Consider the following 55,675-nt stretch of genomic DNA (forward strand, 5'->3'; position numbering starts at 1 on the left):
ATGCACGCCTATGGCGAAGAGGGCGTGCGCTTTTACACCAAGCAGAAATCCATCATGCAGCGCTGGCCCGAAAGCATTGGCAAAGGTGCCGAATTCGTGATGCCAACGGCCAAGTAGTCCAAGGCAAGACAGGCTGAGAAAGCCCCGTCGGCCGCATGGCGGCTGGCGGGGCTTTTTTTTCGGGCGCCCCCCGGTCACGCAAAAACTATAGACTGCCCTGACAAAAAATCGCAAAAATCTCATGTAAGCTTCATGACAGGTACAAATACAGACACGCAGAAGACAGATCACGCACAAGCCCATCCACGGGCTGATGTCCACCAAGCCCATACCAACGTACTGAGGAGAGACCCATGCTGATTGGGGTACCCGCCGAAATCACGGCCGGAGAAACACGCGTCGCTATCACGCCCGAGACGGCCAAAAAACTCAAGGCCCAGGGGCACACCGTCCGTGTGCAGTCGGGCGCCGGCGTCGCCGCCAGCGTTCCCGACGAGGCCTACACGGCCGTCGGCGCCGAGATCACCGATGCGGCGGGCGCCTACGGCGCCGACATCGTGCTCAAGGTGCGCTGCCCGCTGGACAGCGAAATGGGCTTGGCCAAAGCCGGCGGCGTGCTGGTCGGCATGCTCAATCCTTTCGATGCGGCCGGCCTGCAGCGCCTGGCCGCCGGCAAGCTGACCGCCTTTGCCCTTGAAGCCGCGCCGCGCACCAGCCGCGCGCAAAGCATGGACGTGCTGTCCTCGCAGGCCAATATCGCCGGCTACAAGGCCGTGATGATGGCCGCCGACCGCTACCAGCGCTTTTTCCCCATGCTGATGACGGCGGCCGGCACGGTCAAGGCCGCGCGCGTGGTGATCCTGGGCGTCGGCGTTGCCGGCCTGCAGGCCATCGCCACGGCCAAGCGCCTGGGCGCGGTGATTGAGGCCAGCGACGTGCGCCCCAGCGTGAAGGAGCAGGTCGAATCGCTGGGCGGCAAGTTCATCGACGTGCCCTATGAAACCGACGAAGAGCGCGAAGCCGCCGTCGGCGTGGGCGGTTATGCCAAGCCCATGCCGCCCAGCTGGCTGGAGCGGCAAAAGGCCGAGGTCGCCAAACGCGTGGCGCAGGCCGACGTGGTCATCACCACGGCACTGATCCCGGGTCGCGCGGCACCGGTGCTGGTGACCGAAGAGATGGTCAAGGCCATGAAGCCCGGCAGCGTGATCGTCGACCTGGCCGCGCCGCAGGGCGGCAACTGCCCGCTGACCGAAGCCGGCAAGACCGTGGTCAAGCACGGTGTGACCTTGATCGGCGAAACCAATGTGCCGGCGCTGGTCGCGGCCGACGCCAGCGCGCTTTATGCGCGCAACCTGCTCGACTTCCTCAAGCTCATCATCACCAAAGAGGGTGAGCTCAAGGTCGACCTGGAAGACGACATCGTCGCGGCCTGCCTGATGACGCAGGGCGGCGAGGTGAAGAAAAAATGACCGGCAGGCTGCTTTCGCTGGTGATGCTGGCAGCCGCAATGGCTGCATTGCCTGCGCATGCCGAAACCGTCAAGGTGGGCAGGGCCAACATCGAGCTGCCGGAGGGAAACTGGAAAGCGCTGACGACCAGCGACGGACAAGACAAAGTGGACGGCAATGGCACGGGGGGTGCGCTGCCTACCGAAACCCGTTCGTTTGCCTTCATCTCGGGCGGCCGCGTGATGGCCATTCTTTATGTGGACTCGTCGAAGGGCGGGGGGCTGCGTGTCAACTGGGTCAATACCTGCACGAGCAACCAGAATGTCCATGCCCTGAACCTGACGAAAGATCCCAATGCGCTCGAATGCATCCGCGCGTCAATCCCTTTGAAGGCGGAGCTCTATCTCAAGCGTGCCATGCCCGAGGTGCTGAGTGCCATGGAAAACAGCGGCATGACCGTGCCGCCGGCCTTGCAAGCCATCGGCGTGACGGTAGGGAGCTCCGGCGGCACCAGCATGCACGTGAATCTGCTGGTGGTGCCGGGCTTTCTGGGTTTGCAGGGCGAAGAAGCTTCAAGCCTTCCGGCGTACCTGAAACCCGGCCAGTTTGTGTGGGCGCGCCAGCTGGCCGCGGCCGTCAAGGGCAGCGTCTACTCCATGAGCGGCAACATGGCCCTCCCACCCCTGGCCTTTGCCACTCCCCGTGTTACTTCATCAACCTCTCAATAGGCGATCATGGAAGCAGTTTCCCCCACCATCATCAACCTGATTATTTTTGTACTGGCCATCTACGTGGGCTACCACGTGGTGTGGACCGTCACGCCGGCGCTGCACACGCCGCTGATGGCGGTGACCAACGCGATCTCGGCCATCGTGATCGTGGGCGCCATGCTCGCAGCCGCGCTGACCGAAACGCCGCTGGGCAAAACCATGGGCGTGCTGGCCGTGGCGCTGGCGGCCGTCAATATCTTCGGCGGCTTTCTGGTGACGCGCCGCATGCTGGAGATGTTCCGCAAAAAAGAAAAGAAGGCCGCCGCGCCCGCTGAAGGAGCCGCCAAATGAGCATGAACCTCGTCACGCTGCTGTACCTGGTGGCCTCTGTTTGTTTTATTCAGGCGCTCAAGGGCCTGTCGCATCCCACCAGCTCGATACGCGGCAACCTGTTCGGCATGGTGGGCATGGCCATTGCCGCGCTGACCACGGCCGCGCTGATCGTCGAGATCTCGGGCGGCAAGGCTCTGGGCATGGGCTATGTCCTGCTGGGCCTGGTGGTCGGCGGGGGCTATGGCGCCTGGCGCGCCAAGACGGTCGAGATGACCAAGATGCCCGAGCTGGTGGCCTTCTTCCACAGCATGATCGGTCTGGCCGCGGTCTTTATCGCCGTGGCCGCCGTGGCTGAGCCCTATGCCTTTGGCATTGCGGCCAAGGGCAGCGCCATTCCCACCGGCAACCGCCTGGAGCTGTTCCTGGGTGCCGCCATTGGCGCCATCACCTTCAGCGGCTCGGTGATCGCCTTCGGCAAACTGTCGGGCACCTACAAATTCCGCCTGTTCCAGGGTGCGCCGGTGCAGTTCGCCGGCCAGCACAAGCTGAACCTGGTCCTGGGCCTGCTGACCATAGGCCTGGGGCTGGTGTTCATGTTCACGGGCAGCTGGCCCGCCTTTTTCGCGATGCTGGCGCTGAGCTTCGTGATGGGCGTGCTCATCATCATCCCTATCGGCGGCGCCGACATGCCGGTGGTGGTGTCCATGCTCAACAGCTACTCGGGCTGGGCCGCGGCCGGCATCGGTTTTTCGCTGAACAACTCCATGCTGATCATCGCCGGCTCGCTGGTCGGCTCCTCGGGTGCCATCCTCTCGTACATCATGTGCAAGGCGATGAACCGCTCCTTCTTCAACGTGATCCTGGGCGGCTTCGGCGGCGAGGCCGGCGCGGCCGCCGCGGGCGCCAAGGAGCAGCGGCCCGTCAAGTCGGGCTCGGCCGACGACGCCGCCTTCATCCTGAGCAATGCCGAAACCGTGATCATCGTGCCGGGCTACGGCCTGGCGGTGGCGCGCGCGCAGCATTCGGTCAAGGAACTGGCGCAAAAGCTCATCGACAAGGGCGTCAACGTCAAGTACGCCATCCACCCGGTGGCCGGCCGCATGCCGGGCCACATGAACGTGCTGCTGGCCGAGGCCGAAGTGCCCTACGACCAGGTGCATGAAATGGAAGACATCAACGCCGAGTTCGGCCAGGCCGACGTGGCCATCATCCTGGGCGCCAACGACGTGGTGAACCCCGCCGCGCACGTCAAGGGCAGCCCCATCTATGGCATGCCCATCCTGGAGGCCTACAAGGCCAAGACTGTCATCGTCAACAAGCGCTCCATGGCGGCCGGCTACGCGGGCCTGGACAACGAACTCTTCTACATGGACAAAACCATGATGGTGTTCGGCGATGCCAAAAAGGTGATCGAGGACATGGGCAAGGCCATCGAATAAGCGCGGACTGGGAGTTTGCCCGCGGCCGTGCGCCGCGGGACTATCCACTTTAGAGGGGCTTCCCTTCTGATTTCCCGGGTTTCCTAGGGAAAACGCAATAGCCACGAAGAGGGCAGGCCGTGAGAATCCATGGCTGTAAGCAAAACATAATGGAGAAGACAAGCATGAATGCAGCGACCATTGACCGCCCATGGCTCAAGGCCTACCCGCCGGGCGTTCCCACCGACATCGACGCGTCGCAGTACCCGTCGCTGGTGGCCTTGATGGAAGAAAGCTTCAAAAAGCACGGCAGCCGCGTCGCTTACAGCTTCATGGGCAAGGACGTCACCTTCGGCCAGACCGACAGCCTTTCGCTGGCCTTCGGTGCCTACCTGCAAAGCCTGGGCCTGACCAAGGGCGACCGCGTCGCCATCATGATGCCCAACGTGCCGCAATACCCCGTGGCTGTGGCGGCCATCCTGCGCGCAGGTTATGTGGTGGTCAACGTCAATCCGCTGTACACGCCGCGCGAACTCGAGCACCAGCTCAAGGATTCGGGTTCCAAGGCCATCGTCATCATCGAGAACTTCGCCAACACGCTGGAGCAGTGCATCGCCGCCACCCCGGTCAAGCACGTGGTGCTGTGCGCCATGGGCGACCAGCTGGGCATGCTCAAGGGCGCGCTGGTCAACTACGTGGTGCGCAACGTCAAGAAGATGGTGCCGGCTTTCAACCTGCCGGGCGCCGTGCGCTTCAATGACGCCGTGGCACAGGGCACGCGCCTGACGCTCAAGCGCCCCGACATCAAGCCCGACGACGTGGCCGTGCTGCAATACACCGGCGGCACCACCGGCGTGTCCAAGGGCGCGGTGCTGCTGCACCGCAATGTGATCGCCAACGTGCTGCAGTCCGAAGCCTGGAACGGCCCGGCCATGGCCAGCATGCAGGCCGGCAACCAGCCTACCTATGTCTGCGCGCTGCCGCTGTACCACATCTTCGCCTTCACCGTGAACATGATGCTGGGCATGCGCACCGGCGGCAAGAATATCCTGATCCCCAATCCGCGCGACCTGCCCGCGGTGCTCAAGGAACTCTCCAAGCACAAGGTCAACAGCTTCCCGGCCGTCAACACGCTGTTCAACGGCCTGGCCAACCACCCGGACTTCAATACGGTGGACTGGTCGCACCTGAAGATCTCGCTGGGCGGCGGCATGGCCGTGCAAAGCGCTGTCGCCAAACTGTGGCTCGAAAAAACCGGCTGCCCGATCTGCGAGGGCTACGGCCTGTCCGAGACCTCGCCCTCGGCCAGCTGCAACCCGACCAACAGCAAGGCCTTCACCGGCACCATAGGTGTGCCGATTCCCGGCACCTGGTTCAAGCTGCTCGACGATGACGGCAACGAAGTGCCGCAGGGCCAGCCCGGCGAGATCGCCATCAAGGGCCCGCAGGTCATGGCCGGCTACTGGCAGCGCCCCGACGAAACCGCCAAGGTCATGACGCCCGACGGCTACTTCAAGTCTGGCGACATTGGCGTGCTCGATGAAAACGGCTTCTTCAGGATCGTCGACCGCAAGAAGGACATGATCCTGGTGAGCGGCTTCAACGTCTACCCCAACGAGATCGAGGACGTGGTGGCCAAGCTGGCCGGCGTGATGGAATGCGCCTGCGTGGGCGTGGCCGACGACAAGTCCGGCGAAGCCGTCAAGCTGGTGATCGTCAAGAAAAACCCGGACCTCACCGAAGCCCAGGTGCGCGAATACTGCAAGACCAACCTGACCGGCTACAAGCAGCCCAAGGTGGTGGAGTTCCGCACCGAGCTGCCCAAGACACCGGTCGGCAAGATTCTGCGGCGCGAGCTGCGAGATAAAAAATAACTTATCGGTAAACAGTTTTAGAGCCTGCAAAGGTTTTCTAAGGGGCGGCGCAAGTCGCCCTTTTTTGCGTCCATGCTTTCTGGGCACAATCCCTTCATGCCGATTTCCTCCGCCGCCCCGATCGCCATCCTCAGCGCCCTGTTGCAGGAGCAGCAAGGCCTCATGGAGTTGCTGCACCAGCCGCACAAGGTCAGGCACGCCGGCCGCGACTTCTGGCTGGGCGACTTGCATGGTCGGCCGGTGGTGCTGGCCTTGTCGAAAATCGGCAAAGTGGCGGCGGCCACCACGGCAACCGCGCTGATCGAACGCTTTGGCGTGCGCCGCATGGTCTTCACCGGCGTGGCCGGCGGCCTGGGTGCCGGCGTGAATGTGGGCGACGTCGTGGTGGCCAGCGATTTTGTGCAGCACGACTTCGATGCCTCGCCACTGTTTCCGCGCTACGAGGTGCCGCTGTACGGCCGCAGCCGTTTTGAGGGCGACGCGGCGCTCACGGCACTGCTGTTCAGCGCGGCCTCGGCGGCGCTCGGTGATGGCGGCGCCAGCGCGGCCTTCCCGGGCGCGCGCGTGCACCAGGGGCTGATCGCCAGCGGCGACCGTTTTGTCTCAGGCGCCGGCGAGTCGCGAGGCCTGCATGCCGCGCTCACGGGCGCGGGCCATGAGGTGCTCGCGGTCGAGATGGAGGGTGCGGCTGTGGCGCAGGTGTGCCACGACTACGGTGTACCCTTTGCGGCCGTGCGCACCATCTCGGACCGCGCGGACGACAGCGCGCATGTGGATTTCCCGCGCTTTGTCGAGGAAGTGGCGAGCCGCTACGCGCATGCGATTGTGGAGAAGCTGCTGCTGTCGCTGGAGCCTTGACCGCAGCGGGGAAACCTCAGCCCGCGCCGTGGCACTTCTTGTATTTTTTCCCGCTGCCGCAGTGGCAGAGGTCATTGCGCCCCGGCGTGGCCTGGGCGCGCACCGTCTCCACTTTGGGCCCCAGCGTCTTCCACAGCTCGCGCAGGTCGTACACCGCCCAGATGGCCTCGCCAAAAGCATTGAGCCGGGCGATGCTGGTGCTGGGCGCGCCGTTTTCGCTCAGCGGTGAAACTTCGGGCGCGGCCGTGTCGTCCTCGGTCATGGCCACCACGGCCTGCAGCGCGCCGTCCAGCCATTTGGCGGCGTCCTTGTCGCGCGGCGCCATCCATTCGTCGGGCCAGCTTTCGACCGCGAACATAAAACCCAGCGCCCAGACCTGCGCAAATGCGGGAAGGTCCTCGCGCTTGAAGGCCGCGCGTTCCTCGGGCGCCATCTCGGCCACGGCGCCGCGTATGTCCATCACCTCGGGGTGGTAGCAGTTGTCGTCTTCCAGCGAATCGACTTCCGAATCCAGCGCGACGGCGACTTCCTGCCAGCGCCGGTTCCACAGCGTGAGGAAGCGCTCACGTTGGCCATCGTCCGCGAAGGAGCCGCCTTCCGGGTCCGGCGCCTCGCCCTCGGCGGGCACGGCCAGCAGCACGGGCAGGTATTCGTCGGCGGCGATAGGCCGGCGCGAGCAGATCACGGCGGCCATAAAACCTTCGCAAAACTCCCACTGCGGCGTCTCGTCGTAGCGGGTGCGCAAGTCGTCGAGGATGGCGTCGAGCGCGTCAAAGTCCTCGGCTTCAAGGAAAGCCGGCTCCGGCGCGGGCGTTGAGGGTATGGCGGATTTGGGGGTGGGCTTCATGAAAAACAGTCCTGAGCCTCACGCGAGGCTCTTATGATGCAAAGTGTATCTGCCGCATCGCGGTTATTCTGCCCCTCCCCCACGGAAGCGCCACCATGTTCCTCCAGCGTCTGGATGCCCGGTTCCCGGTTCGTTACTCCTTCATGGCCTTGTGCGCGCTGGGCGTGCTGCTGGCGCTGCTCAGCCTGGCGGTCTTCGGCGTGGGCCGGTTGACCCTGCTGGCCCTGCTGGCGTGTATCGCGCTGGTTGGCGTGGGGGTGCACGACTTGCGGCAAACCCGGCACGCGGTGTTGCGCAACTACCCGGTCATAGGCCATATGCGCTTTCTGTTCGAGTTCATACGGCCCGAGATGCGCCAGTACTTCATTGAAAGCGACAGCGAGGCCACGCCGTTTTCGCGTGCCCAGCGCTCGCTGGTCTACCAGCGCGCCAAGGGCGAGCCCGACAACCGGCCCTTCGGCACGCAGCTCGACGTGGGCGCGCAGGGTTATGAATGGGTCAATCATTCGATGTCGCCGACCAAACTGGCTTCGCACGACTTCCGCGTCTGGATAGGCGGCTCGCCCGAGCATCCCTCGCCCTCGGTCGAGCCCTGCACCCAGCCCTACCATGCCAGCGTCTTCAACATCTCGGCGCTGAGCTTCGGCTCGCTCTCGGCCAACGCCATCATGGCGCTCAACAAGGGTGCCAAGCTGGGCGGCTTCGCGCATGACACGGGGGAAGGCTCGATCTCGCAGCACCACCGGCTGCACGGCGGCGACCTGATCTGGGAAATCGGCTCGGGCTACTTCGGCTGCCGCAACGAGGACGGCAGCTTCAGCGAGGAGCGTTTCGCCGCCAATGCGCGCGACCCGCAGGTCAAGCTGGTCGAGATCAAGATGAGCCAGGGCGCCAAGCCCGGCCACGGCGGCATACTGCCCGGCCCCAAGGTCACCGCGGAGATCGCCGCCGCGCGCGGCGTGCCGCAAGGCAAGGACTGCATCTCGCCCTCCAGCCACAGCGCGTTTTCCACCCCGGTGGAAATGATGCATTTCATCGCCAGGCTGCGAAAGCTCTCGGGCGGCAAGCCGACCGGCTTCAAGTTTTGCATAGGCCACCCCTGGGAGTGGTTCGCCATCGTCAAGGCCATGCTGGAGACCGGCATCACGCCGGACTTCATCGTGGTGGACGGCGCCGAGGGCGGCACGGGCGCTGCGCCGGTGGAGTTCACCGACCATGTGGGCGCGCCGCTGCAGGAAGGCCTGCTGCTGGTGCACAACACGCTGATCGGCGTGAACCTGCGCAGCCGCATCTCCATAGGCGCGGCCGGCAAGGTCGTCAGCGCCTTCGACATGGTGCGGCTGATGGCGCTGGGCGCCGACTGGTGCAACGCAGGGCGCGGCTTCATGATGGCGCTGGGCTGCATCCAGGCGCAAAGCTGCCACACCGGCAAGTGCCCGACCGGCGTCACCACGCAGGACCCGGTGCGCCAGCAGGCCCTGGTGGTGCCCGACAAGGCCGAGCGCGTGCGCAACTTCCACCGCAGCACGCTGCATGCGCTGCAGGAGCTGGTGCAGGCCGCGGGCCTGTGCCACCCGCGAGAGGTCAACGCCCACCACATCGTGCGCCGCCTGACCGACACCGAGGTGCGCCTGCTCAGCAACCTCATCATGCGGGTGGAGCCCGGCGCACTGCTGGGTTCGCTGGAAAAACAGAACACCGTGTTCAGCTACTACTGGCCGCTGGCCAGCGCGCACAGCTTTCGCGCCAATGGCGCCGCCATGCAGGCGCCGGCCGGGCCGGACGGCGCTGCGGTTTCGGGCGCCAGCGTCGCGGCGGCCTGAACAGGCCTGCTGCCGCTAAGCCCGCAGGGCGCTCTGCGCCCTGACGCCGAGGCTGCCCAGCCGTTTGGCCATGGAGAGCACGGCTCTGTCCTTACTCAGCAGCGTCGCTTTCGCCGCCACCGCCAGGTCTATGAATTTCTGGTCGTCGGCATCGCTGCAGGTGACGCTTGCCTTGGGCGCCGCCTCCAGCAGCCGGGCGTGGCGGTCAAAGGCCGCGAGCACGTCGTCGGCGCTCAATTGGTAAAACGCCAGCCGCGGCGCGATCTGCGGGTAGGCCAGCACGCGCGCGAGTTCGTCGCGCATGGGCGCAGTGGCCAGCCAGTCGAGTTCGCCGGCTTGCAGCGCCTGCTTCAGCGGCTGCGCGGCCGCATCATTGAAGACAAACAGGTCGAGGACGATGTTGGTGTCCAGCACCACGGGCTGGCGCGCCAGCGCGGTCACGGCGCCGGCTCGCGCGCCGCGACCGTCGAGCCCGGCTTGCCGCGCGCGGAGCCGGCCACCATGTCGAAGCGAAACAGCCGGCATTCAATGGGGCCGTTCCACATGGGCACGCGGCGCGATTCCTTCAGGCGCATCTTGCCGGGCAGCTTGAGGTCGGGCGTCAGCACGTGGGCAGTCCAGCCCGCGTAATTTTTCTTCCAGTGCGCGGCCAGCTGCGGAAAGAAGTCGGCGGCTTCCTCGCCCCAGGCGTTCTGCGCCTGTTCGCGGCCCGGGTTGGCTGAGCGGTCGCGCGAGGTCTCGAAAGCGGGCTCTTCACGCGTGTCGCCGCTGTCGGGCCCCAAGGGCTGGCCGAACTCGTCAATCGGCTGGTTGCGGTGGTCGTGCTGCACGCGCCCTTCGGCATGTCCTTGCTGGCGGCGCTGGTCGCGGCCCTGCACGCCGGTGATGCCGGCCACACCGGCAACGTCGATGCGCTCGCCATAAGGCGGGTTCACCAGCATCACGCCCGAAGGCGCGGGCGGCATGCGCTGCAGCGCGTCGCCGCCGCGGAATTCCACCGCATTGGCCACGCCGGCACGTTCGGCATTGCGCTCGGCGAAGTCGACCATGCGGAAAGAGACGTCACTGCCGAACACCGGTGCCGTGGGCTCGGTGATGGCGGCTTCGGCCTGGTCCAGCAGGCCGTCCCACACATGGCCCTGGAAGGGCAGATACTTCTGGAAAGCAAAGCGCCGGTTGATGCCGGGCGCGATGTTGCAGGCGATCTGCGCGGCCTCGATGGCAATGGTGCCCGAGCCGCAGCAGGGGTCGTAAAGCGGCACGCCGGTTTTGCACAGCTGGTCCCAGCCGCTGGCGGCGATCATCGCGGCGGCCAGGGTTTCCTTCAGCGGCGCGTCGCCCTTGTCCTCGCGCCAGCCGCGCTTGAAGAGGGGCTCGCCCGAGGTGTCGATGTAAATCGTGACGGTGTCCGTCGTCAGGTGCACATAGACACGCACGTCGGGCCAGCGCGTGTCGACGCTGGGCCGTACGTCGTCGAATTTGGCGCGAAAACGGTCGGCGATCGCGTCCTTGATCTTCAGCGCCGCGAAGTTCAGGCTGGTCAGCGGGCTGTGCTGGGCGGTGATCTCGACCTTGAAGGTCTGTTTGGGCGTGAACCAGATCTCCCAGGCCACGTTGGCGGCGGCGTTGTAGAGGTCCTGCTCGCCGCGGTACTGGTTGTGCTGCAGCTCGATGAGCACGCGCTGCGCCAGGCGGCTGTGCAGGTTGAGCTGCAGCGCATCGCGCCAGGAAGCCTGCAATTGCACGCCGGCGCGCCAGGCCTTGCCCTGGATGCCGATGATGCGCTGCACCTCGGCGGCCAGCAGGGCTTCGACGCCCGCGGCGCAGGGTAAAAAGAGTTGAAGTTGGTTCATGACTGACTTTGAGGGACGGGGCAGCGCTGCCTGACCGCGGCTAGAGTGATTTGCGTAAATTAGCCGGCGCGATGCGCAGCGCTTCGCGGTACTTGGCCACGGTGCGGCGCGCACATTCAATGCCCTGCTCCTTGAGCATTTCGGAAATCTGGTTGTCGCTGAGCGGTTTTTTCGCGCTTTCGGAGGAGACGAACTGCTTGATCAGCGCGCGCACCGCCGTGCTCGAGGCGTTGCCGCCGGTTTCGGTGCCCAGCGCGGAGCCGAAGAAATACTTCAGTTCAAAGGTGCCGAACGGCGTGCCCATGTACTTGGCGGTGGTCACGCGTGAAATCGTGGATTCGTGCAGGCCCAGTTCGTCGGCGATTTCGCGCAGTACCAGCGGGCGCATCGCGAGTTCGCCGTGCGTGAAGAAACTCTTTTGCCGCTCGACGATGGCGCTGCTCACGCGCAGTATGGTGTCAAAGCGCTGCTGGATGTTCTTGATGAACCAGCGCGCCTCCTGCAGGCGTTGCTGCAGCGCCTGGCCGTCCTGGCCCTTGTGCTGCTTGAGGGCATTGGCGTAGATGTCGTGCACGCGCAGGCGCGGCATCACGTCGCCGTTGAGCGTGACCTTGAAGCCCCGGCCCGACTTCACGACGATGACGTCGGGCACGATCAGGTTGCGTTCCACGTTGACGAAGCGGCGCCCGGGTTTGGGGTCCAGCCGGCCTATCACGGCGATCGCGCCCTTGATGGCCGCCTCGGTGAACCCGCACAGGTAGGACAGGCGCTTCACGTCGCGTTTGGCCAGCAGCTCCATGGGGTGCTTGCACACGGCGATGGCGGCGCGGGTCTCCTCGCAGTCCTTGCAGTCGAGCAGCTGCAGGCTCAGGCATTCGGCCAGGTTGCGCGCGCCCACGCCGGCCGGCTCCATGTGGTGCAGCAGCTTGAGCGCCATGGCAAAACGCTGCTCGAGGTCCTCGGCCTGTTCCAGGTCGCCGCCGGCCAGGCCGGCCGCGAGCGAGGCCAGGCTGTCTTCGAGGTAACCGTCGTCATTGAGCGACTCGATCAGGAAATGCAGGGCCGCGCGGTCTTCCTCTGAGAGGCGCAGGCCCAGCGACTGGCGGTGCAAATGGTCTTGCAGCGACTCATGGCCGCCCGTGAGGTCCGAGGCCTCGGCCTCGCTTTCCTCGTTGTTGTTCTTGCGCGCAGGCGCATCGCTGCCCCATTCGCTGTCGTCGGGCGTGGTCTCCACCGTGCCGTCGCCTTCCCAGCTTTCCTCGAGCTTGGGTTCCGCGCTGACCTCGGCTTCGCCGGCCGCTGAAAGGCCCGCGTCTTCCGCGCCGCCGCCGGCCGTTGCATCGGCGGCCGATTCAAACTCGCGGCTGTCCTGGCTGACCGGCGTGTTGACATGCTCCAGGCCGAACTCCTCGCGCACCGCGGTTTCGTCCGACACCTCGAGAAACGGGTTTTCGTCGAGCATCTGCTCGACTTCCTGGCTCAGCTCGAGCGTGGACAGCTGCAGCAGGCGTATCGACTGCTGCAGCTGGGGCGTCAGCGCAAGATGCTGCGAGACGCGGAGCGAGAGGCCCTGCTTCATGTCAAGGAGCTTTGAAGGAAGCGCAGAAAAAGTGCGAGCGGGGGCCGCGGATCTGGCTTTGCCAGGCCGCAGGCGCCGCCCCCTCGAGGGGGGAGGGAGCTACACGAAGTGAGCGACAAAGGGGGGGAGCCATCTTTACATTTTGAAGTGCTCGCCCAGATAGACGCGGCGCACATCGGCGTTGTTCACGATTTCGGACGGCGTGCCCTGGGCCAGCACGTGGCCGTCGCTGATGATGTAGGCATGGTCGCAGATGCCCAGCGTTTCGCGCACATTGTGGTCGGTGATCAGCACGCCGATGCCGCGCGACTTCAGGAAGCCGATGATGCGCTGGATCTCGATCACGGCGATCGGGTCTATGCCGGCGAAGGGTTCGTCAAGCAGGATGAAGCGCGGCTGGGTCGCCAGGGCGCGGGCGATCTCGACGCGGCGGCGTTCACCGCCCGACAGCGCCGGCGCCGGCGAATTGCGCAAATGGTCCACCCGCAGGTCCTGCAGCAGGGCATCGAGCCGCGACTCGATGTCGGCGCGGCCCAACGGCTTGCCGTTCGCGTCCAGCTGCAGTTCAAGCACGGCGCGCACGTTTTCTTCCACCGTGAGCTTGCGGAAAATCGAGGCTTCCTGCGGCAGGTAGCTCAGGCCCAGGCGGGCGCGCAGGTGAATCGGCATGTGCTCGACCGACTGGCCGTCGATGGAAATCTCGCCGGCGTCGGCGCGCACCAGGCCCACGATCATGTAGAAGGAGGTCGTCTTGCCGGCGCCGTTGGGCCCCAGCAGGCCCACGACCTCGCCTTTTTGCACGGCCACCGAAACGTCCTGCACGACCTTGCGGCTGCCGTAGGATTTTTGCAGCCCCTGCGCCACCAGGCGGCTGGGGGTTGCGGCCTTGGCCGCCGAAGTGTCAGTCACCACATCCATCTGTGCAGGTTCTTTCTATTTCTTTTCACTGCCCAGCGTGGTGCTGGGGCGCAAGGCAGCGGGCGGGGCTGCGGGGGCGGGCGCGGCGCCCGGGGCCGATGCGGCGGCGCGGGGCGACAGCATGGCGCGTATGCGCCCGCTCGGGTTGGCGGCGGTGCTGTTCTGCGCGCCGCCGTCCACGGTGAAGACGTCGGTGTTGTTGTCGTAGACGATCACGGCGCCCGTGGTTTCATCCACCAGGGTGGCGCCGTTGTAGCGGCGCACCACGGCGCGCTTGATGAATTTGACCAGGTCGGCGCGGCTGTCGTATTCGATGCGCTCGCCCTCGCCTTCGATGTATTCGTCGACGCCGTCGCGTTTCTTGCGGTAGAAGGCCAGCTTGCCGGGCGCCGCGATGGCGATCGCCTGCTGGTAGCCCTCGGGGTCCTGGCTCACGTCGACCCGCGCGCCGCGCACGATGGTCGTGCCCTTGGTGATCACCACGTTGCCGGTGAACACGCTGGTTTGCTTCAGGTCGTCATAACGCAGGGCATCGGCCTCCGCGTTCATGGGCTTGTCCCGGTCGGCTTTTTCGGCCCAGGCCGGAAACGCCGCCCCCAGCGCCAAAGCGGCCGGCAGGACGAGGAAATAAAGGGGGTGTTTCATAAGGCACGAATCTTGCTGCTTTGGGTTGGGCCATTGTAGCCATGCAAGCTGTGGGAATGGCTTGCACGGGTGAATATTAGGGGCATAAAAAAACCCGCCTGGAACGAGGCGGGTTTTTCGGCGTGGGCCGCTGCGGCCCTGGACGGATGCCTTACGGCCTTACTTTTTGGTGCGCGACTGCGCGATCAGGTAATCGGTGACCTGCAGCGCGCGGACCATGCTTTGGGCCAGGGTGGCCGAGGTGTAGTAACGCCCCGCAATGCCCAGCGCCGGCACGCCGTCGACCTTGTAGATGTCCTGCAGCTGCGTGGCCTTGCGGGCCTTGGTGGTGACGGTGAAGGAGTTGTACATCTCGATGAACTTGGCCTTGTCCAGGCCTTGCTTTTCGGCCCAGGCGGCGATGGAGTCGGCGGTGTTGAGCGCGAACTTTTCCACGTGGATCGCGTAAAACACCTTTTTGTGGAGTTCCTCGACCTTGCCCATGGCCTCGAGCACATAAAAAAGGCGCTGCTGGGGCTCGAAATCGGGGCGGAAGGCGACCGGCACGCGCCGCACCGTCACATCCTTGGGCGCCTGCTTCATCCAGGCCTCGAGCGTCGGCTCAAAGGCATTGCAATGCGGGCAGCTGTACCAGAAGAACTCCACCACCTCGACCTGGCCCGCGGGGACCTCGGTGGGCGCCGGCTTGTCCAGCGTCACATAGTCGGCGCCGTCCTTGGGGGCCTTGGCCTGGGCTTGCGCCAGCGTGGGAAGGGCGATGCCGCTCAGGCTGGCGACGGCCGCCGAGGCGGCTGAAAACGAAAACTCACGGCGTTGCATCAGATTCTTCTCCTGGTATGACAGAAAGGGTGGGTAAGCCGCCCCTGCGGACGGCGGCCTCGTATTGCGGGGCACAGGGGTTTGTACACCGGCCCCGTGAAAAGTTCAGCTTATCCGCAACAGGGGGTCAGCGCTGCACGCGGACCAGGGCCGTTTCAATGGAATTGTTGTCCAGCCGCTCCTTGGCCTTGTCGGCGTCTTCCTTTTTGTCGAAAGGCCCGAGGCGCACGCGGTACACGGTACGGCCGGCCTGCTCGCGCTCGGTGACCTTGGCCTGCATGCCCAGCAGCAGCAGCTTGGCGCGCTGCTGTTCGGCGTCTTCAGGCGTGCGGAAGGCGCCGGCCTGGATGAAGTAGCTGAAAGGATCCACGCTGGGGCCGGACGACAGGCCTTCGACCTTGGCCTTGGCCAGGTCGCCCAGCGGGTCGGCCGCGGGGGCGGGCTTGGCGGCGGCGGTTTTGGCAGGCGCCGAGGCGGCGGCCTTGGGTGCGGCGGGGTCGGGAACGGCAACACCGCTCACTTCAGGGGTGGCCGCGGCCGGCGGCGGCTTGGGCTGGTTCTTGCCGGCCAGTGGCGCGTTCGGGTTCCAGTCCTTGTTCTTCTTGGCTTCCGCGGCATCGCTGTCGGGATTGCGCGCCTGGCTCTTGTTCATGAAAGGCACGGGCACCTTGGTGATATAGACCGCCACGGCCAGCGCGGCGCCCAGGCCTATCAGCGCGCCAATGATCAAACCCAGCAGCGTCCCGCCTCGTTGTGTATTCATACCCTTGCCCACGTTCATTGCCTTGTCCTGAAAATCCGGGTGCTACCGGCGTTCTTACATCTTGCGCGGGGCGCTCACGCCCAGCACCGCCAGGCCATTGTGCAACACCTGCGCGGTCGCCGCGACCAGTGCCAGCCGGGCGCGCTTGACGGCCTCGTCATCGACCAGGATGCGTTCGGCATCGTAGTAGCTGTGGTAGCAGGCGGCCAGCTCGCGCAGGTAAAACGCCACGTCGTGCGGCGCTAGGCCGGCGGCTGCGTTGGCCAGCATCTCGGGGTATTTGGCGAGCAGCAGCATCAGCGCCTGGGCCTGCGGGCTGTCCAGCGCCGAGAGGTCGGCGGACTTCAGGCTGGCTTCGTCGCCGCCCTGCTCGGCCCAGGTGGTGAGGATGGAGCAGATGCGCGCGTGCGCATACTGCACGTAGTACACCGGGTTTTCGTTGTTCTTGGCCAGCGCCAGGTCGATGTCGAAGATGTACTCGGTGTCGGGCTTGCGGCTGAGCAAAAAGAAACGCACGGCGTCGGCGCTGGTCCATTCGATCAGGTCGCGCAGCGTGACGTAGCTGCCGGCGCGCTTGGAGATCTTGACCTCCTCGCCGTTGCGCATGACGCGCACCATGGTGTGCAGCACGTAGTCGGGATAGCCCTGGGGAATGCCCTCGCCGGCGGCCTGCAGCCCGGCGCGCACGCGGGCGATGGTGCCGTGGTGGTCCATGCCCTGGATGTTGATCGCCTTGCCGAAGCCGCGCTCCCACTTGGCCAGGTGGTAGGCGACGTCGGGCACGAAGTAGGTGTAGCTGCCGTCGCTCTTTTTCATCACGCGGTCTTTGTCGTCGCCGTAATCGGTCGACTTCAGCCACAGCGCGCCGTCCTGTTCATAGGTCTTGCCGGCGTCTTTCAGTTTTGCCACCGTGGCGTCGACGCGGCCCGAGCTGTACAGGCTGGACTCAAGGTAATAGTTGTCGAACTTCACCGAGAAGGCCTTGAGGTCCAGGTCCTGCTCGTGGCGCAAGTAGGCCACGGCGAACTGGCGTATCGAGTCCATGTCCTCCACATCGCCGGAAGCGGTGAACTCGCGGTCGTCCGAGCTGACCGTCTTTTTCGCCAGGAAGTCGGCCGCGATGTCGGCGATGTAGTCGCCGTTGTAGGCCGATTCGGGCCAGCCGGCGTCGCCGGGCTTGAGGCCCTTGGCGCGCGCCTGCGTGCTGGCGGCCAGGGTCTGGATCTGCACGCCCGCGTCGTTGTAATAGAACTCGCGCCAGACCTGCGCGCCCTGGGTGGCGAAGAGGTTGCAGATCGCGTCGCCCAGCGCGGCCTGCCGGCCGTGGCCCACGTGCAGCGGTCCGGTGGGGTTGGCGGAAACGAACTCGACGATCATGCGCCGTCCGCTGCCTGCGGCCTGCGTGCCGTAGGCGGCGCCGGCCTGTAGCACCTCGCGCACGGTTTCCTGCTTGGCGGCGGGCTTGAGGCGGATGTTGATGAAGCCGGGGCCGGCGATCTCGATGGCGTCCACCCAGCGCTCGAAGGCCGGGGCCTTGAGCAAAACGGCGCGCAGGTTTTCGGCGAGCTGGCGCGGATTGAGCTTGAGCGGCTTGGCCAGCTGCATCGCGGCCGTGCAGGCAAAGTCGCCGTGGGCCGCCACCTTGGGGGATTCAAACGCGGCTTTGTCGCCCGCGCCGGGGGAAAGTTCTTCCAGGCCCGCGGCCAGGGCCGCGAGCAGGTCTTTTTTAATCGAGAGCATGGGCTGATTTTACGGTTAAGCCATGCGCCGCCCGGCGCGCGCGCATGCCCGGTCATCGAATTTGCCTGGCCCGGCGTTATGTGTTGGAATTCCAGCCGGAACTCAATCCCGATTCCCAACCCATTGGAGCCACCATGAAAAAGCTGTTATCCCTGACCGCCTTCGCTTTTGCCGCCACCATGATCCTGTCTCCCGTGGCGCATGCCCAGGACGCTCCCGCCAAGACCGCGCAGCAAACCAAGATGGGCGCCTGCAACAAGGATGCCGAGGGCAAGAAGGGCGACGAACGCAAAGCCTTCATGAAGGAATGCCTGAGCGCCAAGAAGGCCACGCAGCAAGAGAAGATGAAAAGCTGCAACGTCGACGCCAAGGGCAAAAAAGGCGATGAACGCAAGGCTTTCATGAAAGAGTGCCTGAGCAAGTAAAGCCGCTGCGTTTCTCACAAACCCTAAAAAGCCTGCTGGGGACAACCCGGCAGGCTTTTTTTTTCCCGCGTCAGTCCTGCAGTAACTGCTCTTTCGCCGCCTGCCTGACGGCCTGCGTGAGGCGCTGCGCCGCCAGCGGTTCGCGCGCCCAGTGCTGCCAGTAAAGCCGCACATCGACCGCGCAACCCGGCAACACCTCCTGCAGCGGCGGGCGGCGCGCGCGCGCGGCCAGCAGGATGTCGGGCACCATGCCCCAGCCCATGCCCAGTTCCAGCGCGAGCTCGAAGGCATCGACGGCGGGCACGAAATGGCGCGGGTAGAGCGCATCCTTGAGCTTGAAATGCTGGGCCAGGAAAGTGTCCTGCAGCGCGTCCTTGCGGTTGAAGATCACGGCCGGGCTGGCCAGCAGGCGATGGGCCAGACGGTTCGGCCCCGCCGCCTGGCCGCCCGTCGTGGGCTCGTTCCACTGCGCGAGCAGCGCCGGCGAGGCCATGCAGCGGTAACGCATCACGCCCAGCGGCTCGGCCACGCAGCCGCGCATGGCCTGGGCCAGCGTGGTCACGCAGCCTGTGACGTCGCCGCTCTTGAGCGCGTCGTGGGTGTGGTCCTGGTCGTCCACCACCACGTCCAGCAGCAGGCCGTGGCCCTGCAGCACCGGCGCCACGCCCGGCAAAAACCAGCTGCTCAGGGAGTCGGCATTCACCGCCACGCTCAGGCTTTGCAGGCGCCCGGCCTTGCCGCCGCCCTGCAGGCCCGCGAGCAGGTCGGACTCCATCAGCCGCAGCTGCCGCACATGGCCCAGCAAGGCCTGGCCAGCCGGCGTGGCGCGCACCTGCTTGCCCCGCACCAGCAGGCGCTGGCCCAGCTCGCCTTCCAGCGACTTGATGCGCAGCGAGACGGCGGCCAGCGTCAGGCTCAGGGCTTTGGCGGCCTCGCCAAAGCTGCCGTGCTCAATCACGGCGGCCAGGGCATCGAGTTGTCGGGCGTCGAGCATGGTGGGTATGAATCAAGTATTAATTAATCAATCTAAGTTTTAGTTAACTTTGTTTAAGCATTATGGGCTTTGCCCGACACTGCGTGCAAGCCGACTCTCCTGAACCTTTGAAGAAGCACCATGAACCCGCTTGCCGCCCCCGCCTTCCTGACCGGTATGGTCCTGAGCCTCTCGCTGATCATGGCCATAGGCCCGCAGAACGCCCATGTCATACGCATGGGCCTGCTGCGCCAGCACCTGTGGCTCACGGTCGCCCTCTGTGTGTTGACCGACGTGGCGCTGATCGCCCTCGGTGTGATGGGGCTGGCGCAGCTGGGTGGACTGTCCGACAAGCTGCTGGGCGCGATGACCGGTGCGGGCGCGCTGGTGCTGCTGGTCTATGGCGCCCAGGCGATGCGGCGCTTTTTGCAACCGGCACCGCAGGCGGCTGACGGTGCGCCGGCCGAAGCCGAGCTCATTTCGCGCCGCAAGGCGGTGGGCCTGGCGCTGGCGCTGTCCTGGCTCAATCCCCATGCCTGGCTGGACACGGCCGTGGTCATAGGCACGGCCTCGCTGGCCTATGCGCAGCCCGACAACGCGGTGTTCGGCCTGGGCGCCATCACCGGCTCGCTGCTGTGGTTCACCGGCCTGGGTGTGGCGCTGTGGTGCGTGGGCCGCAGGCTCAATTCACCGGCCGTCTGGCGCGCCATGGACTTGCTGGTGGCGCTGATGATGTGGGGTACGGCCTTCTGGCTGGTGCGAGGGTTGCTTTAAAAATTGGGTGCGGCGCCAGCGGTTCAAAATAGGGGTTCCACTGAAACAGGCGCCCAAGGTTTCGATTGCATGGGTGGCCGCCGTGCTGCATGGGGGCACGCTGCAGTAAGGGTCTTTGGTCGCAAAAGGAAGCGTATGGGGGTGTTCAACTGGTTGAGAAAAGGCATCTTCACCGCGGAGAAGCAAGCGAGCCCTGCTGGAGCGCCGGAAAGTGCGCGCGGCACATCGACGGCACCCGATCCAACATCCCAAGGCGATATTTTGAGGCGCCGCGGAAATGCCTTTCTTGCCGAAGGCAAGCTGGACCTGGCATCAGGCAGCTACCGTGAAGCCATTGCGGTCAACCCGCTGGACGCCGACGCCTGCCTCAATCTCGGGTTTGCCCTCGGGAAACAACAGCGTTACCAAGAGGCGGAACATGCGCTCCAGCGGAGCCTGGAGATCAATCCGGCACTGGCCGACGCCTTTTATCTTCTCGGCGTCATCGCCAAGAAGCAAGGCAGGGCAACGATCACTATAGAAAACTTCGTCCGGGCGCTCGACCTCAAACGGGACTTCGAGATTGTTTATGGCGATTTATGCCAGATGTTGCTGGAAAGCGGGCAAATCGAGCGCGCCAAGGAGATTGTGCTCAAAGGGATAGCCGCATGCCCGGAGGTGGCGGATTTTCACGCCCATCTTGGCCAGCTGTATGCGTACGAGAACGATTTGCCGCGGGCAATCCAGTATTTTCAGAACGCGCTGCAGCTCAGCCCGGATCATGCGCAGGTTCATGGCAGCCTGGGAAACCTGTTCCGCAGATCCAACAGGCTTGAGGATGCACTGGCAAGTTACGACAAGCTGGTCGGTCTACAGCCGGCCTCCGCGGAGGCTTTCAACGACCGCGGCATCGTGCTTGGGGCGCTGGGCCGGCATGAAGAGGCCTTGGCCTCCTTTGAGCGGGTATTGGCGCTGGAGCCGCGGCATGCCAATGCATGGGGGAACCTTGGTGAAATGTTGAGCTGCCTGCGCCGGCACGATGATGCCGCGCACGCCCTCGCGCGATTGATCGACATCGAGCCGGAGTATCCCTATGCCATTGGGAACCTGTTTGCCTCGAGGATGTATTCGTGCGATTGGTCGCGGCATGAGTTGGACCTGGAGCGCTTGAACAGCGCGGTCATGCAGGGGAAAAAGGCTGCCGAGCCATTCACCCTGCTGGCGGCGACAGAGTCAATGGCCGCGCTGTTGCAGTGCGCGCGGACAAATGTTGCTGATGCCTGTCCACTCTCGGACAAGCCCTTGTGGAGCGGCCAGCGCTACGCGCATGACAAGATCCGGGTGGCCTATCTTTCCGCGGATTTCCATGACCATGCAACCGCTTATTTGATGGCTGAACTGTTTGAGCGCCATGACCACGAGCGGTTTGAGATTGTCGCGCTATCGTTTGGCCCTGATTCCAAAGGAGCGATGCGCCAGCGCTTGCTGCGTTCGTTTGACCGCTTTATTGACGTTCGGGCAAAGAGCGACCGGGAGGCGGCCGGATTGCTCAGGGACATGGAGATCGACATCGCGATTGATTTGAAGGGTTTTACCACCGACAGCCGGCCCTCCATTCTGGCCCAGAGGCCTGCTCCGGTTCAGGTCAACTACTTGGGCTTTCCCGGAACCATGGGCGCGGAATATATCGACTACATCCTCGCGGACCGCTACGTTGTTCCCGAGGAACACCAGCGGTTTTATTCCGAAAAAATCGTATGGCTGCCGGATAGCTATCAAGCCAACGATACGCGGCGGCAGATTGCCAAAACAACGCCTACCCGGGCGGAATGCGGGCTGCCGGCGTCCGGTTTTGTTTTTTGTTGCTTCAATAACAATTACAAAATAACGCCCGCTGTCTTCGATGTCTGGATGCGCCTGCTGACCGAAGTCAGCGGCAGCGTATTGTGGTTGCTGGAGGATAACGCGGCGGTTTCGCGGAACCTGCGTTCCGAGGCACTGCGGCGCGGTGTTGCGGCGCAGCGATTGGTCTTTGCGCCGCGCTTGGACCTGGACAGGCACTTGGCGCGGCACCAGCTGGCGGACTTGTTTCTGGATACGCGCCCCTACAACGCGCATACCACCGCCAGCGATGCCTTATGGGCCGGTTTGCCCGTTCTGACCTGTATGGGACCGACGTTTCCCGGCCGGGTGGCCGCCAGTTTGTTGAGCGCGGTGGGCTTGCCTGAACTGATCACCGAAAGCCTGGCGGACTATGAAGCTTTGGCCCTGAAGCTGGCAAGATGCCCAGACCTGTTGTCAGATATTCGCGCCAGGTTGTCGCGAAACCGGTCTGAATACCCTCTGTTCAACGCAAAGTGCTTTTGCGCCCATATGGAGTCCGCCTATACGTTGATGTGGGAAAGACATCAGCGCGGAGACCCGCCGGCCAGTTTTGCGGTTCCCTCCGTGCTTTAGGCCCTAGCCAAAACCCCGGGCCAGGAACACCGCCACCAGCGGAATAAAAGGCAGGATGTGCGCCTGCACCATCACCAGCCGGCGCGCTTTCTTGACCTCCACCGCGTCGGGCAGGGCGCCATTGGCGCGCAGCGCGCGCCGCCAGCGCACAAACATCAGCGTCGGCTTGATGGAGATCAGTCCCATCACCAGGAACATGGCCAGCTTTAAATAAAGCAGGGGATTGTGCGCATACCAGGCCGCGCCTTTGCTGCCCAGGAACACGCGCGCCAGGCCGGTCGCCAGGACCAGGCCCGCGGAGATGCCGTAGACCATGTCTATCTTGCCCAGCCGTTCGACCACGGCGGCATTCAGCCATTCGACGCGGCACAGCGCCGCCTCGCTCGCGAGAAAAACCACCATGGTGAGAATCGCCAGCAGGTGGGCATAAGCCAGCAGGGCTTCGAGCGTCATCGCGGGGCCCTTCTTTTCTTTGTTGGGGTGTCAGGGCTTGGCGGCGGCGGAGGCCGACGGGGTGCGCCAGAACTCGGGCTGGCTGTAATGGTGTTTGAGGAAGTCTACCCACAGCCGCACCCGCAGCGGCAAATGTTTGCGCTGCGGGAACACGGCGTAAATGCCGTTGGGCGGCGCGGCAAAGTCTTCGAGCACCGCCGTCAGCCGCCCGGCGGCGATCTCCGATTCGACCTCCCAGGTGCTGCGCCAGGCAATGCCGCAGTCGGCCAGGCACCAGTCGTGCAGGACCTGGCCGTCGGAGCAGTCGAGCGGCCCGCCCGGCTTGAGGTGCACCAGCTCGCCGCCCACCTGGAAGGCCCAGCCCCGCGTCTGCGAGGCATCGCTGGACAGCGTGAGGCAGTCAAAGCGCGCCAGCTCGCTGGGGTGCTGCGGCGTGCCGTGGGTCTTGAGGTAGCGCGGCGTGGCCACGCACAGGCGCCGGTTGTCGGCCATGCGCACGCTGACCAGCGAGGAGTCGGGCAGGTCGCCCACGCGCACCGCGCAGTCAAAGCCCTCGCCCGCCAGGTCGACCACGCGGTCGCTGAGGTTCAGCGAAATCGTCACGTCGGCATGCTGCTCGCGAAAGCGGGTCACCAGCGGCGCGACGTGCCGGCGCCCGAAACCCGCCGGCGCCGTGATGCGCAAATGGCCGCTGGCCTTGACGCCGCCGGCCGACACGCTGGCCTCCGCATTGGCCAGGTCGGCCAGCAGGCGCTGGCAGTCTTCGAGGAAGGCACTGCCTTCATGCGTGAGCGCGATGCGCCGCGTGGTGCGCACCAGCAGCTTCACGCCCAGCCGCTCTTCCAGCGCGTCCAGCCGCCGGCCCATGATGGCCGGCGCCACGCCCTCGGATTTGGCGGCCGCCGTCAGGCTGCCGCGCGCCACCACCGAGACAAAGGATTCCAGCTGTTTGAGTTTGTCCATGCGCCTTCATTATGCGCATGAATGTCAGTAATCAACAGAGAATCTCCGCTTATTCCGCCGTTCACCCCGGAGTGTCGTGTGAATACAAAAGCTGGCCTGGCGCGGGCAGTTCCGCCGCCAGCACGCTGCCGGTCTGCGATTCCGTCATGAGCAGCTCGCGCGTGCCCGGCCGGAAAGCGACATTGGTGACCGTGGCGCCCACGGGGCTGCGCACAAAATGCGTGACTTCGCCGCGCGCATTGAGCACAAAAGCGCCGCCCAGGCTGGCATGCGCGACCACCAGCCGGCCCTCGGCGTCCAGCGCCATGCCGTCGGGGCCGCTGGCGCCGAAAAAAGTCTGGAAGGCGCCCATTTTTGAGAGGGAACCGTCGGGCAGCAGCGGCGCGCGCCACACCGCGTTGCCGCGCGTCACGGCGACAAACAGCAGCTTGCCGTCGGCACTCAGCGCGATGCCGTTGGGGCTGGGCGCGTTGCCCAGCAGCAGGTCAAGCTGGCCGTTTTCGCGCAGCCGGTAGACGCGGCCCGTGGGGTCGTGCAGGCCGGTCTGCCCCTGGTCGGTGAAATAGCACTGGCCCTGCGCGTCGAAAGTGAGGTCGTTCACCCCCTTGAAGGACTCGCTGTTGCGGTGGCCCAGAACCGTGTCCACGCGGCCCGTGGCCGGGTCCAGTTTCAGGATGCCGCGCCGGTAGTCCGCGATCCAGACGCTGCCGTCGCGGTGCACGGCCAGGCCGTTGGGCCAGCCCTCGTACTGCGCGATTTGCGTCCATTGCAGCTCGGGGCTCACGCGGAAGATGCGGCCGTAGGGAATGTCGGCCAGGTACAGGTTGCCGGCGCGGTCGAAGGCCGGGCCCTCGAGAAAGCTGTCCATGACATGGCCGGGCTTGTTGGCGTCCACCCAGGCCGTGGGCCGGGACTGGCGCAGGTTGTCCGGCAGGCGGGTCAGCACCCGGGCTTCAATGACTTGCGGCGGCGTGAAGGACAGGTTCCACATGCTGCGCGGCCTTATTCGGGCTTCACGCCGGCGAGTTTGGCCACCGTGCCCCAGATCAGGGTTTCCTGCTTGATGAAACCGGCAAAGTCGGCCGGCGCCATGCCGCCGGGCTGCGCGCCCTGCTGCGCCAGGCGTTCGCGCAGGGCCGGGTCGGCCAGCGCTTTCTTGACTTCCGCCTGCAGCTTGCCGACCAGCTCGGGCGGCGTGCCCCTGGGTGCCACCAGGCCGAACCAGTTGGTGACCGTGTAGCCGCGCAGGCCCGCTTCCCGGAAGGTGGGCACATCGGGCAGGCTGGACAGGCGCTTGTCGCCGGTGACGGCCAGCGCGCGCAGCTTGCCGCCCTTGACCTGCGGGATCGCCGTGGGGCTGGCGGTGACCAGCACGTCGACCTGCCCAGACACTACGGCCAGCATGGCCTCGCCGGCGCCTTTGTAGGGGATGTGCGTCATGAAGAACTTGCCTTCCTTCTTCAGCAGCTCGGCCGACAGGTGGGTGGAACTGCCGGGGCCGCCCGAGCCGAAATTGAGTTTGCCCGGGTTCTTCTGGGCGAAGGCCAGCAGCTCGGCCAGCGTCTTGTAGGGCGAGTTGACGCCCACCACCAGCACCACCGGCGTCAGCGCGATGGTGGTCACCGGCACCAGGCCGTTGGCATGGTCCCAGGGCAGCTTGTTGAACAGCGAAGGCAGCATCGCATAGGTGGTGTCGTTGGTCAGCAAGGTGTAGCCGTCGGGCGCGGCCTTGGCCACCAGGTCCGTGCCTATGGTGCCGCTGGCGCCGGCCTTGTTCTCGACATAAAAGGACTGTTTGGTCTGCTCGGTGAGTTTTTGCGCGATCTGCCGCGCCGCGTAGTCGGTGGTGCCGCCGGGCGCGTAGGGCACGATGATGCGCACCGGCTTTTCGGGCCAGGCGGTTTGCGCCCCCGCCGTGAGCTGGGCCAGGCCCAGGCCCGCGGCGATAAAAATGGTTTTCAGGTTTTTGTGCATGCGTGTCTCCGTTGATGTGGATGTCGTGCGGCGGTGCCCGCCCGGCCGGCGGGCCGCTCAAGAGGCCGGCTCAGTCCGGCTTGACGTGCGCAAGCTGGATCACCTTGCCCCATTTGTCCTGCTCCAGGCGCTGGAACGCGGCCAGTTTCTCCGGCGTGCCTCCGGCGGGTATGGCGCCCAGGTCCGTCAGGCGTTTGGCCACTGCCGGCTGTTTGAGCGCCGCATCCACCTCGGCGGACAGGCGCTTGACGATGTCGGGCGGCGTGCCGGCGGGTGCATAGAGCGCATACCAGGACGAGGCCTCGAAGTCCTTCATGTTCAGCGCCTCCGCGACCGTGGGCACATCGGGGTACTGCGGCAGGCGCTGCGCGGTGGTGACGCCCAGCATCCTGAGCTTGCCGCTTTTCACAAAGGGCGTGCTGGTCAGCAAAGTGTCAAACATCAGCTGCACCTGGCCGGCCACCACGTCGCCGATGGCGGGACCCGAGCCCTTGTAGGGAATGTGCGTCATGAAAGTGCCCGTGCGGTACTTGAAGTACTCGGGCACCAGGTGTGAGGAGCCGCCGTTGCCGGCCGACGCAAAATTGATCTTGCCGGGGTTGGCCTTAAGCCGCTCCACGAGTTCCGGCAAGGTCGCCACCGGCAGCACCCGCGGATTGGCCACCACCACGATAGGCACGGTCACCACCAGGGATACCGGCGCGAAATCCTTGTTGGCGTCGTAGGGGATCTTCTCGTGCAGCCTGGGGTTGATGGCCATGGTGCCTATGCTGGCCATCATCAGGGTGTAGCCGTCCGCCGGCGCTTTGGCCGCCTCGCCCACGCCAATGAAACCGTGGCCGCCCGCCTTGTTTTCCACAATCACCGGCGTCTTGAGCGACTCGCCGATAGCCTGCCCCAGGACGCGCGCCGTGATGTCGGTCGGCCCGCCCGCCGGGAAGGGCACGATGATGCGTATCGGCTTGGCGGGCCAGGCGGTTTGCGCCCCTGCCGTGAGCTGGGCCAGGCCCAGGCCCGCCGCCAGCAAAACCGCTTTCAGCTTGTTGTTCATGTCTGTCTCCGTGTGTGTTCTGTGGTTTTGTTCTGGAATGCTCAGCGCGTGATGCCGCCGGCCTGCAAGGCCGCGATGGCCTCGCCTGAGTAACCGAGCTCCTGCAGCAGCTCCCGCGTGTGCTCGCCCAGCCGCGGCGGGTTCATGCGCACGCCCGGCCGTTCCCCGCCCAGCGTGAGCGGCAGCAGCACGGTGGAGGTGGTTTGCCCCGCGCGCTCGCCGTCGGCCAGCGTGATGGGCGCCAGGCCGCCGGTGGCCTTGAGGTGCGGGTCCTCGAACAGGTCTTGAGGCCGGGTGATGGGCGCAAACGGCAGCGCGTGTTTTTCGAACACCGCGCCCAGCTCGGCGGCGCTGTGCCCGGCCAGCTGCGAGCGCAGCAGCGGCATCAGCCAGTCGCGCGCGCGCACGCGGTCGTTGTTGCTTTGCAGCCGCGGGTCGGCCCGCAGCTCCTGCAGGCCGAAGGCCTCGCAGAAAACCGCCCACTGCGTGTCGCTGACCACGGCGAGGAAAATCTGCTCGCCGTCCTTGACCGTGAACACGTCGTACACCGCCCAGGCCGAGATCCGGCTGGGCATGGGCGCGGCGGGCTGGCCGGTGACGGCGAACTGCATCATGTGCTGGGCCACCAGGAACACGTTGTTCTCGAACAGCGCGGCCTGCACTTCCTGGCCTTTGCCGCTTTTTTCGCGCGCGGCCAGCGCCGCCATCGCGCCTATCGCGCCGAACATGCCGCCCATGATGTCGTTGACGCTGCTGCCGGCGCGCAGCGGATCGCCGGCGCGGCCCGTCATATAGGCCAGGCCGCCCATCATCTGCACCACTTCATCGAGCGCCGTGCGGTGGTCGTAGGGGCCGGGCAGGAAACCCTTGTGGCTCACGTAGATCAGCCGCTCGTTGAGCTTGCTGAGCGAGGCATAGTCCAGGCCCAGCTTCTTCATGGTGCCGGGCTTGAAGTTTTCGCTGACCACGTCGGCCGTCGCGACCAGCTTGAGCACCAGTTCGCGACCTTCGGGCGTCTGCAGGTCCACGGCAAGGCTTTTTTTGTTGCGGTTGAACATGGGGAAAAAGCCCGCGCCCGAGCCGATCAGCTTGCGCGTGTTGTCCCCGGCAATCGGCTCGACCTTGATGACCTCGGCCCCCAGGTCGGCCAGCAGCATGCCGCAGGTCGGCCCCATGACCATGTGGGTGAATTCGACGACGCGCAGGCCCGCGTAGGGCAGTTCCCTGGCGGGCCCGTTCGGTGGCGCGCTGGTATCAGACATGGACGGCTCCTTGCACAAAGCCCTTGGGCAAACCCGCCTCGGGTGTCATGCCGTAAATCGCCTCGCCCGGCAGCCCGGCCCGCAGCGGTTCCCGGGCGGCCATCAGCCTGGCGAGGTCCACGCCGGTGGCAACACCCATGGCCTCGAACATGAAGACCAGGTCCTCGGTGACCACATTGCCCGAGGCACCCGGCGCATAAGGGCAACCGCCCAGGCCGCCCAGGGACGAGTCAAAGGTGCGCACGCCTTCCTCGTAGGCGGCCAGGCAGTTGGCCAGGCCCAGGCCGCGCGTGTTGTGCATATGGGCCGCGCCGGCGTGTTCGCCGATTTCCGCGCGCAGCCGGCGGAACAGGCGCCTGACCTGCGCCGGGTTGGCGTAACCCGTGGTGTCCGACAGGCCCGATTCGTCGGCGCCCGCGGCAATGCACTGCGCGGCCAGGCGTATCACCTCGTCCTCGGCGACCTCGCCCTGCAGCGTGCAGCCGAAGGCGGTGGAAATACCGGCCTCGACTTTGACGTGCGGCGCGGTGTCGCGCCGCAGCGCCGCGATGGCGCGCACCTCTTCGACCATCTCCTCGCGGCTCTTGCGCACATTCGCCAGCGAATGCGCGGCGCTGGCCGACACCGGCAGGGTAAGCTTGTGCACGCCGGCCGCCAGGGCCGCGTGCGCGCCGCGCAGGTTGGGCACCAGCGCCATGACGGTCAGGCCGGGCAAAGTCAGGGCATGCCGCACCACCTCGGCCGCGTCGGCCATCTGCGGCAGCAGCCTGGCCGGCACAAACGATGCGACCTCGATCTCGCGCAGGCCGGCTTCGTAGAGGGCGCTGATCCAGCGCAGCTTGTGCGCCGTCGGCATCACGGCCTTGACCGACTGCAGGCCGTCGCGCGGGCCGACTTCGCTGATCAGCACCTCGGGGGGCGGCCGGGATGCCCGGGAGGCGCTTGCATTCGTGGTCATAGTTCTGTAGGATGGAATATAGTTCTCTCTAATGAAATATTCCACGCTAAACGCCGGCTTGTCAAGCCGCGCGCCGCGCCAAGCCTTGAAAGCCGCGTATGCCCCGCAAAGCCCAGATCGAATCCCTTGCCGACAGCCACGCTGCGCCTGGCGGCGCCGCGGCGGTGGACCGCGCCCTGACCCTGCTGTCGGCCTTCCGGGCGGGCGACACCTCGCTGAGCCTGGCGGAACTCGCGAGCCGCACGCAGCTGTACAAAAGCACGACGCTGCGCCTGCTGGCCTCGCTGGAGCACGCGCGCCTGGTGCAGCGCCTGGACGACGGCAACTACGGGCTGGGCAACGAGGTGGCGCGCCTCAACGCGGTGTATGCCGCCTCGTTTTCGCTGGACCGCGTGGTGCTGCCGGTGCTGCGCGAGCTGGTCGCGGCCACCGGCGAGAGCGCGGCCTACCATGTGCGCCAGGGCGAGGCCCGCCTGTGCCTTTACCGGGTGGACTCGCCGCAGCCGATCCGCGACCACATCCGGGCCGGCGACTTGCTGCCCGCCGACCGCGGCACGGGCGCCCGCATCCTGATCGCCTTCGACACCGACAGGGCAAAAGCCGCCGGACGAAAAGACCACCCGCTTTACGCCAGGATTCGCGAACAGGGTTACTACACGGCGGTTGGCGACCGGCTGGCCGAGGTGGCCGGGATTTCAGCGCCGGTGTTCAGGGCCGACGGCGTACTGGCGGGCGCGGTGACGCTGACCATGCCGGCCAACCGTTACAGCGAAGCCCATGTCAAGCCGGTGCTTGAGGCCGCCCGCCGCCTGACGGGCCAGCTTTAAGCGGGTTAAGGGGGCTTAGGGCTGCATCGGCTCAGCCCTGCGCGGCCAGGGGCTCGATGCGCCACTGGATCTTGAGCGAAAACTGTTCCCCCGGCCCCAGCACACGCAGGCCGGGCTGGCCCGGCAGGTGGAAGGCATCGATAGGCTGCGTGATGGGCTCAAAACAAAAGGCGCTCCCCTGCGGCGGCCGGTAGACCAGGCAGAAGTGCCGCGCGGCGCCGCCGTCGCGCTCAAAGTCTGGCATGCCGGCCGTGACCTGCAGGCCCAGTTCGGGCCAGGCGATGCTGGCCTTGCCGCCCCAGCCGGTGTAGCCGTTGTCGATGAGCGGGCCGTTGGCCGGCGCGCCCCCGCTCAGGTCCCAGCCCGCCGGAAAATCGGTGGTGTGCGCCACCGGCAGCGGGTCGTCACCGCAAAGCCAAAGGCCTTGCACAGGCGCGGTGATCCGCGTCTGCGGCGTGCGCGGGAACCAGGGATGCACGCCCAGGCCATAGGGCAGCGGCGCAACGCCCAGGTGGCGCACCTGCACCCGCTGGTCCAGCCCGCCCTCAACCAGCCGGAAGGTCTGCACGGCTTCATAGTCATACGGGTTGCCGTCGAAGCCGTGCGACACCAGCGTCATCACCAGCGTGTCGGCGGCGGGCTGCGAAAGCTCCCAGGGCTGCAGCCAGCCGTCGCCATGGATGGGATAGGGCTCGCCCTTGCGATTGGGCCGCATCGCGTGAAACTGCCCCGCGTGCTTGAAGCCGCCGCCGCTGATGCGGTTGGACCACGGCACCATGGCAAACGAAGCGGTCTGGTAGAGGTCTGCGGTTTTGCCGTCCCAAGGCCGCCAGAGATCCAGCGGCCCTTGCGGACGCTCGAGCTGCCAGGCGGCCACGCTGCCGCCCAGCGAGGGCAGCAGCCCCAAGCGCTGGCCGGCGTGGCGCAGCCAGGCAACAGGGTGTGCGGGATCGGTCATCGAAAGTCTTTCACGGTGAAGGCGGATGGAGGCGGATGAAGGCGGGTAGATCTGCTTTGTTCGCGGCATCAGCCGCCGAACAGGCCGGCCGGCACGCCCGGGCTGTCCATGGCCACCGCGAACAGGCCGCCGGCCAGCGGCTGCGCGGCGAGTTGCTCCGGCGTGAGCCCGGTGCGGGCCGTGCTGATAAACAGTGTGCGCAGGTCCGGCCCGCCGAAGGCGCAGTTGGTCACATGGCTGGTGGGCAGCGGCACACGGCATAGCTCCTGGGCGGTAACCGGGTCGTGGCAGCTGACGCAAGCCCCTCCCCAGTGGGCGATCCACAGGCGGCCTGCCGCGTCGGTGGTCATGCCGTCGGGCACACCGTCGCCGGCTGCAAAGGCAAGCCAAAGCCGTTTGTTCGACAAGGTCCCTGCCGCGCTGTCGAAGTCGTAGGCATGGATGCGGCCCTTGACCGTGTCGTTGAAATACAGGCAGCGCCCGTCGGCCGACCAGGTCGGGCCGTTGGTCACCGCAAAACCCTGGTCATGGCAGGTGCAGCGGCCGTCGGGGTCGTAGCGGTACAGCCCGCCGGTGGGGGCCACGCAATCAAAGTCCATGGTGCCCGCCCAGAAGCTGCCCTGCGCATCACACTTGCCGTCATTAAAGCGATTGCCCGGCAAGGCCAGCTCCGGCTGGTGCAGGTAGTGCGGCTCGCCGCCCGTAGCCGGGTCAAACAGCGCAAAGCCGCGCCGCAGGGTGACGATCAGGCCGGGCGCGTGGGCCCGTTCGGCCAGCGCGGAAATTTCCTCGCCAAAAGACCAGTTCTTGCGCTCGCCGGAGGCCGGGTCAAAGCGGTGCAGGCGGCGCCCCAGAATGTCCACCCAGTACAGGGCCTGCTCACGCGGCGACCACAAAGTGCCTTCACCCAGCAGGGCCCCCGCCGGGTCCACGCAATGCGCTGTGCCGGGCGCCGGTGTGGCCGGCTGCGGCCTGTGCATGTCCGCGAGGGTATCCTGAATCGATGTCACTGATGTCTCCCTGTTGCGGGCCTGTGCATGGCGCCTTGGCTCTTGACGCGATGCATGATATCAATGCATAGTGATGTTGAAAACCTATTGTTTTTAAATCAATCTATATATAAATTGCAATGTCAAATATTTCGAGCCCTGCCTCCATGCGTTCCGCTCCCGCGAGCGACACCCTCTCCGTCTTTCCCAGCCTGAAAAACCGGTCGGTGTTTGTCACCGGCGGCGGCAGCGGCATAGGCGCCGCCATCGTGACGGCGTTTGCCCAGCAGGGTGCGCGTGTCGCATTCATTGATGTCGCGAAGGAAGCCAGCGAGGCGCTGGCCCAGCAATTGGCGGATGCGGGACATGCCCGCCCCTGGTGGCGCGTTTGCGATGTGCGGGATGTGGCCGCGCTGCAAGCGGCGATTGCCGAGGCGGCGCAGGCGCTGGGCGATTTTTCGGTGCTGGTCAACAACGTGGCCAGCGATGACCGCCACAGCCTGGAATCCGTGACGCCCGCCTACTACGACGAGCGCATCGCGATCAACGAGCGGCCCGCCTTTTTTGCGATCCAGTCAGTGGTGCCTGGCATGCAGCGGCTGGGCGCCGGCTCCATCATCAACCTGGGCTCCACCGGCTGGCAGGGCAAGGGCGCCGGCTATCCCTGCTATGCCATCGCCAAGTCTTCGGTGAACGGCCTGACGCGCGGCCTGGCGAAAACACTGGGCCGCGACCGCATCCGCGTCAACACCGTGTCGCCGGGCTGGGTCATGACCGAGCGGCAGATCAAGCTCTGGCTGGATGCCGAAGGCGAAAAGGAACTCGAGCGCAACCAGTGCCTGCCCGACAAGCTGCTGCCCCACGACATCGCGCGCATGGTGCTGTTCCTGGCCTCCGACGACGCCGCCATGTGCACCGCGCAGGAGTTCAAGGTGGATGCCGGCTGGGTTTGAGCTTCAGGCCAGGTCCACTTCCAGCCTACGCCCATAGAGCGTGAGGCTCGCCGCCTTCAGCGCCTTCATCATGACCTTGGCGGCGGGTGAAGGCAGGCGGTCGGTCCGGGTGATGATGCCGAAGGCGTCCATATGGCAGGGCATGTCCAGCGGCAGCATCGCGACGAGGCCGTGCGCCGCGTAATACCGCGCCACGTCGGCCGCGACCACGGCCACCATATCGCTTTGCTGCAGCATGCGCGTGATGAAAAGCAGCGCCGAAGACTCGACCACGTTGATCGGCGGCGCGAGCCCGTCCTCCTGGAACATCAGCTCGAAGCGGTGCCTCAGCACGCTGCCCGCGGGCGGCACGATCCAGGCGGCCGCCACCACGTCGCGCAGGGTCAGGCCCGACACCCCCAGCAAGGGATGGCCCGGTCTGGCCATGGCGCACACCGGCTCCTCGACCAGGGGCTCATAACGCAAATGGGTTTTGTCGTGCTCGGCAAAAAGGCGCGCCACCAGGATGTCGAGCTTGCCCTGCTCCAGCCGCTCCAGCAGCACCGGGCTGGTTTCGATGTCCAGCGAGATGCGCAGGCTGGGGTGCTCCTGCTTGACCACGGCCACCGCGGAGGGCAGCAAGGCCAGGCCCGGCGAGGTGATCGCGCCGACGGCGACGTGGCCGAAGTGCCCGGTCTTGAGCGCGGTGAGTTCGTCATGCGCCTGGTTCAGGCTGGCCAGCGCCATGCGCGCATGCCGGATCATGGTTTCGCCATACCAGGTCGGCCGCATGCCGCGGGGCAGGCGCTCGAACAGCGGCACCTCCAGTACGTCTTCCAGGTCCTTGAGCAGCTTGGAGGCCGCCGGCTGGGTCATGCTGAGCACCTGCGCCGCGCGGTGGATATTGCCTTCTTCGGCCAGCGCGACCAGCAACAGCAATTGCCGGGTTTTGAGCCTTGCGCGTATGAACCAGTGGTTGTAGGTGGTCATCGGGTTTTCCAGAATGCGTAGAACGATATCAATTTTGTCAAAAAAACGATTAGATTGATATCAAAATCGATTCTAGACTGCGTCGTTATGAAAAAACATCTCTTCTCATGAGATTCGGCGAACTGCAGCACACCGCCCGGCATTACATCAATGGGCGCTGGGAAACCGGCACCACCACGGGCATCAGCAGCAACCCCTCGGACACCCGCGAAGTGGTGAGCGAGTATGCGCGTGCCGACCGCAACCAGACCGAAGTGGCGATCCGCGCGGCCTCCGAGGCTTTGCCGCACTGGAGCCACAGCACCCCGCAGCGCCGCGCCGATGTGCTCGACCAGATAGGCAGCGAGATCCTGGCGCGCAAGGATGAGCTGGGCATGCTGCTGGCGCGGGAAGAAGGGAAAACCTTGCCCGAAGGCGTGGGCGAAGCGGCGCGGGCGGGCCAGATCTTCAAGTTTTTCGCGGGCGAGGCGCTGCGCGTCCAGGGGGAGACCCTGGCATCGGTGCGGCCCGGCATCCAGGTGGACGTGACGCGTGAACCCGTCGGCGTGGTGGGCATCATCGCGCCGTGGAATTTTCCGCTGGCGATCCCGGCCTGGAAGATCGCGCCGGCACTGGCTTACGGCAACACGGTGGTCTTCAAGCCGGCCGAGCTGGTCGCCACCTGCGCCTGGGCGCTGGCCGAAATCATCAGCCGCTGCGGGCTGCCCGCGGGCGTGTTCAACCTGGTCATGGGCAGCGGCCGGGAAGTCGGGCAGGCGCTGGTCGACCATCCCCTGGTCAATGCGCTGAGTTTCACGGGCTCGGTGGCGACCGGCGAGCGCATCCTGCAGTCCGCGGCCGCGCGCCGCGCCAAGGTGCAGCTTGAAATGGGCGGCAAAAACCCGCTGGTGGTGCTGGCCGATGCCGATCTTGACCAGGCCGTCGAATGCGCGGTGCAAGGCTCGTATTTTTCGACCGGCCAGCGCTGCACCGCCTCGAGCCGCCTGATTGTGGAGGCGTCCGTGCACGACGCCTTCGTCGCCCGGCTGCGCCACCGCGTCGCCTCGCTCAAGGTGGGCCACGCGCTGGAGCAAGGCATCGAAATAGGTCCCGTGGTCGACCAGGGCCAGCTGGACAACAACCAGTCCTACCTGGAGATAGGACGCAACGAGGGCGCCGAGCATGTCTGGGGCGGCGAGTTGCTCGAACGTGCCACCCCGGGGCACTACATGAGCCCGGCGCTTTTCCTGGCCAAGCCGGAGCACCGCATCGCGCGCGAAGAAATCTTCGGGCCGGTCGCCTGTGTGCTGCAGGCCGATGATTTTGAACACGCGCTGGCCCTGGCCAACGACACGCCCTTCGGCCTGTGCGCGGGCATCTGCACCACATCCCTGAAGCACGCCACGCATTTCAAGCGCAACGCCGAGGTCGGCATGACCATGGTCAACCTGCCGACCGCGGGCGTTGACTTTCACGTGCCTTTCGGCGGGCGCAAGGGTTCGAGTTACGGCCCGCGCGAGCAGGGCCGCTACGCCGCGGAGTTTTACACGACGGTCAAGACCGGCTACGTGCTGGCCTGAACCACTTCGGATCACGGGAGACTTGTCAGTTTAATTTCAACCAAAGGAGACAACATGAAGATCCAACGCCGTACCCTCGCCGCAGCGCTCGCCTGCGCCCCCCTTGCCGGTTTGCTGCCGGCTTCCGCATGGGCGCAAAAAGCCATCGTGCTGGGTTTCAGCCAGGTGGGCGCGGAAAGCGAGTGGCGCACCGCCAACACCGAATCCATCAAATCGGCCGCCAAGGACGCCGGCATCGAGCTCAAGTTTTCGGATGCCCAGCAAAAACAGGAAAACCAGATCAAGGCCATCCGCTCCTTCATCGCGCAAAAGGTGGACGTGATCGCCTTCTCGCCGGTTGTCGAGTCGGGCTGGGAAACCGTGCTGCGTGAAGCCAAGGCGGCGAAGATCCCGGTCGTGCTGACCGACCGCTCCGTCAACGTGAAGGACACCTCGCTGTATGTCTCCTTCATGGGCTCCGACTTTGTGGAAGAAGGCCGCAAGGCGGGCCGCTGGCTGGTGGAAAAAATGAAGGGAAGCAGCGGGCAGGTCAACATCGTCGAGCTGCAGGGCACCGTCGGTTCCGCGCCGGCCATAGACCGCAAAAAAGGTTTTGAGGAAATCATCAAGGCCGACCCGAAGTTCAAGATCATCCGTTCGCAGACAGGCGATTTCACCCGGGCCAAGGGCAAGGAAGTGATGGAAGCCTTCCTCAAGGCCGAGGGCAAGAAGATCAATGTGCTGTACGCGCACAACGACGACATGGCGATAGGCGCGATCCAGGCGATCGAAGAGGCCGGCATGAAGCCGGCGAAGGACATCACCATCATCTCCATCGACGCCGTGAAGGGCGCCTTCGAGGCCATGATGGCCGGCAAGCTCAACGTCTCCGTGGAATGCAGCCCCTTGCTAGGGCCCCAGTTGATGGCCGCGGTGAAAGACATCAAGGCCGGCAAGCCGGTCCAGAAACGAATCGTTACTGAAGAAGGGATTTTTCCGATGGAAGTGGCAGCCGCGGAATTTCCCAAGCGTAAGTACTGATGGGGCGCCTGCAAGGGCGCGCGGATACTCAAGAATCACTGACAACACACAAGGAGACAATTCATGAAGCGTATTTTTCTGAAGACTTTGCTGGCCAGCCTGGCCCTGGCCGCCGTCGGTATCGCACCGCTGGCCCATGCGCAGGACAAGGGCAGCATCGGCATCTCGATGCCGACCAAGTCCTCTGCCCGCTGGATCGCCGACGGCGACAACATGGTCAAGGTGCTCAAGGAGCGCGGCTACAAGACCGACCTGCAGTACGCCGAGGACGACATCCCGAACCAGCTGGCCCAGATCGAGAACATGATCACCAAGGGCGTGAAGGTGCTGGTGATCGCCTCCATCGACGGCACCACCTTGTCCAAGGCCCTGCAAAACGCGGCCGACAAAGGCATCAAGGTCATTGCCTACGACCGCCTGATCAAGGGTTCCAAGAACGTGGACTACTACGCCACCTTCGACAACTTCCAGGTCGGCGTGCTGCAGGCCACCACCATCGTCGACAAGCTGGGCCTCAAGCAGGGCAAAGGTCCCTTCAACATTGAGCTTTTCGGTGGTTCGCCCGACGACAATAACGCTTTCTTCTTCTACGACGGCGCCATGAGCGTGCTAAAGCCCTACATCGACAGCGGCAAGCTGGTGGTGCGCAGCAAGCAGATGGGCATGAACAAGGTGGGCACCCTGCGCTGGGACGGCGCGGTGGCGCAGGCGCGCATGGACAACCTGCTGTCGGCCTACTACGGCAAGGAAAAAGTCCACGCGGTGTTGTCGCCGTATGACGGCCTGTCCATCGGCATCCTGTCCTCCCTGAAGGGCGTGGGTTACTGCACCGCGCAGCAACCCTGCCCGGTGGTCAGCGGCCAGGACGCAGAAATCGCTTCCGTCAAGTCCATCCTGAAAGGCGAGCAGTACTCGACCATCTTCAAGGACACGCGTGAACTCGCCAAGGTCACGGCCAACATGGTGGACGCCATGCTGTCCGGCAAACAGCCCGAGATCAACGACACCAAGACTTACAACAACGGCGTGAAAGTGGTGCCCTCCTATCTGCTCAAACCCGTGGCCGTCGATGCGTCGAACTGGAACCAGGTGCTGATTGGCAGCGGTTACTACAAAGAATCCCAGATCAAGTAAGCATTCGCTGAAAACAAAACGGAACAAACGGCCCCACGCCGCAAGGCGCGGGGCCGTCAACGCCAAGAGGTGGCAATCACCTTGCATCAAAGGACAGGCATTGGAAACGATTCTGGAGATGCGCGACATCCGCAAGACCTTCCCCGGTGTTGTCGCGCTGAACAAGGTCAACCTGCGCGTGCGCGCCGGTGAGATCCATGCCATCGTCGGCGAGAACGGCGCCGGAAAATCGACCTTGATGAAGGTCCTCTCCGGTGTCTACCCGCATGGCTCTTACAGCGGCGACATCGTCTACGAAGGGCAGGAGCGCCGCTTCCTCGGCATCCACGACAGCGAGCAACTGGGCGTCATCATCATCCACCAGGAACTGGCCCTGGTTCCGCTGCTGTCCATCGCCGAGAACATCTTCCTGGGCAACGAGACCGCGCAGCACGGCGTGATCGACTGGATGGCCGCGCACAGCAAGACGCAGGCCCTGCTGAAAAAAGTCGGCCTCAAGGAATCACCCGCCACGCTGATCACGGACATCGGCGTGGGCAAGCAACAGCTGGTGGAAATCGCCAAGGCCCTGTCCAGGCAGGTCAAGCTGCTCATCCTCGACGAGCCCACGGCCAGCCTCAACGAAAACGACAGCCAGGCGCTGCTCGACCTGTTGCTCGAACTCAAGGGCCATGGCATCACCTGCATCCTTATTTCGCACAAGCTCAATGAGATCTCCCGCGTGGCGGACGCCATCACTATCCTGCGCGACGGCAGCACCGTGGAAACGCTGGACTGCCGCGAAGAGGCCGTCAGCGAGGACCGCGTCATCCGCGGCATGGTGGGCCGCGAGATGGCAGACCGCTACCCGCCGCGCCAGCCGGAAATCGGCGAAACCGTGTTTGAGGTGCGCGACTGGAATGTTTACCACCCGCTGCACACGGACAGGAAATTCATCAAGGACGTGAGCCTGCAGGTGCGGCGCGGTGAAATCATCGGCATTGCCGGGCTGATGGGCGCGGGGCGCACGGAGCTTGCCATGAGCATCTTCGGCCGATCGTGGGGTCGCCGTATCAGCGGCCAGGTCCTGCTGAACGGCAAGCCCATCGACGTCGGCACGGTGGAAAAAGCCGTTCGCCACGGCCTGGCTTATGTGACCGAGGACCGCAAGGGCAACGGGCTGGTGCTGAACGAAGACATCCAGTTCAATGTGTCGCTGGCCAATCTCAAGGGCGTGTCGACCGCGACCGTGATCGACAGCGGCAGCGAATACCAGGTGGCGCAGCGCTACCGGGAAAAACTGCGCATACGCTGCTCCGGCGTCGGCCAGAAAGTCCTCAACCTCTCGGGCGGGAACCAGCAAAAGGTGGTGCTCGGGAAGTGGCTGTTCACCAGCCCCGAGGTGCTCATCCTCGACGAGCCCACGCGCGGCATCGACGTGGGCGCCAAGTACGAGATTTACACCCTGATGGCCCAGCTTGCGGCCGAGGGGAAATGCATCATCGTCATTTCTTCGGAAATGCCGGAACTGCTGGGTATGACGGATCGCATCTACGTCATGAACGAAGGCCGCTTCATCGCCGAGATGCCGACGGCCGAAGCCTCCCAGGAAAAAATCATGCGCGCGATCGTGAAAGCAAGCTGAAATGAAGAACGAATCCTCCAACGCCACCATGCCACCGGCCAAAGCCGCGTCCGCGGGCGACAAATCACCGCTGGACTACCTGAAGCACAACTTCCGCGAATACGGCATGCTGGTCACGCTGGTGGCCATCATGGCCTTCTTCCAGTACATGACCGAGGGCACGCTGATGCAGCCCCTCAACCTGACCAACCTGGTGCTGCAAAACAGCTACATCGTCATCATGGCCCTGGGCATGCTGCTGGTCATCGTGGCGGGGCATATCGACCTGTCGGTGGGCTCGGTCTGCGGCTTCATAGGCGCATTGGCCGCCGTGCTGATGGTGCAGTACGACTGGAACTTCGTGCCGGCCTCGCTGCTGTGCCTGACTTGCGGCGCGCTGATAGGCGCGGTGCAGGGATGGTTCGTCGCCTTCTTCCGGATTCCCTCCTTTATCGTCACGCTGGCGGGCATGCTGGTGTTCAAGGGACTTGCGCTGGCGCTGCTGCAGGGCCAGTCGGTGGGGCCCTTCCCCGAGTCCTTCCAGAAGCTCAGCTCCGGCTTCATGCCGGACCTGCTGAGCAGCGAGGGCCTGCGCATGACGTCACTGCTGCTGGGCGTGATCCTTGCCGCCGTGCTGGCGGCCGCCGGCTTGCGCGCGCGGGCCCGCCAGATCAAGCACGGCATCCAGGCCGAGCCCGCCATGTTCTTTTTTGTCAAAACCGCGGTGTTCGCCGCGCTGCTGATTTATTTCAGCTACCTGCTGGCTTCCTACCAGGGCTTGCCCAATGTGCTCATCGTGATGGCCGTGCTGATCTTCCTGTTCCACTTCATCACCGGGCACACCACCATAGGGCGGCGTGTCTATGCGCTGGGCGGCAACGAAAAGGCGGCCAAGCTCTCGGGCATCAAGACCGAGCGCCTGTCTTTCTACACCTTCGTCAACATGGGCGTGCTGGCGGCGCTGGCGGGGCTGGTGTTCGCCGCGCGCCTGAATACCGCCACGCCCAAGGCCGGCCTGGGTTTTGAGCTCGACGTGATTGCCGCCTGCTTTATCGGCGGGGCATCGGCCTCGGGCGGCGTCGGCAAAGTCATGGGCGCGGTGATAGGCGCGTTCGTGATGGGCGTGATGAACAACGGCATGTCCATCCTGGGCGTCGGCATCGACTACCAGCAGGTCATCAAGGGCGTGGTGCTGCTGGCCGCCGTGTTTGTCGACGTCTATAACAAAAACAAGGCATGAACCCTGCGGCCGTCCCCAAGGCGAATACCGCGGCGCACGGCGCCGGGCTTGCCCCATGACCCCGGCCGATACCCCCGCCGATATCGCTCCCGTGCTGGAGCTCTCGGGCATCCACAAGAAGTTTGCCGGCATCGATGCGCTGCGCGATGTGCGCCTGCGCCTGTATCCCGGTGAAATCCATGCCCTGATGGGGCAAAACGGCGCGGGCAAGTCCACGCTCATCAAGGTCCTGACCGGCGTGCTGGAAGCCAGCGGCGGCCGGATGGAACTGGCCGGCCAGCCGGTGTGGCCGGCTTCTCCCCTGGCCGCGCAGCGCCTGGGCATCAGCACGGTCTACCAGGAAGTCAATCTCTGCCCCAACTTGTCCGTGGCGGAAAACATTTTCGCGGGCCGCTACCCGCGGCGCGGCTTTGCGCAGGGATACGGCATCGCCTGGGCCGAGCTGAACCGCCGCGCGCGCGAACTCGTCGCGCGCGTCGGCCTGGACATCGACGTCACGCGCCTTCTGTCCAGCTACCCGGTCGCGGTGCAGCAGCTGGTGGCCATCGCGCGCGCCATCAGCATCGAAGCCAAGGTGCTGATCCTGGACGAACCCACTTCCAGCCTTGACGACGACGAAGTGCAAAAACTCTTTGAGGTCTTGCGCCGCCTGCGCGGCGAGGGCCTGGCCATTGTTTTTGTGACCCATTTCCTGAACCAGGTCTATGCGGTGTCCGACCGCATCACGGTGCTGCGCAACGGCGGCTGGGTCGGGGAGTGGCGGGCCAGCGAACTGGGGCCGCAGGCATTGATCGCGGCCATGCTGGGCCGGGAGCTGGCCGCGCAATCCGCAAGCGCCCCGGCAACGTCTGCGTTTGATGACGCGCAGCCGGCGCTATTGCAGGCCGAAGGCCTGGGCCAAAGCGGCCAGTTGCAGCCCGTGGACCTGCGCGTGCGTGCCGGCGAGGTGCTGGGCCTTGCCGGCCTGCTGGGCGCGGGCCGCACGGAGCTGGCGCGCCTGCTGTTCGGGCTGGAGGCGCCGGACCGCGGGGTGCTCAGGATAGACGGCGAGACAGTGGCTTTCTCCAGCCCCGCCGACGCGATCCGCCACGGTCTGGCCCTGTGCCCCGAGGAACGCAAGACCGACGGCATCGTGGCCGAGCTGTCGCTGCGCGAAAACATCGCGCTGGCGCTGCAAGCCCGCATGGGCATGCGCCGCTTTTTGTCGCGGGCCGAGCAGACCGCGCTGGCCGAACGTTTTGTCCAGGCCATGGGCATCAAGACCGCGAGTGTGGACACGCCCATAGGCCTGCTGTCGGGCGGCAACCAGCAAAAAGCCATGATCGCGCGCTGGCTCGCGACCGAGCCGCGCCTCTTGATCCTGGACGAGCCGACGCGCGGCATCGACGTGGCCGCCAAGCAGGAAATCATGGAGCAGATCCTGCGCCTGGCGCAGGCCGGCATGGCCGTGATCTTCATCTCCTCCGAAATGAGCGAGGTGGTTCGTGTGGCGCACCGCATCGTGGTGCTGCGCGACCGCCGCAAGGTGGGCGAGCTGCCGGCGGGCAGCAGCGAAGACGCCGTCTATGAACTGATTGCGGCCGAGCATGCTTGAAAAAAATCACTCCCCCAGTGTCATGCGGCACCGGCTGGCCTGGCCGCTGCTCACGCTGCTCCTGCTGCTGGTGGTGAACACGGTGTTCAATGCCAGCTTTCTGCACGTCGAGTGGCGCGACGGCCACCTCTACGGCAGCCTGGTGGACATCCTCAACCGCGCAGCGCCGCTGGTGCTGGTGTCGCTGGGCATGACCATGGTGATCGCCACCCGCGGCATCGACATTTCCGTGGGCGCCGTGGTGGCCATCGCCGCCGCGCTGGCCGCCTGGATGATAGGCGGCTCGGTGGCGGCGGGCGTGAGCCGCTTCCCGATGCCGCTGGCGATTCTGGCGGCGCTGGGCATCGCGCTGCTGTGCGGGCTGTGGAACGGGCTGCTGGTCGCCAGGGTGGGCATGCAGCCCATCATCGCCACGCTGATCCTCATGGTGGCGGGCCGCGGCATCGCGCAGCTCATCACCGGCGGGCAGATCATCACCATTTATTACGCGCCGTTTTTCTTCCTGGGCAGCGGCTACCTGCTGGGCCTGCCTTTCTCGCTGTTTATCGTGGTGGCGGTGTTTGTCCTGCTGTACCTGGCGGTGACGCGCACCGCACTCGGGCTGTTCATCCAGGCCGTGGGCATCAACCCGACCGCGGCGCGCGTTGCCGGCGTGCAGGCGCGGCGCCTGATCGTCGCGGCCTACGCTTTCTGCGGCCTGTGCGCGGGCATTGCGGGCCTGCTGATCAGCTCCAACGTCAAAAGCGCCGACGGCAACAATGCGGGCCAGCTGCTCGAGCTTGACGCCATCCTGGCGGTCACGCTGGGCGGCACCGCGCTCACCGGCGGGCGCTTCAGCCTGGTGGGCAGCGTGATAGGCGCGCTGATCATCCAGACCCTGACCTATGCCATTTATTCGCTGGGCGTGCCGCCCGAGATCAACCTGGTGGTCAAGGCCGTGGTGGTGTTTGCCGTGATGCTGCTGCAGTCGCCGGAGTTCCGGGCCGAGGTCGCCATCTGGGTACGGCGGCCGGCCGTGCGGGGAATGCGGCCATGAGCGCGACGCTGAAAGCACCCGTCGAAAAAATCGCGCCCCGGCCACAGCTGCCGGCCGCGCCGGCTTCGCGCTTCAATCCCAAGTACCTGCCGCTGGCGGCCACCATTTCGCTGTTTGTCGCCATGGCGAGCCTGGGCTCGGTGCTCTACACCGGCTTTTTTTCGGCGCAGGTCTTCCTCAACCTGCTGGTGGACAACGCCTTCCTGGTCATCGTCGCCGTGGGCATGACCTTTGTGATTCTTTCGGGCGGCATAGACCTGTCCGTCGGTTCCGTGGTGGCGCTGACCACCATGGTGTCGGCCGCGCTGGTGGAGCACCACGGCTGGAGCCCGGCCGCGGTGATTCCGCTGGTGCTGCTCATGGGCACGGCCTTCGGCGCCTTCATGGGTTTTCTGATTGAGCGTTTTCGCCTGCAGCCCTTTATCGTGACGCTGGCCGGGATGTTTCTGGCGCGCGGCCTGTGCTACCTGATCAGCGTCGACTCCATCAGCATCACCAACGAGTTTTATTCGGAGGTCTCGCAGTTGCGCATTCCCCTGTGGGAAGACGCCTCGCTCTCGATCAGCGCCCTGATTGCAGTCGCGGTGCTGCTGGCGGCGGTGTTCATCGCGCACTGCACGCCTTTCGGCCGCACCGTCTATGCCGTCGGCGGCAATGAGCAGTCCGCGCTGCTGATGGGCTTGCCGGTGCGCCGCACGCTGGTGGGGGTTTACACGCTTTCCGGCTTCTGCTCGGCGCTGGCCGGCGTGGTTTTCACTTTCTACATGCTGTCGGGTTACGGCCTGCACGCCACCGGCCTGGAGCTGGACGCCATTGCCGCCGTGGTGATAGGCGGCACCCTGCTCAGCGGCGGCGTGGGTTATGTGGCCGGCACCCTGTTCGGCGTGTTGATGCTGGGCATCATCCAGACCCTGATTTCTTTCGACGGCAGCCTGAGTTCCTGGTGGACGCGCATTGTCGTCGGCGTCCTGCTGTTTGTTTTTTGCCTGCTGCAACGGCTGCTGGTGAAGCGCACACCCACCTCTTCCTGAAACGACCCTACACCACCCCATGACAAGCACCAAGAAAAAATTACGTTCCACCGAATGGTTCGGCTCGGCCGACAAAAACGGCTTTATGTACCGCAGCTGGATGAAGAACCAGGGCATTCCCGACCACGAGTTCGACGGCCGGCCCATCATCGGCATCTGCAACACCTGGTCGGAACTCACGCCCTGCAATGCGCACTTCCGCAAGATCGCCGAGCATGTGAAGCGCGGCATCTCGGAGGCGGGAGGCTTCCCGGTGGAGTTCCCGGTGTTCTCCAACGGCGAGTCCAACCTGCGGCCCACCGCCATGCTCACGCGCAACCTGGCCAGCATGGATGTGGAAGAGGCGATTCGCGGCAACCCGATTGATGCCGTGGTGCTGCTCACCGGTTGCGACAAGACCACGCCCGCATTGCTGATGGGCGCGGCGAGCTGCGACATCCCGGCCATTGTGGTGACCGGCGGGCCCATGCTCAACGGCAAGCTTGAAGGCAAAAACATCGGCTCCGGCACGGCGGTGTGGCAGCTGCACGAGTCGCTGAAGGCGGGCGAAATCCAGCTGCACCAGTTCCTGGCGGCCGAGGGCGGCATGTCGCGTTCCGCCGGCACCTGCAACACCATGGGCACGGCCTCCACCATGGCCTGCATGGCCGAGGCGCTGGGCACTTCCCTGCCGCACAACGCGGCGATTCCCGCGGTCGATGCGCGCCGCTACGTGCTGGCGCAGATGTCGGGCGCGCGCGCCGTCGAGATGGCGCGCGAAGGGCTGACGCTGTCGAAAATCCTCACGCGCGAAGCTTTCGAAAATGCGATCCGCGTCAACGCCGCCATAGGCGGCTCCACCAACGCGGTGATTCACCTCAAGGCCATCGCCGGCCGCATCGGCGTGCAGCTGGACCTGGAAGACTGGACGCGCATAGGCCGCAACACACCCACCCTGGTCGACCTGCAGCCTTCCGGCCGTTTCCTGATGGAAGAGTTTTACTACGCCGGCGGCCTGCCCGCCGTGCTGCGCCGCCTGGGGGAGAACGGCCTGCTGCCGCACCCCAATGCCCTCACCGTCAACGGCCGGGCTCTATGGGACAACGTGCGCGAGGCCCCGCAGTACAACGACGAGGTGATTCGCCCGCTCGACAATCCCTTGATTGCCGACGGCGGCATCTGCATCCTGCGCGGCAACCTGGCGCCGCGCGGCGCGGTGCTCAAACCCTCCGCGGCTTCGCCGGAGCTGCTCAAGCACCGCGGCCGCGCGGTCGTGTTCGAGAACCTGGAGCACTACAAGGAGCGCATCGTCGACGAAAACCTCGACATTGACGCCAGCTGCGTCATGGTCATGAAAAACTGCGGTCCCAAGGGCTACCCCGGCATGGCCGAGGTCGGCAACATGGGCCTGCCGCCCAAGCTGCTGCGCCAGGGCGTCAAGGACATGGTGCGGATCTCCGACGCGCGCATGAGCGGCACCGCCTACGGCACCGTGGTGCTGCACGTGGCGCCCGAAGCCGCGGCTGGCGGGCCGCTGGCCGCCGTGCGCGACGGCGACTGGATAGAACTCGACTGCGACCAGGGCCGCCTGCACCTGGACATCAGCGATGCCGAACTCGCCGAACGCCTTGCGGCGCTGCAGGGCAAGGCCGCCGCGGGCATGCGCGGCGGCTACCAGCGCCTGTACGTCGACCATGTGCTGCAAGCCGACGAGGGCTGCGATTTTGATTTCCTGGTCGGCTGCCGCGGCTCCGAAGTTCCCCGCCATTCCCACTAGGCAGCCGGTCTGCGAACCCGTGAAGCTTCCTCCAACCTGACTCCCTACCTCTATGACCACGCCCCGCCAGCCGCGCTACCGCGGCATCTTCCCCGTCGCTCCCACCACCTTCACCGAAACCGGTGAGCTGGACCTGGAAAGCCAGAAGCGCTGCATCGACTTCATGATCGACGCCGGCTCCGACGGCATCTGCATCCTGGCCAATTTCTCCGAGCAGTTTGTGCTGTCGGACGAAGAGCGCGAAACCCTGACCCGCACCGTCCTTGAACATGTGGCCGGGCGCGTGCCGGTGATCGTGACCACCACCCACTTCGGCACCAAGATCTGCGCCGAACGCAGCCGCCGCGCGCAGGACATGGGCGCCGCCATGCTGATGGTCATGCCGCCCTACCACGGCGCCACCTTTCGCGTCAGCGAGCCGCAGATCTACGAGTTTTATGCGCGCCTGTCGGATGCGGTGAACATCCCCATCATGATCCAGGATGCCCCCGCCAGCGGCACCGTGCTGTCGGCCTGCTTCCTCGCGCGCATGGCCCGCGAGATCGAACACGTCGCCTATTTCAAGATCGAGACCGCCGGCGCGGCCTCCAAGCTGCGCGAGCTGATCCGCCTGGGCGGCCGCGCCGTGGAGGGCCCCTGGGACGGCGAGGAGGCCATCACCCTGTTGCCCGACCTCGACGCCGGCGCGACCGGCTCCATGACCGGCGGCGGCTACCCCGACGGCATTCGTCCCATCATCGAGGCGCACCGCGCCGGCGACCACGAAAAGGCTTACGCCCTTTACCAGCAGTGGCTGCCCCTGATCAATTACGAAAACCGCCAGGCCGGGCTGCTGGCCGCCAAGGCCTTGATGAAGGAAGGCGGCGTGATCGCCTGCGAGACGCCGCGCCATCCTTTCCCGGCCATGCATCCGGACACGCGCGCCGGGCTGCTGGCCACCGCCAGGCGGCTGGATCCGCTGGTGCTGCGCTGGGGGCGCTAGGCGCCGGGGCCGCCCCGGGCGCGGGGTCCAGACCTGCGCCGTCGCTACCGGCTTATGGCTTGCTGGCGAAATTACGGCTGTAAATGTCATGGATTAAGCGATTTCACGTTAATTAATCGCGGTCCTTGTATCAAATACAGTAGAGGGCCATGGAAAAGCCCCGTTCCCATCCGCCCGCCGCGCTACGCGCGGTGCTGTTCGACGCCTACGGCACGCTATTCGACGTCTACAGCGTGGGCCTGCTGGCCGAGCAGCTGTTCCCCGGAAAAGGCCAGGCGCTGGGCCTGCTGTGGCGCGACAAACAGATTGAATACACGCGGCTGGTGACCACCAGCAACGGCGGCGCGCACTACCAGCCGTTCTGGGAGCTCACGCGCGCCGGCCTGCGTTATGCCTGCAAGCGCCTGGGGCTGGACCTGGGGCCGGGCCAGGAAGACCAGCTCATGAACCAGTACCGCCACCTGTCGGCCTTTCCGGAAAACCGGGAGGTCCTGCAGGCGCTGAAGGCGCGCGGCGTGGTCACCGGCATCCTGTCCAACGGCGACCCGTCCATGCTGGGCGTGGCCGTGCGATCCGCCGGGCTCGAGGGCCTGCTGGACCATGTGATCAGCGTGGACAGCATCCGCAAATACAAGACCGCCCCCGAGGCCTATGCGCTGGGGCTTGAGGCCACCGGGCTGGAGGCCAGGCAGATCGCTTTCGTGAGCTGCAACGGCTGGGACGCGCTGGCCGCCACCTGGTACGGCTACCGCACGCTGTGGGTCAACCGCTACCAGCTGCCGTTTGAAGAGCTCGGCACGCAACCCGTGTACACCGGCAGCAGCCTGCGCGACGTGCTGGCGCTGCCTTTCCATTGACACCCGTTTTACGTTTTATTCTTGGTTTATTGAAAAAAGGGACAACACCATGAGCACCAACTCCGCCAGCAACACCGCGCGCACCGGCAGCTACCGCCTGCAGGTCGCGACGGAGCTTTACCGCTTCATCGAGGACCATGTGCTGCCCGGCACCGGCGTGGCCAGCAGCGCGTTCTGGAAGGGCTTTGACGGCATCGTCGCCGACCTGGCCCCGAAAAACATCGCCTTGCTGGCCGAGCGCGACCGCCTGCAAGCAGAACTCGACGCCTGGCACAAGGCCAACCCCGGCCCCATCGCTGACATGGCGGCCTACCGCGGCTTCCTGGAAAAGATCGGCTACCTGGTGCCGCAGCCCAAAAAAATCGGCATCACGACGGCCAAGGTGGACGACGAGCTGGCGCTGCAGGCCGGCCCCCAGCTTGTGGTGCCCATCCTGAACGCGCGCTACGCGCTCAACGCGGCCAACGCGCGCTGGGGCAGCCTTTATGACGCGCTCTACGGCACCGATGTGATCGCCGAAACCGACGGCGCGGAAAAAGGCAAGGGCTACAACCCGGTGCGCGGCGCCAAGGTGATTGAATACGCGCGTTACGTGCTGGACCGCACCGTGCCGCTGAAAAAAGGCTCCCACATCGACTCGACCGGCTACGCGGTCAGGGGCGGCGAGCTGGTCGTCACGCTCAAGGACGGCAAGAAGGGCGAGAAGACCACCACGCTCAAGGACAGCAGCCAGTTCGTGGGCTACCAGGGCAAGGCCTCGGAGCCCACGTCGGTGCTGCTGCAGCACAACGGCCTGCACCTGGACATCCGCATGGACCGCGACACGCCCATAGGCCGCACGGATGCGGCCGGCGTGAGCGACCTGGTTGTCGAAGCGGCGCTGTCGACGATTCTGGACCTGGAGGACTCGGTCGCCGTGGTCGATGCGCAGGACAAGGTGCTGGCCTACCGCAACTGGCTCGGCATTTTGCAGGGCACGCTGACCGAAAGCGTGACCAAGGACGGCAAGACCTTCACCCGCGGCCTGAACCCGGACCGCGAATACACCTCGCCCAAGGGCCAGCCCGTCACCTTGCACGGCCGCTCGCTGATGTTCGTGCGCAACGTCGGCCACCTGATGACCAACCCGGCGGTGCTGTACACCGGGGCGGACGGCGCCACGCGCGAAATCCCCGAGGGCATCCTGGACGCCGTGGTCACGACCACGATCGCCATCCACGACCTCAAGCGCAAGGGCAAGCCCGGCATCAAGAATTCGCGCAAAGGCTCGGTCTACATCGTCAAGCCCAAGATGCACGGCCCGGCCGAGGTCGCGTTTGCCGCCGAACTCTTCAGCCGCGTTGAAAAAATGCTGGGCCTGCCGGGCAGCACCGTCAAGCTCGGCATCATGGACGAAGAGCGCCGCACCAGCGTCAACCTCAAGGCCTGCATCGCCGCCGCTTCCAGCCGGGTGGCCTTCATCAACACCGGCTTCCTGGACCGCACCGGCGACGAGATGCATACCGCCATGCATGCCGGCCCCATGATCCGCAAGGGCGACATGAAGACCAGCGCCTGGATCGCGGCCTATGAGAAAAACAATGTGCTGGTGGGCCTGTCCTGCGGCCTGCGCGGCAAGGCGCAGATCGGCAAGGGCATGTGGGCCATGCCCGACCTCATGAAGGCCATGATGGAGCAGAAGATCGCCCACCCCAAAGCCGGCGCCAACACCGCCTGGGTGCCCAGCCCCACGGGCGCCACGCTGCACGCGCTGCACTACCACCAGGTCAAGGTCGGCAAGGTGCAAAGAGAGCTGGAGAGGGTGGACGCCAACAAGGAGCGCGACGCGCTGCTTAACGGCTTGCTGCAAATCCCCGTGACACGCACGCCGGCCTGGAGCGCCGAAGCCAAACAGCAGGAGCTGGACAACAACGCCCAGGGCATCCTCGGCTACGTGGTGCGCTGGATAGACCAGGGCGTGGGCTGCTCCAAGGTGCCCGACATCCACAACGTGGGCCTGATGGAAGACCGCGCCACGCTGCGCATCTCAAGCCAGCACATGGCCAACTGGCTGCTACACGGTGTGGTGAGCAAGGCGCAGGTGACGGAAACCTTTGAACGCATGGCCGCCGTCGTCGACAGGCAAAACGCCGGCGACCCGCTGTACCAGCCCATGGCCGGGCACTTTGGCAGCTCGGCGGCCTACAAGGCGGCCTGCGACCTGGTCTTCAAGGGCCTGGAGCAGCCCAGCGGCTACACCGAGCCCTTGCTGCACGCCTGGCGCTTGAAGGTGAAGGCCGGGACAGCTTAAAGCTCGCCCGCATCCACCAGCTGCCGCTGGCGGATGACAACGCGCAGGCTGGGATGGCCCGGCCTGCCCGAGCGGAACAGCATCACCTCGGCGTCCGCACCGGCCCATGATGCGCTGTCGGCCGCGGCGCCCGGCACGGCGCCGAAGGCGGCCAGTTCCGGGCCCAGCTTCGCGCGCAGCGACTGCAGCAAGGCCGCCTGGGCTTTGGCCAGTGCTTCCTCGGCGCCCGGGCCGGAGGCGGGGTTGAGCAGCACCAAGTCCATCTGCGCGAGCTTCTGGTGCGCGAAAAACAAGGTCTGCTCGAAATGGGCGCCCTCGCAGAGCGCGTCGGGCACACGCAGCGAGCCCAGCGCGCCCGAGGGCAAACGCCGCGGGGACCGCACCGGCTGGGCGCCAGGCAGGGCGGCGGTGACCTGTTCGGCGCTCATGCCCAGCAGGGCGGCGTTGTCCAGCACGGTGTGGGACCAGGCGCTGGCACACATCCAGAGCGCGCCGGCCGCCAGCCAGGGAAGCCGGAAACCGGCGAAAACAGGCCTAAATGACGCCAAAACAGGCTCCGTGGAGGTTTGGGGCCGCCGCGGCGCTGAAAGTGTTGCGCCGAACCGACCTTTACAAAGAAGCGCCGATCTTACAAAAAACCCTCCTCCAGCCGTGCGTTCGGGGGATTTAAGCGGCAGCTTGCGCCGAGTTGCCCCAAGAGCGCGGCAGAAATCGTATGTGTACAGGAGAAACCAAATGAAACACTTTGCAAGCATCTCAAAGGAAACACGGTTGGCCTTTACCCTTGACATCTGTCTGGCCCCCGGCACGTATGGTTGCAAGCTGGCTGGCTGAGCGCTCTCACCTTTTATTTCCGGAAATCCTGGCTCCAGATGGCTTCGCAACCTGACGTTCTTCAATCCTGTCTCCAGTCGGCGGCCACAGCGGCGCGGTCTGCTCTGGAAAAGTGCGTGGAAGATGCCGTGGCGGGCCTGCAGGTGGCCGAAACCCAAAGCATGAAGGTGGCCGAACGCGACGAACTGGCCACGGCCTGGCGCGAACTGCTCAAAAACAAGACCGCCTGGAGCGTGCAATACCCCGCCGACCTGCTGGTCCATTTCAAGGCCAATGTGGCCGCCGCGGCCCAGGCGGCGCGAGCCCCCGAAGCTTCAAGCGAGCAACTGGCCGCTTCGGCCGCGGCCTCGTCCAGCGCCTTCGCCGCCCTGAGCCATGCGAGCTTCTCGCTGGTCGACGACCAGGACGTCTCCAAGGCGATTGAATCCTCCCGGCTGCTCCAGCAGGTGTTGCCGGCCGTGGACCACGTTCTGGCCGAACTCAACAAGCTGATCAGCACGGTGCAGGGCCTGCCCAATGTGAGGCCCGAACTCAACCCGCTGCGCCCCGAAGTCTTTGCGCAAACCCTGCGCGAAATGGCGGTGGCGAGCAAGGCCGAGCCGGCGGTGGTCTCGCTGTGGCTCAAGTACATGGCCGACCCGCTGGGCCGTGAGCTCAAGCGGCTGTATGAGCGGCTGGTCAACCAGCTCGAACTCGCCAACGTCCAGGGCGCCAGCTACCGCGTGCTGCCCACGCCGGCCAGCGTCGGACGCGGGCGCGGCCGCGGCGGAAACGGTTCCAGCCCGACGGGCCCCGGCGGCGCTGTCGAAGGTGACGCAAACGGCGGCGGTGGAGGTGGCGGCGAAGGCGGATTTGGCGAGGGCGGTGGCCAGCCGGTGCCGCAATACGCCGACCTGTCCAACTACGAGATCCGGGACGAGCTGTTCCAGGACTTTTTGTTCAACGGCGGCAGCAATGCCCACCACGGCCTGGCGCCCTCTTATTACGAGACCGTCGAAGAGGAACTCGCCGCCCTCCACGCCACGCCAGACTCCGGTTCCGCACCGCTGGCCGAGTCACGCCCCGGCTACATGTCTGACTATGAGGGCATGCCGGCCGTGGACCGGCCGCAGCGCCTGGTCGACGAGCGCAGCCAGCTCAGCCCCCAGGTCTGGGGCTCGTATGCCAAACCCCGGGAGCGCGCCATCGTGCGCACCCAGCTCAAGAAGGAAGCCCGCCAGGTCGGCCAGGTGCTGGGCCTGGAGGTGGTGCGCAAGCTGGTCAACCAGGTGGCGCAGGACCCGCGCCTCCTGGTGCCGGTGCGCGAGGCCATCGTGGCGCTGGAGCCTTCGCTGCTGCGCCTGGCCATGGTGGACCCGCGCTTTTTCAGCGACGAAGGCCATGCCGGGCGCCGCGTCATGGAGCGGGTGGCGCAGCGCAGCTTCAAGTACAACGACGAATTCAGCCCCGAGTTCCTGGCCTTCTTCGAACCGGTCACCCACGCCTTCAACGAGCTCAACAGCCTTACGATTGAGGATGCCCAGCCCTTCGGCATGGCGCTGGCCAAACTGGAGTACGGCTGGGACGAACAGGACCAGCTCGAGGCGGAAAACCGCAACAACGTGCTGCAGGCACTGCGTTTTGCCGAAGAGCGCCAGACGCAGGCCGACCAGATCGCCTTTGAGCTCAGCACGCGCTCCGACCTGGACAAGGTGCCCGGCCTGGTGCTCGATTTCCTGTTCGGCCCCTGGGCGCTGGCCATGGCCCACGCCAAGCTCGTCGACACGCGCAACCAGATAGACCCCATGGGCTTCGGCTCGGTGGTGCCCGACCTGCTCTGGAGCGTCAAACGGGAAGTGACCCTCAAGCGGCCGGCCAAGCTGATCGAGATGATCCCCAGCCTGCTGGCCAAGCTGCACGAAGGGTTGGAACTGCTGGGACAGGATCCGCGCGAGAGCGAGCCCTTTTTTGAGGGCCTGATGAAGCTGCACCGGCCGGTGCTCAAGCTGCGCCGCCTCAAAAGCCAGCGCGACGCCGAAGAGTCGGGCGCCATGCCGCTGGAGCCCGAGGAGCTGCCGGCCACGCCCGAGCAGCGCCTGGCCAAAGCGGCCGCCCACCCCTGGCTGGCGCGCGACGAACTCGATGCCGCCGGCTTTGAAGACACGCTGCCGACGGCGCCGGGCGAGCTCATGCCGCTGGAGGAAGAACACGCAACATCCTCGGGCATGGAGACCGCGGACTCTGTGGGGGAAGAGGTCGACTCCTCCCATGCCGAGCTGCTCGCCGAGCAGGAGGCTTCGCCCAACGCCGCGCCGGCCCTGGCCCAGGGCGAAGCCGAGCGCCTGCTGATGAGCTTGCGGGCCGGCCACTGGGTCGATTTGTACTCGCGCCGCCGCTGGCTGCGCGCCCAGCTGATCTGGGCCAGCACCAAGGGCACGCTGTTCATGTTCGTGAGCCATGGCGGGCAGCCGCACTCCATGACCAAACGCAGCTGTGAACGCCTGATCCGGGAACGCCTGCTCAGGCCGGTGGACAGCCAGGGTGTGGTGGCACAGGCACTGGACGCGGTCGCCTCGGAAGTCGTTTCTCCGGCCACCCAGGCCGAGCCGGAAACCGCGTAACACCCCCTAGCCCTTGTAGGCAGCGCGCGGCGCGCCGCACGCGGCGCTGTCCGACATCCGCGCTCGCCGCCGGCGCGCACATTGGTGAATTCGCTTTCACCTTCAAGGGGCTTCCATGATTGAAAAAAATGCTTCCGTTCACTGGAAAGGCGCCGGCAAAAAAGGCCAGGGCCGCATCAGCACCGACACCGGCGCGCTCAAGAGTTATCCCTATGGCTTCGGCAGCCGGTTCGAAGATGACCGCAGCGGCACCAACCCGGAAGAGTTGCTGGGTGCTGCGCATGCGGCCTGTTTCACCATGGCGTTTTCCTTTGCCTGCGACAAGGCCGGTTTTGCCACCGCCTCGGTCGACACCCGTGCCAAGGTCCGCTTGGTACCTCAGGGCGACGGTTTTCTGATCGATCGCATCGCGCTGACGCTGGAGGCCAGCATCCCCGGCATCGACGAGGCCAAGTTCCAGGAAATCGCCGAGGGGGCCAAGAAAGCCTGCCCGCTGTCAAAAGCCCTGGCCAGCGTGCCCGAAATCACCCTTGCGGCCACCCTGCTCAAATAAGTGACCTTGCACTGGAGCACATTCCCATGAGCCCCAAGACCAATTTTTCATTTGAAGTGCAGTACGAGGAAGGTACGAACGCCGGCAAGGACGAGCGCGACGGCGTGATGGCCTCGTTGGGCCCGTCGCTTCAAAAGCTGTTCGCCGCGGGCGACCCCGCGGCCACCGTGACGGTGAGCGACAGCCACAAAGGCGGCGGCAACAAGCTCGTGGAGCTGACCACCACGCTGCAGGATGGCGAGATCGCCGGCATCCTGCAGGCGTTCTCCGGCCAGCGCGGCGTCCGCGTGAGCGCGCTGGAATAAGCGCCGGCAGGCCGGCTCAGGCCTGCCAGACCCCGTAGCCCGCCTCGCGCAGGGCGATGCCCAGCTCGACCTCCATGTCGCGCGCCGCATCGTAGGGCATGGGGTTGTACATCTCGTAAAGCCGGGGCAGCAGGCGCAGGCCGAAATCGCGCGCGAAGCGGTTGGACTGTATGCCGGCCTTGTGCTTGTCAAAGCGCACATCCGGATCCAGCCCGGTCATACCCACATAAACGAAAGGTTTGCCCAGCTGGTAGTCCGGGTTGGCGCGGCGAAAGCGCGGCAGGTCCCAGACCTCGGGCGCGAGCTCGATCACATAGACGCTGTAGTGATGGCTTTTGGGGCGGCGCGGCATGGCGCCACCACTGTAGCGCACGTGCCGCGCCCGGCCCGCGTTTACCCCGCCGGCTGCGCTTGCGGCGCCTCTTGTGTCTGCGCCTGTCCCGCCTGGCTTGCCTCCGGCTCGCGCCAGCTGCCCGAGACCACCAGCAGGTGGATGAATTGCAGCTTGCCCACCGCGTCCAGGGGCAGCACAAAAGGATAAAAGTCGGGCTGGCCCATGCTGCGCGACATCTCGTTGAGCATGGTGGTCAGCCGGGTCCAGTGGTTGATGAAGGCCAGGAACTGCGCCGCATCGGGATGCTCCGGCCGGTACAGCGCGTCCAGCGTGAAGGGCGTGAATTCGAGGTCGAAGCGGTCCACGCTCAGGCCGAAGCTCAGCGCGGTGTCTATGGCGTCACGCATGTGCATGTAGTGCGCCCAACATTCGGCCCAGTCTTCCCAGGGGTGGGTGCTGGCATAGGCGCTCACGAAATGCTGCGGCCAGTCGGAGGGCGGGCCTTCGTCGTAGTTGCGCTGCAGGGCGGCCGCGTAGTCCTGCGTTTCGTCGCCGAAGAGTTCGTGAAAGCCCTCCAGCCACGGCGTGCCGGCCACCAGCCGGTCCCAGTAATAGTGGCCTACCTCGTGGCGCAAGTGGCCCAGCAGGGTGCGGTAGGGCTCGCGCATGGCCTTGCGCACCGCCTCGCGCTTGGCGTCGTCGGCCTCGTCGATGTTGAGCGTGATCAGGCCGGTGTTGTGCCCGGTCATGATGTGCGGCCCGTTGACGGGCGAGCGCAGGAAATCGAACATCAGGCCGCGCTCCGGGTCTTCGCTCATGCGCGAGGCCACCGGCAGTCCCAGCAGGATCAGCGAGGACACCAGCCGCCGCTTGGCCAGCTCTATGCGCCCCCAGAGGTAGCCGTTGTCGGGCTGTTCCGGGTTCGTCAGGTCGGGAATCGTGCGGTTCAGCCGGCAGGCCCGGCACATGTCCGCGGGGTCGTGCCAGGCCACAAGCCAGTTGCAGGAGGCGGGGGTGGAGAGGTTGAGGCAGCGTTTGTAGGTCGGGATACCGTCGTCATCGCCGGCCTCGCCATCCGGTTCGGCGGACAGCGCTGGCGCGGCGTCGGGTGCGGACTCCTGGCCGGGAATCTCATCCAGCGAGGGGGGCTGCGTGTCGTCGGGCGGCGGCGTGGCCGGTGCGGCGCCCGCCTGCCACTCGCGCCAGCTGCCTTTGTGCGGTCCCGGCATCAGGGGCAGCAGCAGGCCGCGCTCGCAGTCATAGCCCAGCGGCGTGTTGCAGGCCAGGCATTTGCTGTTGCGAAAGAATACCGGCTGCCCGCACTGGCAGCGGTAGTTGCGGCCCGCCAGCAGGG

51 protein-coding genes (2 of these 51 cut by a window edge) are annotated in these 55,675 nt (G+C 65.5%); 28 read left to right on the forward strand and 23 right to left on the reverse strand.

Features of this window, described 5'->3' with window-relative positions:
* The 7 genes from ACEN9P_RS12760 to ACEN9P_RS12790 form a co-directional block, all read left to right on the forward strand.
* A protein-coding gene (locus tag ACEN9P_RS12760; RefSeq protein ID WP_495619453.1) for a CoA-acylating methylmalonate-semialdehyde dehydrogenase crosses the window boundary here: on the forward strand, nt 1-117 show its 3' portion. The gene continues 1,416 nt to the left of window position 1, outside the view; 117 of the gene's 1,533 nt are visible here — the last part of the coding sequence; the start codon falls outside the window, past its left edge; its stop codon occupies nt 115-117.
* Nucleotides 118-353: 236 nt separating this feature from the next.
* Nucleotides 354-1,469 carry a Re/Si-specific NAD(P)(+) transhydrogenase subunit alpha gene (locus ACEN9P_RS12765; protein ID WP_477662902.1) on the forward strand — a complete coding sequence of 372 codons (1,116 nt, stop codon included), beginning with the start codon at nt 354-356 and terminating at the stop codon, nt 1,467-1,469.
* Nucleotides 1,466-2,176 (forward strand): hypothetical protein, encoded by a 711-nt coding sequence (locus ACEN9P_RS12770; protein ID WP_495619454.1) that lies wholly within the window; start codon nt 1,466-1,468, stop codon nt 2,174-2,176. Before ACEN9P_RS12765 ends, ACEN9P_RS12770 begins: the two co-directional genes overlap by 4 nt.
* Before the next feature lie 6 nt (nt 2,177-2,182).
* Nucleotides 2,183-2,509 (forward strand): NAD(P) transhydrogenase subunit alpha part 2, encoded by a 327-nt coding sequence (locus ACEN9P_RS12775; protein ID WP_074580127.1) that lies wholly within the window; start codon nt 2,183-2,185, stop codon nt 2,507-2,509.
* On the forward strand, nt 2,506-3,930 hold the full coding sequence (locus tag ACEN9P_RS12780) for an NAD(P)(+) transhydrogenase (Re/Si-specific) subunit beta (protein WP_495619455.1): 1,425 nt from the start codon (nt 2,506-2,508) through the stop codon (nt 3,928-3,930). The genes ACEN9P_RS12775 and ACEN9P_RS12780 overlap by 4 nt, the downstream gene beginning before the upstream one ends.
* Before the next feature lie 164 nt (nt 3,931-4,094).
* Nucleotides 4,095-5,783, forward strand: a complete 1,689-nt coding sequence (locus ACEN9P_RS12785; protein ID WP_477662899.1) for a long-chain-fatty-acid--CoA ligase — start codon at nt 4,095-4,097, stop codon at nt 5,781-5,783.
* Nucleotides 5,784-5,879: 96 nt separating this feature from the next.
* Nucleotides 5,880-6,641, forward strand: a complete 762-nt coding sequence (locus tag ACEN9P_RS12790) for a 5'-methylthioadenosine/adenosylhomocysteine nucleosidase (protein WP_477662898.1) — start codon at nt 5,880-5,882, stop codon at nt 6,639-6,641.
* Nucleotides 6,642-6,657: 16 nt separating this feature from the next.
* Here ACEN9P_RS12790 and ACEN9P_RS12795 read toward each other — a convergent pair whose 3' ends face one another.
* Nucleotides 6,658-7,488 carry a YecA/YgfB family protein gene (locus ACEN9P_RS12795; RefSeq protein ID WP_495619456.1) on the reverse strand — a complete coding sequence of 277 codons (831 nt, stop codon included), beginning with the start codon at nt 7,486-7,488 and terminating at the stop codon, nt 6,658-6,660.
* Nucleotides 7,489-7,583: 95 nt separating this feature from the next.
* Between ACEN9P_RS12795 and ACEN9P_RS12800 the strand changes: the two genes are divergently transcribed.
* Nucleotides 7,584-9,311, forward strand: coding sequence for an FMN-binding glutamate synthase family protein (locus ACEN9P_RS12800; RefSeq protein WP_495619457.1), 1,728 nt, complete (start codon nt 7,584-7,586; stop codon nt 9,309-9,311).
* Between the two features lie 15 nt (nt 9,312-9,326).
* Here ACEN9P_RS12800 and ACEN9P_RS12805 read toward each other — a convergent pair whose 3' ends face one another.
* The 8 genes from ACEN9P_RS12805 to argS all read right to left on the reverse strand — a co-directional run bounded on the left by ACEN9P_RS12805 (nt 9,327) and on the right by argS (nt 17,628).
* A complete protein-coding gene (locus ACEN9P_RS12805) occupies nt 9,327-9,752 on the reverse strand; it encodes a putative toxin-antitoxin system toxin component, PIN family (RefSeq protein WP_495619458.1) in 426 nt (141 codons plus the stop codon).
* Nucleotides 9,749-11,164 carry a THUMP domain-containing class I SAM-dependent RNA methyltransferase gene (locus tag ACEN9P_RS12810; protein ID WP_495619459.1) on the reverse strand — a complete coding sequence of 472 codons (1,416 nt, stop codon included), beginning with the start codon at nt 11,162-11,164 and terminating at the stop codon, nt 9,749-9,751. Before ACEN9P_RS12810 ends, ACEN9P_RS12805 begins: the two co-directional genes overlap by 4 nt.
* Nucleotides 11,165-11,204: 40 nt before the next feature.
* Entirely contained in the window at nt 11,205-12,743 is a 1,539-nt protein-coding gene (locus ACEN9P_RS12815) for an RNA polymerase factor sigma-54 (RefSeq protein WP_495619460.1), read from the reverse strand.
* A gap of 135 nt (nt 12,744-12,878) precedes the next feature.
* Nucleotides 12,879-13,661 carry an LPS export ABC transporter ATP-binding protein gene (gene lptB, locus ACEN9P_RS12820; RefSeq protein WP_007872691.1) on the reverse strand — a complete coding sequence of 261 codons (783 nt, stop codon included), beginning with the start codon at nt 13,659-13,661 and terminating at the stop codon, nt 12,879-12,881.
* A 15-nt stretch (nt 13,662-13,676) separates the two neighbouring features.
* Nucleotides 13,677-14,306, reverse strand: coding sequence for a lipopolysaccharide transport periplasmic protein LptA (gene lptA / locus ACEN9P_RS12825; RefSeq protein ID WP_495619461.1), 630 nt, complete (start codon nt 14,304-14,306; stop codon nt 13,677-13,679).
* Between the two features lie 159 nt (nt 14,307-14,465).
* Entirely contained in the window at nt 14,466-15,125 is a 660-nt protein-coding gene (locus ACEN9P_RS12830) for a thiol:disulfide interchange protein DsbA/DsbL (protein ID WP_495619462.1), read from the reverse strand.
* A 127-nt stretch (nt 15,126-15,252) separates the two neighbouring features.
* On the reverse strand, nt 15,253-15,888 hold the full coding sequence (locus ACEN9P_RS12835; RefSeq protein ID WP_495619463.1) for an SPOR domain-containing protein: 636 nt from the start codon (nt 15,886-15,888) through the stop codon (nt 15,253-15,255).
* A gap of 54 nt (nt 15,889-15,942) precedes the next feature.
* Nucleotides 15,943-17,628 carry an arginine--tRNA ligase gene (gene argS, locus ACEN9P_RS12840; RefSeq protein ID WP_477662890.1) on the reverse strand — a complete coding sequence of 562 codons (1,686 nt, stop codon included), beginning with the start codon at nt 17,626-17,628 and terminating at the stop codon, nt 15,943-15,945.
* 134 nt (nt 17,629-17,762) lie between these two features.
* Between argS and ACEN9P_RS12845 the strand changes: the two genes are divergently transcribed.
* Nucleotides 17,763-18,053: a PsiF family protein gene (locus tag ACEN9P_RS12845; RefSeq protein WP_007872703.1), complete on the forward strand. Its 291-nt coding sequence runs from the start codon at nt 17,763-17,765 to the stop codon at nt 18,051-18,053.
* 70 nt (nt 18,054-18,123) lie between these two features.
* Here the strand turns inward: ACEN9P_RS12845 and ACEN9P_RS12850 are convergent, their stop codons facing one another.
* Complete coding sequence (locus ACEN9P_RS12850; protein ID WP_495619464.1) at nt 18,124-19,047, reverse strand: HTH-type transcriptional regulator ArgP; 924 nt, start codon at nt 19,045-19,047, stop codon at nt 18,124-18,126.
* A 120-nt stretch (nt 19,048-19,167) separates the two neighbouring features.
* Here ACEN9P_RS12850 and ACEN9P_RS12855 point away from each other — a divergent pair, with 120 nt between their 5' ends.
* On the forward strand, nt 19,168-19,800 hold the full coding sequence (locus ACEN9P_RS12855) for a LysE/ArgO family amino acid transporter (RefSeq protein ID WP_477662887.1): 633 nt from the start codon (nt 19,168-19,170) through the stop codon (nt 19,798-19,800).
* A gap of 135 nt (nt 19,801-19,935) precedes the next feature.
* On the forward strand, nt 19,936-22,236 hold the full coding sequence (locus tag ACEN9P_RS12860; RefSeq protein ID WP_495619465.1) for an O-linked N-acetylglucosamine transferase family protein: 2,301 nt from the start codon (nt 19,936-19,938) through the stop codon (nt 22,234-22,236).
* A 3-nt stretch (nt 22,237-22,239) separates the two neighbouring features.
* On the opposite strand, the gene ACEN9P_RS12865 is transcribed toward ACEN9P_RS12860, so the two are convergent.
* From ACEN9P_RS12865 to ACEN9P_RS12895, 7 genes are all read right to left on the reverse strand, one after another.
* A complete protein-coding gene (locus tag ACEN9P_RS12865; protein ID WP_495619466.1) occupies nt 22,240-22,689 on the reverse strand; it encodes a DUF2214 family protein in 450 nt (149 codons plus the stop codon).
* Between the two features lie 30 nt (nt 22,690-22,719).
* On the reverse strand, nt 22,720-23,652 hold the full coding sequence (locus tag ACEN9P_RS12870) for a LysR family transcriptional regulator (protein ID WP_477662886.1): 933 nt from the start codon (nt 23,650-23,652) through the stop codon (nt 22,720-22,722).
* Nucleotides 23,653-23,713: 61 nt separating this feature from the next.
* Nucleotides 23,714-24,643 (reverse strand): SMP-30/gluconolactonase/LRE family protein, encoded by a 930-nt coding sequence (locus ACEN9P_RS12875; protein WP_477662885.1) that lies wholly within the window; start codon nt 24,641-24,643, stop codon nt 23,714-23,716.
* A gap of 11 nt (nt 24,644-24,654) precedes the next feature.
* The gene (locus ACEN9P_RS12880; protein WP_495619467.1) at nt 24,655-25,626 is read right to left on the reverse strand and encodes a Bug family tripartite tricarboxylate transporter substrate binding protein; all 972 of its coding nucleotides are present in this window, start codon (nt 25,624-25,626) and stop codon (nt 24,655-24,657) included.
* A gap of 70 nt (nt 25,627-25,696) precedes the next feature.
* On the reverse strand, nt 25,697-26,677 hold the full coding sequence (locus ACEN9P_RS12885; RefSeq protein ID WP_495619468.1) for a Bug family tripartite tricarboxylate transporter substrate binding protein: 981 nt from the start codon (nt 26,675-26,677) through the stop codon (nt 25,697-25,699).
* A gap of 41 nt (nt 26,678-26,718) precedes the next feature.
* Nucleotides 26,719-27,939 carry a CaiB/BaiF CoA transferase family protein gene (locus ACEN9P_RS12890; RefSeq protein WP_495619469.1) on the reverse strand — a complete coding sequence of 407 codons (1,221 nt, stop codon included), beginning with the start codon at nt 27,937-27,939 and terminating at the stop codon, nt 26,719-26,721.
* On the reverse strand, nt 27,932-28,897 hold the full coding sequence (locus tag ACEN9P_RS12895; RefSeq protein WP_495619470.1) for a hydroxymethylglutaryl-CoA lyase: 966 nt from the start codon (nt 28,895-28,897) through the stop codon (nt 27,932-27,934). The genes ACEN9P_RS12890 and ACEN9P_RS12895 overlap by 8 nt, the downstream gene beginning before the upstream one ends.
* 98 nt (nt 28,898-28,995) lie before the next feature.
* Between ACEN9P_RS12895 and ACEN9P_RS12900 the strand changes: the two genes are divergently transcribed.
* Nucleotides 28,996-29,724: an IclR family transcriptional regulator gene (locus ACEN9P_RS12900; RefSeq protein ID WP_477662880.1), complete on the forward strand. Its 729-nt coding sequence runs from the start codon at nt 28,996-28,998 to the stop codon at nt 29,722-29,724.
* Between the two features lie 31 nt (nt 29,725-29,755).
* Here the strand turns inward: ACEN9P_RS12900 and ACEN9P_RS12905 are convergent, their stop codons facing one another.
* Together ACEN9P_RS12905 and ACEN9P_RS12910 are read right to left on the reverse strand one after the other, a co-directional pair.
* Complete coding sequence (locus ACEN9P_RS12905; RefSeq protein ID WP_495619471.1) at nt 29,756-30,682, reverse strand: aldose 1-epimerase; 927 nt, start codon at nt 30,680-30,682, stop codon at nt 29,756-29,758.
* Between the two features lie 68 nt (nt 30,683-30,750).
* Complete coding sequence (locus ACEN9P_RS12910) at nt 30,751-31,662, reverse strand: SMP-30/gluconolactonase/LRE family protein (RefSeq protein WP_495622175.1); 912 nt, start codon at nt 31,660-31,662, stop codon at nt 30,751-30,753.
* A gap of 176 nt (nt 31,663-31,838) precedes the next feature.
* Here ACEN9P_RS12910 and ACEN9P_RS12915 point away from each other — a divergent pair, with 176 nt between their 5' ends.
* Entirely contained in the window at nt 31,839-32,624 is a 786-nt protein-coding gene (locus ACEN9P_RS12915) for an SDR family NAD(P)-dependent oxidoreductase (RefSeq protein WP_495619472.1), read from the forward strand.
* Between the two features lie 3 nt (nt 32,625-32,627).
* Here ACEN9P_RS12915 and ACEN9P_RS12920 read toward each other — a convergent pair whose 3' ends face one another.
* Nucleotides 32,628-33,593, reverse strand: coding sequence for a LysR substrate-binding domain-containing protein (locus tag ACEN9P_RS12920; protein ID WP_477662877.1), 966 nt, complete (start codon nt 33,591-33,593; stop codon nt 32,628-32,630).
* Nucleotides 33,594-33,700: 107 nt separating this feature from the next.
* Here ACEN9P_RS12920 and ACEN9P_RS12925 point away from each other — a divergent pair, with 107 nt between their 5' ends.
* The 12 genes from ACEN9P_RS12925 to ACEN9P_RS12980 all read left to right on the forward strand — a co-directional run bounded on the left by ACEN9P_RS12925 (nt 33,701) and on the right by ACEN9P_RS12980 (nt 49,695).
* Nucleotides 33,701-35,152 carry an aldehyde dehydrogenase family protein gene (locus ACEN9P_RS12925; protein WP_477662876.1) on the forward strand — a complete coding sequence of 484 codons (1,452 nt, stop codon included), beginning with the start codon at nt 33,701-33,703 and terminating at the stop codon, nt 35,150-35,152.
* A gap of 54 nt (nt 35,153-35,206) precedes the next feature.
* Nucleotides 35,207-36,172 carry an ABC transporter substrate-binding protein gene (locus tag ACEN9P_RS12930; RefSeq protein ID WP_074580101.1) on the forward strand — a complete coding sequence of 322 codons (966 nt, stop codon included), beginning with the start codon at nt 35,207-35,209 and terminating at the stop codon, nt 36,170-36,172.
* Between the two features lie 63 nt (nt 36,173-36,235).
* Entirely contained in the window at nt 36,236-37,306 is a 1,071-nt protein-coding gene (gene chvE / locus ACEN9P_RS12935; protein ID WP_477662875.1) for a multiple monosaccharide ABC transporter substrate-binding protein, read from the forward strand.
* A 118-nt stretch (nt 37,307-37,424) separates the two neighbouring features.
* Nucleotides 37,425-38,930, forward strand: a complete 1,506-nt coding sequence (gene mmsA / locus ACEN9P_RS12940) for a multiple monosaccharide ABC transporter ATP-binding protein (protein WP_495622176.1) — start codon at nt 37,425-37,427, stop codon at nt 38,928-38,930.
* A 1-nt stretch (nt 38,931) separates the two neighbouring features.
* Complete coding sequence (gene mmsB, locus ACEN9P_RS12945; protein ID WP_495619473.1) at nt 38,932-40,149, forward strand: multiple monosaccharide ABC transporter permease; 1,218 nt, start codon at nt 38,932-38,934, stop codon at nt 40,147-40,149.
* Between the two features lie 55 nt (nt 40,150-40,204).
* On the forward strand, nt 40,205-41,743 hold the full coding sequence (locus ACEN9P_RS12950) for a sugar ABC transporter ATP-binding protein (protein ID WP_495619474.1): 1,539 nt from the start codon (nt 40,205-40,207) through the stop codon (nt 41,741-41,743).
* Nucleotides 41,736-42,779: an ABC transporter permease gene (locus tag ACEN9P_RS12955; RefSeq protein WP_477662872.1), complete on the forward strand. Its 1,044-nt coding sequence runs from the start codon at nt 41,736-41,738 to the stop codon at nt 42,777-42,779. The genes ACEN9P_RS12950 and ACEN9P_RS12955 overlap by 8 nt, the downstream gene beginning before the upstream one ends.
* Complete coding sequence (gene yjfF, locus ACEN9P_RS12960) at nt 42,776-43,810, forward strand: galactofuranose ABC transporter, permease protein YjfF (RefSeq protein WP_495619475.1); 1,035 nt, start codon at nt 42,776-42,778, stop codon at nt 43,808-43,810. The genes ACEN9P_RS12955 and yjfF overlap by 4 nt, the downstream gene beginning before the upstream one ends.
* A 19-nt stretch (nt 43,811-43,829) precedes the next feature.
* Nucleotides 43,830-45,566, forward strand: coding sequence for an IlvD/Edd family dehydratase (locus ACEN9P_RS12965; RefSeq protein WP_477700890.1), 1,737 nt, complete (start codon nt 43,830-43,832; stop codon nt 45,564-45,566).
* A gap of 52 nt (nt 45,567-45,618) precedes the next feature.
* A complete protein-coding gene (locus ACEN9P_RS12970) occupies nt 45,619-46,548 on the forward strand; it encodes a dihydrodipicolinate synthase family protein (RefSeq protein ID WP_495619476.1) in 930 nt (309 codons plus the stop codon).
* 149 nt (nt 46,549-46,697) lie between these two features.
* Nucleotides 46,698-47,405 (forward strand): haloacid dehalogenase type II, encoded by a 708-nt coding sequence (locus tag ACEN9P_RS12975; protein WP_495619477.1) that lies wholly within the window; start codon nt 46,698-46,700, stop codon nt 47,403-47,405.
* 49 nt (nt 47,406-47,454) lie between these two features.
* Nucleotides 47,455-49,695: a malate synthase G gene (locus ACEN9P_RS12980; RefSeq protein WP_495619478.1), complete on the forward strand. Its 2,241-nt coding sequence runs from the start codon at nt 47,455-47,457 to the stop codon at nt 49,693-49,695.
* On the opposite strand, the gene ACEN9P_RS12985 is transcribed toward ACEN9P_RS12980, so the two are convergent.
* Nucleotides 49,692-50,243, reverse strand: a complete 552-nt coding sequence (locus tag ACEN9P_RS12985) for a hypothetical protein (RefSeq protein ID WP_495619479.1) — start codon at nt 50,241-50,243, stop codon at nt 49,692-49,694. The two genes, ACEN9P_RS12980 and ACEN9P_RS12985, sit on opposite strands and share 4 nt — an antisense overlap.
* A 324-nt stretch (nt 50,244-50,567) precedes the next feature.
* Between ACEN9P_RS12985 and ACEN9P_RS12990 the strand changes: the two genes are divergently transcribed.
* The 3 genes from ACEN9P_RS12990 (at nt 50,568) to ACEN9P_RS13000 (ending at nt 53,987) form a co-directional block, all read left to right on the forward strand.
* A complete protein-coding gene (locus ACEN9P_RS12990; protein ID WP_495619480.1) occupies nt 50,568-53,129 on the forward strand; it encodes a DUF1631 family protein in 2,562 nt (853 codons plus the stop codon).
* A 115-nt stretch (nt 53,130-53,244) separates the two neighbouring features.
* Complete coding sequence (locus ACEN9P_RS12995; protein WP_495619481.1) at nt 53,245-53,682, forward strand: OsmC family protein; 438 nt, start codon at nt 53,245-53,247, stop codon at nt 53,680-53,682.
* A gap of 26 nt (nt 53,683-53,708) precedes the next feature.
* Nucleotides 53,709-53,987, forward strand: a complete 279-nt coding sequence (locus ACEN9P_RS13000) for a hypothetical protein (protein ID WP_495619482.1) — start codon at nt 53,709-53,711, stop codon at nt 53,985-53,987.
* Nucleotides 53,988-54,003: 16 nt separating this feature from the next.
* On the opposite strand, the gene ACEN9P_RS13005 is transcribed toward ACEN9P_RS13000, so the two are convergent.
* Both ACEN9P_RS13005 and ACEN9P_RS13010 read right to left on the reverse strand, forming a co-directional pair.
* Nucleotides 54,004-54,339 carry a hypothetical protein gene (locus ACEN9P_RS13005; protein WP_477662862.1) on the reverse strand — a complete coding sequence of 112 codons (336 nt, stop codon included), beginning with the start codon at nt 54,337-54,339 and terminating at the stop codon, nt 54,004-54,006.
* A 41-nt stretch (nt 54,340-54,380) separates the two neighbouring features.
* A protein-coding gene (locus tag ACEN9P_RS13010) for a zinc-binding metallopeptidase family protein (RefSeq protein ID WP_495619483.1) crosses the window boundary here: on the reverse strand, nt 54,381-55,675 show its 3' portion. 43 nt of this gene lie beyond the right edge of the window; only the last 1,295 of its 1,338 coding nucleotides appear in the window; the start codon falls outside the window, past its right edge; its stop codon occupies nt 54,381-54,383.

This window comes from Polaromonas sp. Polasp52, from assembly GCF_059491565.1.

Excerpts from the sequence above, each read along its gene's own strand:
- ACEN9P_RS12855 (WP_477662887.1), top strand. The coding sequence starts at position 19,168 with ATGAACCCGCTTGCCGCCCCCGCCTTCCTGACCGGTATGGTCCTGAGC.
- ACEN9P_RS12885 (WP_495619468.1), bottom strand. The coding sequence starts at position 26,677 with ATGAACAACAAGCTGAAAGCGGTTTTGCTGGCGGCGGGCCTGGGCCTG.
- ACEN9P_RS12950 (WP_495619474.1), top strand. The coding sequence starts at position 40,205 with ATGACCCCGGCCGATACCCCCGCCGATATCGCTCCCGTGCTGGAGCTC.
- ACEN9P_RS12785 (WP_477662899.1), top strand. The coding sequence starts at position 4,095 with ATGAATGCAGCGACCATTGACCGCCCATGGCTCAAGGCCTACCCGCCG.
- ACEN9P_RS13005 (WP_477662862.1), bottom strand. The coding sequence starts at position 54,339 with ATGCCGCGCCGCCCCAAAAGCCATCACTACAGCGTCTATGTGATCGAG.
- ACEN9P_RS12775 (WP_074580127.1), top strand. The coding sequence starts at position 2,183 with ATGGAAGCAGTTTCCCCCACCATCATCAACCTGATTATTTTTGTACTG.
- ACEN9P_RS12895 (WP_495619470.1), bottom strand. The coding sequence starts at position 28,897 with ATGACCACGAATGCAAGCGCCTCCCGGGCATCCCGGCCGCCCCCCGAG.
- ACEN9P_RS12765 (WP_477662902.1), top strand. The coding sequence starts at position 354 with ATGCTGATTGGGGTACCCGCCGAAATCACGGCCGGAGAAACACGCGTC.
- ACEN9P_RS12815 (WP_495619460.1), bottom strand. The coding sequence starts at position 12,743 with ATGAAGCAGGGCCTCTCGCTCCGCGTCTCGCAGCATCTTGCGCTGACG.
- ACEN9P_RS12990 (WP_495619480.1), top strand. The coding sequence starts at position 50,568 with ATGGCTTCGCAACCTGACGTTCTTCAATCCTGTCTCCAGTCGGCGGCC.
- ACEN9P_RS12830 (WP_495619462.1), bottom strand. The coding sequence starts at position 15,125 with ATGCAACGCCGTGAGTTTTCGTTTTCAGCCGCCTCGGCGGCCGTCGCC.
- ACEN9P_RS12780 (WP_495619455.1), top strand. The coding sequence starts at position 2,506 with ATGAGCATGAACCTCGTCACGCTGCTGTACCTGGTGGCCTCTGTTTGT.
- ACEN9P_RS12860 (WP_495619465.1), top strand. The coding sequence starts at position 19,936 with ATGGGGGTGTTCAACTGGTTGAGAAAAGGCATCTTCACCGCGGAGAAG.
- ACEN9P_RS12900 (WP_477662880.1), top strand. The coding sequence starts at position 28,996 with ATGCCCCGCAAAGCCCAGATCGAATCCCTTGCCGACAGCCACGCTGCG.
- ACEN9P_RS12905 (WP_495619471.1), bottom strand. The coding sequence starts at position 30,682 with ATGACCGATCCCGCACACCCTGTTGCCTGGCTGCGCCACGCCGGCCAG.
- mmsB (WP_495619473.1), top strand. The coding sequence starts at position 38,932 with ATGAAGAACGAATCCTCCAACGCCACCATGCCACCGGCCAAAGCCGCG.
- chvE (WP_477662875.1), top strand. The coding sequence starts at position 36,236 with ATGAAGCGTATTTTTCTGAAGACTTTGCTGGCCAGCCTGGCCCTGGCC.
- ACEN9P_RS12845 (WP_007872703.1), top strand. The coding sequence starts at position 17,763 with ATGAAAAAGCTGTTATCCCTGACCGCCTTCGCTTTTGCCGCCACCATG.
- ACEN9P_RS12790 (WP_477662898.1), top strand. The coding sequence starts at position 5,880 with ATGCCGATTTCCTCCGCCGCCCCGATCGCCATCCTCAGCGCCCTGTTG.
- ACEN9P_RS12980 (WP_495619478.1), top strand. The coding sequence starts at position 47,455 with ATGAGCACCAACTCCGCCAGCAACACCGCGCGCACCGGCAGCTACCGC.
- mmsA (WP_495622176.1), top strand. The coding sequence starts at position 37,425 with ATGCGCGACATCCGCAAGACCTTCCCCGGTGTTGTCGCGCTGAACAAG.
- ACEN9P_RS12920 (WP_477662877.1), bottom strand. The coding sequence starts at position 33,593 with ATGACCACCTACAACCACTGGTTCATACGCGCAAGGCTCAAAACCCGG.
- ACEN9P_RS12930 (WP_074580101.1), top strand. The coding sequence starts at position 35,207 with ATGAAGATCCAACGCCGTACCCTCGCCGCAGCGCTCGCCTGCGCCCCC.
- lptA (WP_495619461.1), bottom strand. The coding sequence starts at position 14,306 with ATGAAACACCCCCTTTATTTCCTCGTCCTGCCGGCCGCTTTGGCGCTG.
- ACEN9P_RS12890 (WP_495619469.1), bottom strand. The coding sequence starts at position 27,939 with ATGTCTGATACCAGCGCGCCACCGAACGGGCCCGCCAGGGAACTGCCC.
- ACEN9P_RS12800 (WP_495619457.1), top strand. The coding sequence starts at position 7,584 with ATGTTCCTCCAGCGTCTGGATGCCCGGTTCCCGGTTCGTTACTCCTTC.
- ACEN9P_RS12880 (WP_495619467.1), bottom strand. The coding sequence starts at position 25,626 with ATGCACAAAAACCTGAAAACCATTTTTATCGCCGCGGGCCTGGGCCTG.
- ACEN9P_RS12835 (WP_495619463.1), bottom strand. The coding sequence starts at position 15,888 with ATGAATACACAACGAGGCGGGACGCTGCTGGGTTTGATCATTGGCGCG.
- ACEN9P_RS12865 (WP_495619466.1), bottom strand. The coding sequence starts at position 22,689 with ATGACGCTCGAAGCCCTGCTGGCTTATGCCCACCTGCTGGCGATTCTC.
- ACEN9P_RS12870 (WP_477662886.1), bottom strand. The coding sequence starts at position 23,652 with ATGGACAAACTCAAACAGCTGGAATCCTTTGTCTCGGTGGTGGCGCGC.
- ACEN9P_RS12965 (WP_477700890.1), top strand. The coding sequence starts at position 43,830 with ATGACAAGCACCAAGAAAAAATTACGTTCCACCGAATGGTTCGGCTCG.
- ACEN9P_RS12975 (WP_495619477.1), top strand. The coding sequence starts at position 46,698 with ATGGAAAAGCCCCGTTCCCATCCGCCCGCCGCGCTACGCGCGGTGCTG.
- ACEN9P_RS12925 (WP_477662876.1), top strand. The coding sequence starts at position 33,701 with ATGAGATTCGGCGAACTGCAGCACACCGCCCGGCATTACATCAATGGG.
- ACEN9P_RS12770 (WP_495619454.1), top strand. The coding sequence starts at position 1,466 with ATGACCGGCAGGCTGCTTTCGCTGGTGATGCTGGCAGCCGCAATGGCT.
- yjfF (WP_495619475.1), top strand. The coding sequence starts at position 42,776 with ATGAGCGCGACGCTGAAAGCACCCGTCGAAAAAATCGCGCCCCGGCCA.
- argS (WP_477662890.1), bottom strand. The coding sequence starts at position 17,628 with ATGCTCTCGATTAAAAAAGACCTGCTCGCGGCCCTGGCCGCGGGCCTG.
- ACEN9P_RS12850 (WP_495619464.1), bottom strand. The coding sequence starts at position 19,047 with ATGCTCGACGCCCGACAACTCGATGCCCTGGCCGCCGTGATTGAGCAC.
- lptB (WP_007872691.1), bottom strand. The coding sequence starts at position 13,661 with ATGGATGTGGTGACTGACACTTCGGCGGCCAAGGCCGCAACCCCCAGC.
- ACEN9P_RS12970 (WP_495619476.1), top strand. The coding sequence starts at position 45,619 with ATGACCACGCCCCGCCAGCCGCGCTACCGCGGCATCTTCCCCGTCGCT.
- ACEN9P_RS12995 (WP_495619481.1), top strand. The coding sequence starts at position 53,245 with ATGATTGAAAAAAATGCTTCCGTTCACTGGAAAGGCGCCGGCAAAAAA.
- ACEN9P_RS12795 (WP_495619456.1), bottom strand. The coding sequence starts at position 7,488 with ATGAAGCCCACCCCCAAATCCGCCATACCCTCAACGCCCGCGCCGGAG.
- ACEN9P_RS12810 (WP_495619459.1), bottom strand. The coding sequence starts at position 11,164 with ATGAACCAACTTCAACTCTTTTTACCCTGCGCCGCGGGCGTCGAAGCC.
- ACEN9P_RS12915 (WP_495619472.1), top strand. The coding sequence starts at position 31,839 with ATGCGTTCCGCTCCCGCGAGCGACACCCTCTCCGTCTTTCCCAGCCTG.
- ACEN9P_RS12910 (WP_495622175.1), bottom strand. The coding sequence starts at position 31,662 with ATGCACAGGCCGCAGCCGGCCACACCGGCGCCCGGCACAGCGCATTGC.
- ACEN9P_RS12875 (WP_477662885.1), bottom strand. The coding sequence starts at position 24,643 with ATGTGGAACCTGTCCTTCACGCCGCCGCAAGTCATTGAAGCCCGGGTG.
- ACEN9P_RS13000 (WP_495619482.1), top strand. The coding sequence starts at position 53,709 with ATGAGCCCCAAGACCAATTTTTCATTTGAAGTGCAGTACGAGGAAGGT.
- ACEN9P_RS12955 (WP_477662872.1), top strand. The coding sequence starts at position 41,736 with ATGCTTGAAAAAAATCACTCCCCCAGTGTCATGCGGCACCGGCTGGCC.